At 65.9% G+C, this 57,450-nt stretch carries 52 protein-coding genes (1 of these 52 only partly in view); 29 read left to right on the top strand and 23 right to left on the bottom strand.

The features are described from left to right. Window positions 1–155: 155 nt before the first annotated feature. From JNB62_RS05185 to JNB62_RS05165, 5 genes are all read left to right on the top strand, one after another. Window positions 156–1,169: an SIS domain-containing protein gene (locus tag JNB62_RS05185; RefSeq protein WP_220299791.1), complete on the top strand. Its 1,014-nt coding sequence runs from the start codon at window positions 156–158 to the stop codon at window positions 1,167–1,169. Between the two features lie 99 nt (window positions 1,170–1,268). Continuing rightward, window positions 1,269–3,320, top strand: a complete 2,052-nt coding sequence (locus JNB62_RS05180; protein WP_220299790.1) for a hydantoinase/oxoprolinase family protein — start codon at window positions 1,269–1,271, stop codon at window positions 3,318–3,320. A 15-nt stretch (window positions 3,321–3,335) separates the two neighbouring features. Then, on the top strand, window positions 3,336–5,039 hold the full coding sequence (locus JNB62_RS05175; RefSeq protein ID WP_220299789.1) for a hydantoinase B/oxoprolinase family protein: 1,704 nt from the start codon (window positions 3,336–3,338) through the stop codon (window positions 5,037–5,039). Next, window positions 5,040–5,807: an SDR family NAD(P)-dependent oxidoreductase gene (locus JNB62_RS05170; RefSeq protein WP_220299788.1), complete on the top strand. Its 768-nt coding sequence runs from the start codon at window positions 5,040–5,042 to the stop codon at window positions 5,805–5,807. 59 nt (window positions 5,808–5,866) lie between these two features. Further along, window positions 5,867–7,102, top strand: a complete 1,236-nt coding sequence (locus tag JNB62_RS05165; protein ID WP_220299787.1) for an NAD(P)/FAD-dependent oxidoreductase — start codon at window positions 5,867–5,869, stop codon at window positions 7,100–7,102. 50 nt (window positions 7,103–7,152) lie between these two features. On the opposite strand, the gene JNB62_RS05160 is transcribed toward JNB62_RS05165, so the two are convergent. Further along, window positions 7,153–7,890 (bottom strand): GntR family transcriptional regulator, encoded by a 738-nt coding sequence (locus tag JNB62_RS05160; RefSeq protein ID WP_220299786.1) that lies wholly within the window; start codon window positions 7,888–7,890, stop codon window positions 7,153–7,155. Window positions 7,891–7,968: 78 nt separating this feature from the next. Then, window positions 7,969–8,829: a PfkB family carbohydrate kinase gene (locus JNB62_RS05155; protein ID WP_220299785.1), complete on the bottom strand. Its 861-nt coding sequence runs from the start codon at window positions 8,827–8,829 to the stop codon at window positions 7,969–7,971. A gap of 407 nt (window positions 8,830–9,236) precedes the next feature. Between JNB62_RS05155 and JNB62_RS05150 the strand changes: the two genes are divergently transcribed. From JNB62_RS05150 to JNB62_RS05125, 6 genes are read left to right on the top strand one after another with little or no spacing between them, the layout of a single operon-like run. Further along, a complete protein-coding gene (locus JNB62_RS05150) occupies window positions 9,237–10,745 on the top strand; it encodes an ABC transporter substrate-binding protein (protein WP_220299784.1) in 1,509 nt (502 codons plus the stop codon). A gap of 12 nt (window positions 10,746–10,757) precedes the next feature. After that, a complete protein-coding gene (locus JNB62_RS05145; protein ID WP_223230949.1) occupies window positions 10,758–11,708 on the top strand; it encodes an ABC transporter permease in 951 nt (316 codons plus the stop codon). Further along, entirely contained in the window at window positions 11,705–12,553 is an 849-nt protein-coding gene (locus JNB62_RS05140) for an ABC transporter permease (RefSeq protein ID WP_220299782.1), read from the top strand. The genes JNB62_RS05145 and JNB62_RS05140 overlap by 4 nt, the downstream gene beginning before the upstream one ends. Next, the gene (locus JNB62_RS05135) at window positions 12,546–14,264 is read left to right on the top strand and encodes an ABC transporter ATP-binding protein (RefSeq protein WP_223230948.1); all 1,719 of its coding nucleotides are present in this window, start codon (window positions 12,546–12,548) and stop codon (window positions 14,262–14,264) included. The genes JNB62_RS05140 and JNB62_RS05135 overlap by 8 nt, the downstream gene beginning before the upstream one ends. 32 nt (window positions 14,265–14,296) lie before the next feature. Next, the gene (gene manA / locus JNB62_RS05130; RefSeq protein ID WP_220299780.1) at window positions 14,297–15,466 is read left to right on the top strand and encodes a mannose-6-phosphate isomerase, class I; all 1,170 of its coding nucleotides are present in this window, start codon (window positions 14,297–14,299) and stop codon (window positions 15,464–15,466) included. A 43-nt stretch (window positions 15,467–15,509) separates the two neighbouring features. Continuing rightward, entirely contained in the window at window positions 15,510–16,241 is a 732-nt protein-coding gene (locus tag JNB62_RS05125; protein WP_220299779.1) for a hypothetical protein, read from the top strand. Window positions 16,242–16,320: 79 nt separating this feature from the next. Here the strand turns inward: JNB62_RS05125 and JNB62_RS05120 are convergent, their stop codons facing one another. Further along, window positions 16,321–17,061, bottom strand: coding sequence for an SDR family oxidoreductase (locus JNB62_RS05120; protein WP_220299778.1), 741 nt, complete (start codon window positions 17,059–17,061; stop codon window positions 16,321–16,323). 150 nt (window positions 17,062–17,211) lie between these two features. Then, window positions 17,212–17,979, bottom strand: a complete 768-nt coding sequence (locus JNB62_RS05115; protein ID WP_220299777.1) for an SDR family NAD(P)-dependent oxidoreductase — start codon at window positions 17,977–17,979, stop codon at window positions 17,212–17,214. A 349-nt stretch (window positions 17,980–18,328) separates the two neighbouring features. Here JNB62_RS05115 and JNB62_RS05110 point away from each other — a divergent pair, with 349 nt between their 5' ends. The 4 genes from JNB62_RS05110 (at window position 18,329) to JNB62_RS05095 (ending at window position 23,845) form a co-directional block, all read left to right on the top strand. Continuing rightward, window positions 18,329–19,906, top strand: coding sequence for an ABC transporter substrate-binding protein (locus tag JNB62_RS05110; RefSeq protein WP_220299776.1), 1,578 nt, complete (start codon window positions 18,329–18,331; stop codon window positions 19,904–19,906). A gap of 126 nt (window positions 19,907–20,032) precedes the next feature. Continuing rightward, window positions 20,033–21,124 carry a CBASS cGAMP-activated phospholipase gene (locus tag JNB62_RS05105; protein ID WP_220299775.1) on the top strand — a complete coding sequence of 364 codons (1,092 nt, stop codon included), beginning with the start codon at window positions 20,033–20,035 and terminating at the stop codon, window positions 21,122–21,124. Further along, window positions 21,111–22,097, top strand: coding sequence for an SMODS domain-containing nucleotidyltransferase (locus tag JNB62_RS05100; protein WP_220299774.1), 987 nt, complete (start codon window positions 21,111–21,113; stop codon window positions 22,095–22,097). Before JNB62_RS05105 ends, JNB62_RS05100 begins: the two co-directional genes overlap by 14 nt. Further along, the gene (locus tag JNB62_RS05095) at window positions 22,094–23,845 is read left to right on the top strand and encodes a ThiF family adenylyltransferase (protein ID WP_222855720.1); all 1,752 of its coding nucleotides are present in this window, start codon (window positions 22,094–22,096) and stop codon (window positions 23,843–23,845) included. The genes JNB62_RS05100 and JNB62_RS05095 overlap by 4 nt, the downstream gene beginning before the upstream one ends. A 136-nt stretch (window positions 23,846–23,981) precedes the next feature. On the opposite strand, the gene manA (JNB62_RS05090) is transcribed toward JNB62_RS05095, so the two are convergent. From manA (JNB62_RS05090) to JNB62_RS05045, 10 genes are all read right to left on the bottom strand, one after another. Further along, on the bottom strand, window positions 23,982–25,145 hold the full coding sequence (manA, locus tag JNB62_RS05090; RefSeq protein ID WP_220299773.1) for a mannose-6-phosphate isomerase, class I: 1,164 nt from the start codon (window positions 25,143–25,145) through the stop codon (window positions 23,982–23,984). A gap of 19 nt (window positions 25,146–25,164) precedes the next feature. Further along, complete coding sequence (locus JNB62_RS05085) at window positions 25,165–26,622, bottom strand: aspartate ammonia-lyase (protein WP_220299772.1); 1,458 nt, start codon at window positions 26,620–26,622, stop codon at window positions 25,165–25,167. Window positions 26,623–26,680: 58 nt separating this feature from the next. Continuing rightward, window positions 26,681–28,018 (bottom strand): MmgE/PrpD family protein, encoded by a 1,338-nt coding sequence (locus JNB62_RS05080; protein ID WP_220299771.1) that lies wholly within the window; start codon window positions 28,016–28,018, stop codon window positions 26,681–26,683. A 61-nt stretch (window positions 28,019–28,079) separates the two neighbouring features. Next, window positions 28,080–28,934: an HpcH/HpaI aldolase/citrate lyase family protein gene (locus JNB62_RS05075; protein ID WP_374450449.1), complete on the bottom strand. Its 855-nt coding sequence runs from the start codon at window positions 28,932–28,934 to the stop codon at window positions 28,080–28,082. Between the two features lie 50 nt (window positions 28,935–28,984). After that, the gene (locus tag JNB62_RS05070) at window positions 28,985–29,923 is read right to left on the bottom strand and encodes an N-acetylglucosamine kinase (RefSeq protein ID WP_220299769.1); all 939 of its coding nucleotides are present in this window, start codon (window positions 29,921–29,923) and stop codon (window positions 28,985–28,987) included. A gap of 77 nt (window positions 29,924–30,000) precedes the next feature. Continuing rightward, window positions 30,001–30,474 carry a Rid family hydrolase gene (locus JNB62_RS05065; protein WP_220299768.1) on the bottom strand — a complete coding sequence of 158 codons (474 nt, stop codon included), beginning with the start codon at window positions 30,472–30,474 and terminating at the stop codon, window positions 30,001–30,003. A 57-nt stretch (window positions 30,475–30,531) separates the two neighbouring features. After that, the gene (locus tag JNB62_RS05060) at window positions 30,532–31,665 is read right to left on the bottom strand and encodes an FAD-dependent oxidoreductase (protein ID WP_220299767.1); all 1,134 of its coding nucleotides are present in this window, start codon (window positions 31,663–31,665) and stop codon (window positions 30,532–30,534) included. Further along, window positions 31,662–32,453: an amino acid ABC transporter ATP-binding protein gene (locus JNB62_RS05055; protein ID WP_220299766.1), complete on the bottom strand. Its 792-nt coding sequence runs from the start codon at window positions 32,451–32,453 to the stop codon at window positions 31,662–31,664. Before JNB62_RS05055 ends, JNB62_RS05060 begins: the two co-directional genes overlap by 4 nt. Beyond that, window positions 32,450–33,277 carry an amino acid ABC transporter permease gene (locus JNB62_RS05050; RefSeq protein ID WP_220299765.1) on the bottom strand — a complete coding sequence of 276 codons (828 nt, stop codon included), beginning with the start codon at window positions 33,275–33,277 and terminating at the stop codon, window positions 32,450–32,452. Before JNB62_RS05050 ends, JNB62_RS05055 begins: the two co-directional genes overlap by 4 nt. 45 nt (window positions 33,278–33,322) lie before the next feature. Continuing rightward, entirely contained in the window at window positions 33,323–34,276 is a 954-nt protein-coding gene (locus JNB62_RS05045; RefSeq protein ID WP_220299764.1) for a transporter substrate-binding domain-containing protein, read from the bottom strand. Between the two features lie 181 nt (window positions 34,277–34,457). On the opposite strand from JNB62_RS05045, the gene JNB62_RS05040 reads away from it, so the two are divergent. The 4 genes from JNB62_RS05040 (at window position 34,458) to JNB62_RS05025 (ending at window position 41,324) form a co-directional block, all read left to right on the top strand. Further along, a complete protein-coding gene (locus JNB62_RS05040; protein WP_220299763.1) occupies window positions 34,458–35,513 on the top strand; it encodes a LacI family DNA-binding transcriptional regulator in 1,056 nt (351 codons plus the stop codon). Between the two features lie 70 nt (window positions 35,514–35,583). Further along, the gene (locus JNB62_RS05035; RefSeq protein ID WP_220299762.1) at window positions 35,584–37,722 is read left to right on the top strand and encodes a DEAD/DEAH box helicase; all 2,139 of its coding nucleotides are present in this window, start codon (window positions 35,584–35,586) and stop codon (window positions 37,720–37,722) included. A 25-nt stretch (window positions 37,723–37,747) separates the two neighbouring features. Continuing rightward, complete coding sequence (locus JNB62_RS05030) at window positions 37,748–38,383, top strand: DUF2290 domain-containing protein (protein WP_220299761.1); 636 nt, start codon at window positions 37,748–37,750, stop codon at window positions 38,381–38,383. A gap of 100 nt (window positions 38,384–38,483) precedes the next feature. Next, window positions 38,484–41,324, top strand: coding sequence for an NACHT domain-containing protein (locus JNB62_RS05025; protein ID WP_220299760.1), 2,841 nt, complete (start codon window positions 38,484–38,486; stop codon window positions 41,322–41,324). 15 nt (window positions 41,325–41,339) lie between these two features. Here JNB62_RS05025 and JNB62_RS05020 read toward each other — a convergent pair whose 3' ends face one another. Continuing rightward, window positions 41,340–42,221: a hypothetical protein gene (locus JNB62_RS05020; RefSeq protein ID WP_220299759.1), complete on the bottom strand. Its 882-nt coding sequence runs from the start codon at window positions 42,219–42,221 to the stop codon at window positions 41,340–41,342. A 191-nt stretch (window positions 42,222–42,412) separates the two neighbouring features. Here JNB62_RS05020 and JNB62_RS05015 point away from each other — a divergent pair, with 191 nt between their 5' ends. Further along, window positions 42,413–42,697, top strand: coding sequence for a helix-turn-helix domain-containing protein (locus JNB62_RS05015; RefSeq protein WP_308291729.1), 285 nt, complete (start codon window positions 42,413–42,415; stop codon window positions 42,695–42,697). 43 nt (window positions 42,698–42,740) lie between these two features. On the opposite strand, the gene JNB62_RS05010 is transcribed toward JNB62_RS05015, so the two are convergent. The 4 genes from JNB62_RS05010 to JNB62_RS04995 form a co-directional block, all read right to left on the bottom strand. Then, entirely contained in the window at window positions 42,741–42,878 is a 138-nt protein-coding gene (locus JNB62_RS05010) for a hypothetical protein (RefSeq protein ID WP_220299758.1), read from the bottom strand. 255 nt (window positions 42,879–43,133) lie between these two features. Continuing rightward, a complete protein-coding gene (locus JNB62_RS05005; RefSeq protein WP_220299757.1) occupies window positions 43,134–44,411 on the bottom strand; it encodes a hypothetical protein in 1,278 nt (425 codons plus the stop codon). Between the two features lie 686 nt (window positions 44,412–45,097). Continuing rightward, window positions 45,098–45,430, bottom strand: a complete 333-nt coding sequence (locus JNB62_RS05000; protein WP_220299756.1) for a helix-turn-helix domain-containing protein — start codon at window positions 45,428–45,430, stop codon at window positions 45,098–45,100. After that, the gene (locus JNB62_RS04995; RefSeq protein WP_308291728.1) at window positions 45,427–46,509 is read right to left on the bottom strand and encodes a tyrosine-type recombinase/integrase; all 1,083 of its coding nucleotides are present in this window, start codon (window positions 46,507–46,509) and stop codon (window positions 45,427–45,429) included. The genes JNB62_RS05000 and JNB62_RS04995 overlap by 4 nt, the downstream gene beginning before the upstream one ends. 207 nt (window positions 46,510–46,716) lie before the next feature. On the opposite strand from JNB62_RS04995, the gene JNB62_RS04990 reads away from it, so the two are divergent. Genes JNB62_RS04990 through JNB62_RS04960 form a run of 7 tightly spaced genes read left to right on the top strand, consistent with a single transcriptional unit; the run spans window position 46,717 to window position 50,732 of the window. Next, window positions 46,717–47,379 (top strand): CpaF family protein, encoded by a 663-nt coding sequence (locus JNB62_RS04990; protein WP_374450334.1) that lies wholly within the window; start codon window positions 46,717–46,719, stop codon window positions 47,377–47,379. Beyond that, complete coding sequence (locus JNB62_RS04985) at window positions 47,376–48,236, top strand: type II secretion system F family protein (RefSeq protein ID WP_220299754.1); 861 nt, start codon at window positions 47,376–47,378, stop codon at window positions 48,234–48,236. The genes JNB62_RS04990 and JNB62_RS04985 overlap by 4 nt, the downstream gene beginning before the upstream one ends. Further along, on the top strand, window positions 48,233–49,162 hold the full coding sequence (locus JNB62_RS04980; RefSeq protein ID WP_220299753.1) for a type II secretion system F family protein: 930 nt from the start codon (window positions 48,233–48,235) through the stop codon (window positions 49,160–49,162). The genes JNB62_RS04985 and JNB62_RS04980 overlap by 4 nt, the downstream gene beginning before the upstream one ends. Before the next feature lie 28 nt (window positions 49,163–49,190). Next, window positions 49,191–49,385, top strand: coding sequence for a hypothetical protein (locus tag JNB62_RS04975; protein ID WP_220299953.1), 195 nt, complete (start codon window positions 49,191–49,193; stop codon window positions 49,383–49,385). A gap of 15 nt (window positions 49,386–49,400) precedes the next feature. Beyond that, on the top strand, window positions 49,401–49,823 hold the full coding sequence (locus JNB62_RS04970) for a TadE/TadG family type IV pilus assembly protein (RefSeq protein WP_308291727.1): 423 nt from the start codon (window positions 49,401–49,403) through the stop codon (window positions 49,821–49,823). Next, window positions 49,798–50,286, top strand: coding sequence for a TadE family protein (locus JNB62_RS04965; protein WP_220299752.1), 489 nt, complete (start codon window positions 49,798–49,800; stop codon window positions 50,284–50,286). Before JNB62_RS04970 ends, JNB62_RS04965 begins: the two co-directional genes overlap by 26 nt. Further along, complete coding sequence (locus tag JNB62_RS04960) at window positions 50,283–50,732, top strand: pilus assembly protein TadG-related protein (RefSeq protein WP_308291726.1); 450 nt, start codon at window positions 50,283–50,285, stop codon at window positions 50,730–50,732. Before JNB62_RS04965 ends, JNB62_RS04960 begins: the two co-directional genes overlap by 4 nt. Window positions 50,733–50,734: 2 nt before the next feature. On the opposite strand, the gene JNB62_RS19530 is transcribed toward JNB62_RS04960, so the two are convergent. Further along, complete coding sequence (locus JNB62_RS19530) at window positions 50,735–51,343, bottom strand: response regulator transcription factor (RefSeq protein ID WP_220299751.1); 609 nt, start codon at window positions 51,341–51,343, stop codon at window positions 50,735–50,737. 143 nt (window positions 51,344–51,486) lie between these two features. On the opposite strand from JNB62_RS19530, the gene JNB62_RS04950 reads away from it, so the two are divergent. Next, on the top strand, window positions 51,487–53,361 hold the full coding sequence (locus JNB62_RS04950) for a hemagglutinin (protein WP_220299750.1): 1,875 nt from the start codon (window positions 51,487–51,489) through the stop codon (window positions 53,359–53,361). Between the two features lie 92 nt (window positions 53,362–53,453). Here JNB62_RS04950 and JNB62_RS04945 read toward each other — a convergent pair whose 3' ends face one another. Then, entirely contained in the window at window positions 53,454–53,846 is a 393-nt protein-coding gene (locus tag JNB62_RS04945; RefSeq protein ID WP_220299749.1) for a tautomerase family protein, read from the bottom strand. Between the two features lie 217 nt (window positions 53,847–54,063). Between JNB62_RS04945 and JNB62_RS04940 the strand changes: the two genes are divergently transcribed. After that, complete coding sequence (locus JNB62_RS04940; RefSeq protein WP_223230947.1) at window positions 54,064–54,888, top strand: serine protein kinase RIO; 825 nt, start codon at window positions 54,064–54,066, stop codon at window positions 54,886–54,888. A gap of 48 nt (window positions 54,889–54,936) precedes the next feature. Here JNB62_RS04940 and JNB62_RS04935 read toward each other — a convergent pair whose 3' ends face one another. Continuing rightward, a complete protein-coding gene (locus JNB62_RS04935; protein ID WP_220299748.1) occupies window positions 54,937–56,007 on the bottom strand; it encodes a substrate-binding domain-containing protein in 1,071 nt (356 codons plus the stop codon). A gap of 121 nt (window positions 56,008–56,128) precedes the next feature. Then, window positions 56,129–57,450, bottom strand: the 3' portion of a protein-coding gene (locus JNB62_RS04930) for an NPCBM/NEW2 domain-containing protein (RefSeq protein WP_220299747.1). It continues 1,786 nt past the right edge of the window; the window shows 1,322 of its 3,108 coding nt (coding positions 1,787–3,108); the start codon falls outside the window, past its right edge — the gene reads right to left on this strand; it ends in the stop codon at window positions 56,129–56,131.

Below are 57,450 nucleotides of genomic sequence, written 5' to 3'. Positions count from 1 at the left end.
CACCAACCGCGGTGCCTGCATGGGGCTGACGTTGGGGATGGGCCGGCAGCGGTCGAGCTGGGAGGTCGGAGGCAAGATTCTTGACGGAGGGCTATGCATCTAGTGCCGGACATCTGTTATTGTTGTCCGACAAGTTCCAAATAGATCGGATTGCAATGCTCAACATCTCCGAGCTCCATCACATTGATGTCCAGACGGGCGCTGTGGCCCTGGCGGGCGAGATTCGCTCGGCGGTACACGCTGCACTCGCGGACGGTGTCCAGAACGTCTTCTTCGCCAGTGCCGGGGGAGTGGCCTTCCTGAGCCTGCCGGCAGTCAAGCTGCTGCAGGAGCGTTCCACCTTCCCGGTTTACGCCCCGAGAGCGGCCGAGCTCATCGAGAACGGCAACGTCAATCTCGGTCCCGAGTCGCTCGTCGTGTTCACGTCGGTCTCCGGCACGACGAAGGAAGCGATCGCAGCCCTTGAGTACGCCCGCGCCAAGGGCGCGCGGACTCTTACCCTCGTAGGTACCGCCGAGACGCCGCTCGCGACGCTCGCAGACGTGAGCTTCTTCAACGAGACCGCTGACGACACCTCCAGCGAGAACTTCCTGCTGCAGACGCTCTTCGTGGCGCTGGCGATCATCGACTACCGCGGCGAGAGCCCGGACTGGGATACGACGCTCGCTGAGATCCAACTGCTCCCCAACGCGCTGGTGGAGGTGAAGCGGTCTTTCGAGGATCGCGCGGCCGCCCTCGCAGAGGAGATCAAGGACGAGCAGAACCACATCATCACCTCTGCCGGTAACACTTGGTTCGAGGCCTGGTACTACGGCATGTGCATCCTGGAGGAGATGCAGTGGGTGTGGACTCGTCCGGTGCACGCCTCCGACTTCTTCCACGGCACGCTCGAACTTGTGGAGGACAACGTCAGTGTGCTCTTGCTGAAGGGCGAGGACGGTGGTCGAGCCCTGGAGGACCGCGTCGAGGCGTTCGTCCCGCGCTTCTCCTCGAAGCTGCGCGTCATTGACTCGCGGGACTTCGAGCTGCCCGGTGTGTCGGCCGAGACGCGCGCTCTCGTCGCGCCTGTCGTCCTTGCAGCAGCACTGGAGCGGCTGAGCGCACACCTTGAGGTGGTCCGGGATCACCCGCTCACGACGCGCCGGTACTACAAGCGCGTCTCCTACTGATCTCCTCTGGCACCTACTAGTACACAGCACCCGACTGTGCACCTGAGCCGTCCACGCGGCCTAGGTTTGATCAACATCCAAAGATGAATGGAGTAAATCGTGGGATATCGGCTCGGAGTCGATACAGGCGGCACACACACCGACCTCGTGCTGGTCGATGACGTCTCAGGGACGGTGTGGGTGGACAAAGTTCCGTCGACGCCCGCCGTCCCCAGCGATGGAGTCATCAACGGCGCCAAGCAGATCCTCGCGAAAGCGAACGTTCCGGCCGAGTCGCTGGATCTGATGGTCTACGGGACAACGGTGTCGGTTAACCGAATCCTGCAGGGCGGATCGACAAAGACAGCGCTGCTGACGACAGCTGGGTTCGGTGACGTGCTCGAGTTCGCGCGCGCCTATCGCTTCGGCAACATCTACGACACCCGCTGGAAGCCGCCGACCCCCATCGTCTCCCGCGACAACGTCAGGGAGGTCACAGAGCGCGTCAACTTCCGAGGAGACGTCGTGACGCCCCTGGATGAGGCCGAGGTGGAGGCCATCGCCGTACAGCTGGGCGACATCGAGTCCGTCGCGGTGTGCTTCCTGCACGCCAACCAATTCCCCGGCCACGAGCGGGCTGTCCGGGACATCTTCCAGCGGGTCCGACCCGACATCTCCGTGTCCCTGAGCTCCGACCTCACCGCTTCGACCGGAGAGTATGAGCGAGCGTCCACCGCGGCAGTCGACGCATTCGTCAAGCCGCGCTTGAAGGAGCACTTCGAGTACCTCGAGGAGCAGCTGCGAGAGATCGGCATCACCTGTCCCATCTACACGATGCAAGGTAACGGTGGCGTGATGACACTCGCTGCGGCGGCGGCCACACCGGTCCGCGTGATGAACTCCGGCCCGGTGGCGGGCGTCATCGCCGGCGCCGACCTGTGCCAGCAGCTCGGCAACCTCACGGCAGTCACGCTGGACATGGGCGGCACGAGCACCGACGTCGCGGTCGTGAACGAGGGACGACCCCGGGAGACGCAGACCGGCGATCTGCACGGCAATCCTGTCTCGCAGTCCACAATCGAGGTCGATCCCATCGGCGCCGGCGGTGGCTCGGTAGCGTGGGTAGACGATGGCGGCGCGCTGCGCGTCGGTCCCCACAGCGCCGGCGCCGACCCAGGGCCCGCGTGCTATGGAAAGGGCGGCACCGAACCGACCACGACGGACGCGGCGCTGGTCCTGGGCTACCTCTCTCCTGATGGCCTTCTTGGCGGAGCTACGCAGCTGCGCCGCGATCTGGCCAGCGAAGCGATCAATCGGGTCGTCGCTGGGCCGCTCGGTTTGAGCGAGCACGAGGCCGCGTACGGAATCGTCCGCCTCGCTGCCGCTGCGAGCCTCCGGGCGATCCGACGGATGACCGTGGCTCGAGGGTTCGACCCGAGAGATCTGGCGATGGTCTCATTCGGGGGCGCCGGTGGCCTCATCGGAGCGCCGCTCGCTCACGAGCTGGAAGTGTCCGAACTCATCGTCCCGACCAACCCTGGGAACGTCTCGGCCCGAGGACTGCTGTTGACCGACCAGCGTCACGACGAGATGTGGCCGCTGAACCAGCTCGTCGAGGAGGTGGCGGCCGCAGATCTGCTCGAGACCTTCATCTCGCTCGAGGAACGCGGAACCGCTGCGCTGTCGGAGGGGACGTCGGGTTCGGATCTCGAGCACCTGCGATCCCTCGACTTGCGCTACCTGGGACAGGCCTACGATCTGACGATCGAGTTCGACGGTGAGTACCATCCTGAGCGTCTCATCGAGGCGTTCCACCAGACACACGAAGAACGATACGGTCACGCGGACCGCAGCAATCCCGTCCAGGTTGTCATGGCCCGTACCACGACGGTGCGCCGCACCCCGAAGATCACCTTCGCGCCGGCGGACGCGCCCCGGGAGGGTCGGCCGGAGCCGACCTATCGAGACGCCTACTTCGGCGAGTGGTACAAGACGCCGATCTACACCCGAACCGAGCTGCGTCCGGACGACACTTTCGAAGGACCGTTCATCGTACAGGAGCAGGGAAGCACGACCGTGGGCCTGCCTGGCGACCAGTGCACCGTGCTCGCGGACGGTTCTCTCCGCATCGTGTCCGAGAAGTCCAGCCTGCGTACATCGACGTCGCGATAAGGGAGCTGCCGCAAAATGATTGACGTCATCACAACCGAAGTAATCCGAAGCGCCCTGGAGTCGCTGTCCGAACAGATGACGGACACGATGGAGCGCACCAGCCTGTCGGTCATCCTCAAGGAGGGCAAGGACTGCTCGTCGTCGCTCTTCGACGCCCAGGGACGACTTATGGCCGAGGGCGCCAACATCCCGGTGCACCTGAACGCCCTGGGCCCATGCCTGAAGGCGATGCTCAAGGAGCACTTCCCGGTCGAGTCCCTTGAGGAGGGCGATGTCATCCTCACCAACGACCCCTACGTCGGTGGCAGCACGGGAGCGCATCACACGTCCGACTTCATCGTGTACTACCCGATCTTCCACAATGGTCAGCTGATCGCGTTCTCGACGATCTTTGCGCACCTGGCCGGGGCGGGCGGCCGAGACCCCGAGGGGTGGCACGAGACGATCTTCGACGAGGGCCTGCGTATCCCGCCGATCAAGCTGTATCGTCGCGGGGAGCTCGACGAACAGCTGTTCAAGATGATCCTCGCTAACACGAACCAGCCGTACGAGCAGCGCGGCGACATCCTCGCTCAGGTCGCGGGCGCCCGTGTAGGGGCGCAGGGACTGCTGTCCCTCATCGAAAAGTACAGCTGGGACGTGCTGCAGGAGGCAATCGAGGCGCAGATCGACTACGCGCGCGAGCGGACGAAGAACCAGATCGCCCGCATTCCCGACGGCCGTTACACCGCGGAGTCGCAGATCCTCGAAGACGGTTCGATGGGTGGACCATTCACCATCCGGCTCGCTGTCGAGGTGACCGGCGACGAGGTCCACTTCGACTTCACCGGCACCGACCCGGCCATGCCCGGTCCGCAGAACTGCCCGATGTCGGCGACGATCTCGGCGACCCTGTTCGGTCTGCTCGCGCTGATGCCGGCGGACATTCCGAAGAACGAGGGACCGAACAGCCAGATCCGGATCACTGCACCGGAGGGCTCCCTGGTGAATCCTCGACCGCCGCGTGCCGTATACCAGCGGATGGCGCTGACCCACCGCATCGTCGACATGATCTTCCAGGCGCTCGCGCCAGCCCTTCCGGACGTGGTGAACGCGGAGTCCTGCGGACTGGTCTACATGAACGGCACAGCCATCAACCGTGAGACCCACCCCACCGGCGGCGACGCCACCGGCCGGCACCTGTGGCTCAACCAGGGCCCCAGCGTTGGAGGCCTCGGGGCGAGCGCCGGCGGCGATGGCCTCAGCGCGATGGCGAGCTGGATGACCAATGTTGCCACCCCGAGCATCGAGGGCATGGAAATCGCCGCACCCGTTCTCTATCTTCAGCGCTCGCTCCGCCCCGACTCGGGGGGCGCGGGAAAGCACCGCGGCGGACTCGGCACGATCGTGAAGTGGAAGGCTCTTGGCTACGACGTCAAGGTCTCTCACACATCTCAGCGCTTCACCATCCCCGCCCAGGGCCTGCTCGGCGGGAAACCCGGCGCCACAAGCCGATGGGTCGTGAACGAGGGGACGGATCGCGAGTACGAGCTGCCCGCCACGGGGCCGACGATCGATCTCGAGTACGGCGACACGTTGACGCTCTACAGCCCCGGCGGCGGCGGGTACGGAGCGCCGGAGGAGCGCCCTCAGGAGCTCATCGAACGCGATGTTCGGCTCGGTTACGTCACGGAACAGGGCCTGTCCGCGTACCCCACGGAAGAGAACAGGAGCGCATAAATGGATCTTCAGCTTGCTGGCGGCATCGCTGCGGTCACGGGAGCAGCTTCCGGGATCGGTCGAGCGACGGCTCATTACCTTGCAGGTGAGGGTGTAGCGGTTGGTCTCTTAGACCGCGACCTCCCGGCGGCCGAATCTGTAGCGGCAGAGATCAACGATGCCGGTGGGTCGGCCGTCGCCATCCAGGTGGACGTCTCCGACGAGGGCTCAGTTGAGCGCGCGATGGCGCAGGTCGCATATGCGCTGGGCGGCCTCGACTACTTGGTGCTGTGCGCTGGTATTTCCACGCTCTTCGGCAAGGCCGTCGACGAGATTGACGCCTCACAGTGGGATCGTGAGTTCGGTGTGAACGTGCGAGGTCAGTGGCTGCCCGTCAAGTACGCTCTTCCCGCCCTGCGTGCCTCTTCGAGGGAGCCGGCGATCTCGATTGTCGCATCGGACTCGGCGCTGTTCGCTGCACCGCTCAACGCCGCCTACGAGGCGACGAAGGCTGCGGTGCTGATGCTCACCAAGGCGCTGGCCGTCGATCTGCGGCCCGACGGGATTCGAGTGAACTGCGTCTGTCCTAGCGTGGTCGACACGCCTCAGTCACGGGGCGCGCTCGGCATCCCCGAGGGCGGGTACGCGGGCATCGGGTACCCGGTGCACTCGCCCGAGGATATCGCCAGGTACCTGACTCTCCTGATCTCACCGGTGACCCGCACGATCAACGCGCACCCGCTGGTCGCAGACTTCGGCTACAGCGCACAGTCCAACTTCCCCGCCTGACAGGGCGCAAGTCTTCCTGGCCGGACAATTCGCGGGACACATCTCAACGCAGAGGAATCATGACAACGGACGTAGGAATCATCGGTGCCGGCGCGATCGGGCTGTCCGCAGCGCACTACCTCACCAAGGCCGGTCTGAGTGTGGAGGTTTTCGATTCCCACCGTGTCGCGGCCGGTGTCTCGGAACGCAACTCCGGGCAGATCTCGGAGAAGGAGATCGCCCCGCTGCAAGGCCCGGGCGTTGTGCAGACCGGGTTGCGCAGCATGCTGTCTCCCGACTCGTCGCTTTACGTGCACCCCGCGGGCGCTCTAGCGAGCCTCAACTTCATGATCCGCTTCGCGCTCTACTGCAACAAGCGCAGCTTCGAACGCGGCAAGAATATCTTTGTGGAGTACGCCCGGGGCACTCAGGCGGCGATGGAGGAAATGGCCGATGCCGGCGACATCGATCGCCCCACTGCGATCGACTACCTCCACGTCCTCAGCTCAACGAGCAAGGCTGCTGCGAGTCGGTCTACGACCCTATCGCGCTTCGATGTCGAGACCTCGGATCTCATCGGCCGCGAGGAGTTGCACCGGCTTGAGCCGGCATTGGGCGAGGCAGCCACGGACGGGTTCATCGTCAAGGGCCACACGTTTGTCGATCCCGGAGCGTACTGCCTGCGACTGGGGGAGAGCGTGGTTCGCCGTGGGGGCCGCATCAACGCTCCGTTCATGATCGAGCGGATCACTCGTCAGAATGGCGAGTACGTCATCGAAGGTCCTCACGGAACCTCGCGGGTGCGCCAACTCGTCCTGGCCGCCGGTGTCGGCACGCCGGCGCTGCTGAAGCTCATCACGAAGCGGCACCGCCTGCCGATCTACCCCGGCAAGGGATACAGCCTCCGCGTGCGCGGCGGCGGCCAGACAAAGCACCTGCTCAAGCTCGAGGAAGCGCACGTCGGGGTGACCCCGCACGGCGACAGCATCCACATCGCGGGAACGATGGAGTTTGACGGCCACAACCCGCGCTACAACCAGGGAAGAGTCGACGCCATCATTCGCAGCGCACGACCCTTCCTCAACTCCGGGTGGGACTGGAACGCCACCAGCGACCACTGGGTCGGGTCACGACCGATGACCCCAGACGGCCTCCCCATCATCGGCAAGGTGCCGGGACAGGAAGACCTCATCATCGCGTCGGGTCACAACATGCTGGGCATGATGCTCGCCCCCAAGACCGGACAGTCCGTAACCAACCTGGTGGTCAACGGCGTGGACCGCGCGTCGGAGCCGTTCCGCCTGGAGCGGTATTGACCGTCGTAGCCGGCCATGCGGATGAATGCGCGCAACGAAACTGCGCGCATTCATCCGCGTCGTAGAACGTTGAACCCGATCAGGTCGCCACGGTGGTAGTCGCATGCGTACAGGACTCGGACGCCGTCCCGGGTGATGCAGCTTTCCTCGATCGCCAACCAGGGGTCGAGGCCCCCGAGGTTGTACCTTTCGCTGTACTCGGCGGGGAGGTTGGTTGCGCTGATCCTCGCTGCCGATGTCTCGATCACATGGCCGTGTGCCTTGAGCGCAGCGGTCAGTGATGATCCCCAGTCCCGGTAGGTCAGCGGTCCGGGCAGGGCATCTCTGCGCACCATGTTGAAATTGAAAACGATCGGTTCGTCGCCGTTCAGCCGCAGCCTGCTCAACTGGATGACGGGGTCGCCTTCATTCAGATCGAGCAGCTGAGCGACTCGCGGGGGAGCTCCGACTTCGCGAACATCCAAGACGACGGTCGTGATGTCGTATCCCAGGCTGCTGAGCATGTCGGTCATCGATTCGTAGCGCGTGATTGGTCGCTCCACGCTGAACGCTCCCAGCACCGACACGAACCGGCCGCGCCCCTGCACGGCGTACACCAGGCCGTCCTGCTCCAGTAGCTTGAGGACCTCACGAATCGTCGACCTCGAGACCGAGTAACGCACCGACAGCTCGGGCTCAGAAGGCAGTTGGTCGCCTGGCTTCAGCTCGTCCTTGATCAGCCGCAGAAGGAGATCCTGCACCTGACTCGTCATCGAGCCCTTGGACCTCGCACCCGCCACCTTGGTCATGTTTGCTTCCTATCGAGGTTGTCCGGTCGTCTGTGGAAAAATCAGACAACCAATACGATACCGTGATCTGCTGAAATATCAGGTTTGCGGCCACCCACCTACGTGCGAACAGGTGCGGGCAGCGAACTGGGCGCCTCTCTCCATGCTGGCGCGCAAGTCCGCCCCAGCGAGGTGCGCGCTGATGAAGCCGGCAATGAAGCTGTCCCCCGCGCCGGTGGTGTCAACGACGTCGACAGGGAGTGCGGCGACCCGCTGCGGCGCACCGCCGCGCTCTCTTGCATAGGCGCCGGCCGAGCCGAGGGTGACGATCGCGATCTGAGCTCCCGCCTCAAGGATCTCGTCGGCCAGAGAGTCGGCGTCGGCATCTTCCCCACCCGACAGGAAGCTGACGTACATGTCGTTATGCCCGGGGGAGACGCTGCTGTCTTGGCTGAGGTGCAGCTCCGGCGACCTTTCGAGAAGCCTAGCCCGCACCTGAGCAGACTCCGGCTGCATCCCGATATGCACCCAAGCGAACTCGGCGATCTCGTCCAGATGGGCCGTCTCGGGGACGTAGTGGGCGGTCACGCCGAAGTCTTCACGAGCGAAATGGCGTTCCCCGGAAGCCGAACGCACGATCTCGGTGACGGCGGTGACGCCGTCTTGAGTGACGAGCCCATGAACGTCGACACCTTGTGCGACGAGGGCGTCGCGAACTCGTCGGCCGTCGTCATCGGGGCCGACGGCACCGTAATAGGCCACCTCGTGACCGGCGCGAGCAAGCTGCACGGCGACGTTGACAGCGTTGCCTCCGATGAGATCGTGAGGATCTTCGCCGAGGAAGCGGTCGATCGTGTTGTCGCCGACGACGGCGACGCGTAGACCCGTCATGGCTTCAGCTGCCGGTACCGCGCCCGTGGTGGGCTGCCGTCCTGCGCCGTCAACCGCGTCCTTCATCATGACCTCCTCGTATGGGTGATGCGGTCATTGTGCCAGACATCTCGCCCAGAATGTCGGACAAGTTGGACGGGTATACGTCCTGGCGGGCTCCAACTCCGCTGGATCTACCCCCGTGAGTTGGTACAAGTTCCCGTCGCACAAACGATGATGAGCCTCTCAACGGGTCCGCTGCAGTTGTGTTGTCGGATATGCTGAGCTATCATCAGACAACCTGGAACCCGCGGCGCAAAGCAACCCGACGTAACTCGCAGCAGCAACGGGAAACACGGGCGAGAGAAGACACCTGGTCCGCGCGGCCTCCATGAGGATGCGCAGACCACAACACAGTGAAGGGCAACGTCGCTATGCACACATCAGGTCATTCCGCCGGCCGGGGAGTACGGCCCCGACGTTTCGCCGCAGCCGGGATGCTGCTGGCGGGTGTTGTCTCGCTTGCAGCATGCGGAGCGGGAGACGCGGGCTCGGGCGAGGATGTTCCGCAGGTCCTCACCTACGGAATCTCCGGCGAGCCCCAGCCGATCAAAGCCGGCCTCAACCAGAACTCCATCGGATATTTGATGGACGCCCTTCTCATGCAGGGCCTGTTGCGTTGGAACGAGGAGGGCGAAATCGAGACCGCCCTCGCGGAATCCTACGAGCAGGTGAACAACTCGACCTACACGTTCACTCTTCGACCTGACCTGACCTTCAGCGACGGCACTCCATTGACGGCGGAAGACGTCAAACGCACGTTCGAATTCCTGGCGAATCCCGCCAACGCCGCGTACACCGTGGCCGGGATGTCTCGGATCGACACGATCACGACCGACGGCGACTCGAGCCTCACGGTGACTCTGAAGGAGAACGACCCCGACTTCCTGTCGTACGTCGCCAATCCGACGGCATTCATCGTCAAGGAGGACGAGCTCAGCGCGGACGCCACGGTCACGGTCGGCGCGGGGCCGTTCGTCATCGAGGACCAGACTCAGGGTGTTGGGATGGAGCTCGTTCCGAACGAGAACTACTACGACCCCGAGAGCGTGACATTGGAGCGCATCGAGTTGGAGTATTACACCGACGCGACGGCCCGCACGAACGCGCTCCTCAGCGGCGATGTGGACATGATCGACTACCCGGCCGCGCAGGACTTCGAGCGACTCGAGTCGGCTCCCGGAATCGTGCTGGACGCCCAGCCGGCGCCCCTGATCGCGCTGACCTTCAACGCCGCCGAAGGCCCCTTCGCCAACCCGCTTGTCCGTGAGGCCGTCGCCTACGCCGTCGATCGCGACCACGTCGCCTCCGCCGCCGACGCAGGCCAGGCGGACCCGGTTTACGGCCCCGTGCTCCAGGAAGGCAGCCCGTTCGCAACCGAGCGGTCGCAGTCGCTGTACTCATATGATCCGGAAAAGGCGAAGGAGCTGCTCGCCGAGGCTGGGTACCCCGACGGGTTCGACGCCACCATCCTGACGATGAGCCAGTATCCCTACCACCAGGACACAGCCATCGCGGTCCAGGACGATCTCAAGAAGGTCGGCATCAATCTCACTCTCGACAGCGGCGATCAGCCCACCTGGGTGCAGAAGGCGACCGCCGGCGATTACGAGGTGAAGACCACCGGTGGGGCCGGGCTCATCCCGGACCCCTCCTACCTCGAGTCCTGGTACTTCGCCAACGCGACGTACACCAGCACCAACTACGAGAACGAGGAGCTGCGGCAGGCGCTCATCGACGGCCGAACGGCAGAGACGGAGGAGGAGCGCGTAGCGGCGTACGAGCGAGCTTTCGAGATCGTCGCAGTCGACCCGCCGCGCGTCGATCTGACACAGCGCTACAACGGGTACGCCTACAAGGACACCATTCAGGGGTTCAAGAACATCCCCGGGTTCCTCTCCCTGTTCTCGCAGAACGCCATCCCGTACCTCAGCGTGAGCGGCTGATTTCTACCCACCATGGTCAGATATCTTGCTCGTCGAGTAGCAACAGGCGTGGGCCTATTGCTACTCGGCCTCACTCTCATCTTCTTCGTCATCAGGACGGTGCCCGGCGACCCCGCAGCTCTGCTCGCCTCTGGTGGCGGGTCAGGCGATGCCTCCCCGGAGGCGATCGCACAGATCCGCGAGCAGCTCGGTCTTGACCAACCCTTGTGGGCGCAGTACTTCGGGTACCTGGCCGGAGTGGTTCGCGGTGATTTCGGGACCTCGTTTCAGTTCGGCACCGATGTGACGCCGATCATCCTGGAACGGCTGCCTAAGACACTGGAGCTGGTGCTCGGGGCGACGCTCATCGGCGTGACGGTCGGGATCATCCTCGGGGTCATCGCCGCGCGCCGCGGCGGCGTCGTGAGCACGATCATCACTGCGATGGGCAGCTTCGCCATCTCCATCCCGGTCTACGTCCTGGGCACCGTGCTCGTCTTCGCGATCGCACTGCAGTTGCGCTGGCTGCCGGCGGGCGGATATGTCGGATGGGAAGACCCGGCCGACCATCTGCGGATCTTGATACTGCCGTGCATCACGCTGGCCGTGCCGTTTGCCGCGATCGTGGCCACGATCACGCGATCCGGGCTCGTGGAGACTGCTCAGCAGGACTGGGTGCGTACCGCCCGCTCATGGGGCATGTCGCCCAACTCCGTCTACGGCCGTCATGTTCTGCGCAACTCGCTGACCGCAGTGCTCACAATCGTCGGTCTGGAGATCGGGCTGATGTTCGGCTCGACGATCCTCGTCGAACAGGTCTACTCCTACCCCGGTCTGAGTCAGCTCATGATCAGGTCGGTGGAGCAGCGCGACTACCCCATCGTGCAAGGGGTCGCGATCATGGCCGCAGCGTTCTTCATCCTCGTCAACATCCTGGTAGACGTCCTATACGGCGTCCTCGACCCGAGAGCGAGACGCCGATGAACCGAAAGCTTCAGCGCGTACGCGACGCCTTCCGGCCGATACATCTGGTTGCCCTGGGCTTCATTCTGCTGGTAGTCGTGCTGTCCCTCGCGGCTCCTGTGATCCTCCCGGACCCGCTCGCGCAGGACGGAGCGAACACTTTCGCACCCCTCGGCACGCCCGGGCACCTGCTCGGAACCGACGGGTTCGGGCGTGACACGCTCGCGAGATTGATGGCCGGCGTCCGCACCGAGCTCGCAGTTGCGCTCGCGACGACACTGCTCGCCCTGGTGATCGGCACGACGCTCGGCATCAGCGGCGCCTACTTCGGTGCAGTTGCAGAGACGTTGACGATGAGGATCATCGTGGATGTCCTGCTCGCTTTCCCGCCGATCATCTTCGCCCTGCTCATCGTGACGATCTACGGACCAGGCCCAGCCACGCTCACGTTCACGATGGGTGTGCTATTCGCCATGAACTTCGCGCGCATCGCCTACGGGCAAACCCTCACCGTGCGACGAGCGGAGTACGTCGACGCCGCGCGTGCCTACGGCGCCCCTACGCTCACGATCCTGGTGAGGACGGTGCTGCCCAACATCAGCGCCCCACTCATCGTGCAGGCCTCTCTCACCATGGCGGCCGCCATCCTGCTGGAGTCCGGGCTTAGCTTCCTCGGCCTCGGTCTGGTGCCCCCCGCACCCTCCATGGGGCTCATGATCGCCGACGGTCAGCGATACATGGCCTCAGACCCGCTCGGCATCCTGATCCCAAGCATCGCCGTCGTCGTCATCATTCTTGCCTTCAGTGTGCTCAGCGACGGTCTTGGACGATGGCTCGACCCTCGAAGGAGGAATGCACATGCCTGAGCCGCTGCTCGAAGTGCGTGACCTGTCGGTAGCTTTCCGCGCCGGCAAAAGGACCGCTGAGGTCGTACACGACGTCTCATTCCACATCGATCCCGGAGAAACGCTGGCCGTCGTCGGGGAGTCGGGGTCCGGCAAGTCGGTGTCCGCGATGTCGATCGTCGATCTCCTCCCCGACAACGCGCGCCGCACAGGCACCATCCGCTTCGCCGGAGAAGACCTCCTCGCCGCCGACGCCGCGCGGATGCGACAGATTCGCGGAGCCGGAATCGGCGTGGTGTTCCAGGAGCCCATGACGGCCCTCAACCCCGTCTACACGATCGGTGGGCTGCTCGCCCAAGCCATCGACAGCCACGGCCGCCGCTCGAAGGAGGAGATCAAGTCGCGCAGCCTCGATCTGCTCCAGCTAGTCCAGATGCCCGATCCCGAGCGTCGACTGGGTCAATTCCCCCACCAGCTCTCTGGAGGGCAGCGGCAAAGGGCGATGATCGCCATGGCGATCGCCAACGATCCCGAACTGGTGATCGCCGACGAGGCAACCACAGCGCTGGACGTCACGGCGCAAGCAGTCATCCTGGATCTGCTGCTGGACGTGCAAGAACGCCTAGGGACGGCCATCCTGCTCATCACCCACGACATGGGTGTGGTCGCTGACATGGCAAATCGCGTCGTCGTCATGAACGGGGGACACGTCGTCGAGGAGGCTCCGGTCGAGGACCTCTTCTCATCCCCTCGCGAGGAGTACACCCGGAAGCTGCTCGCAGCCGTGCCGCATCTGGGGCGCAGCGAAACCGTCGAGCAGCTGCCGACGACACCGATCGAGCTGCGCTACCGGACGCAGCCGCAGCGAGTTGTCGAGCACCCCGTCCTTCACATCGAGAACCTCGTCGTCGAATTTCCAGGGCGGTTCGGCCAGGCCCCGTTCCGAGCCGTCGACGGCGTGAGCTTCGACGTAGACCGTGGAGAGGTGGTGGGGCTCGTCGGTGAATCGGGCTCCGGTAAGAGCACCATCGGCAGGGTGGCGATCGGCCTCACCAAACCGGCCTTGGGCACGGTCGAAATCGACGGCATCGACGTCAGCACGAAGCATCGTCGGGAGCGCAAAGAGCTCCGCCGGCGCGCCGCGATCATCTTCCAGGACCCGTCGTCCTCGTTGAACCCACGAGCGACTCTTGCGGACACGATCTCATCGCCGCTTCGGTGGAACCGCGTCACCCGGAGCAGGCGGGAGCTCGACCGGATCGTCGCAGAGTTGCTCGATGCTGTTCACCTTCCGAAAGATGCCGCTCATCGATATCCGCATGAGCTCTCCGGTGGGCAGCGCCAGCGAGTCGGAATCGCCCGAGCGATGGCGCTGGAACCGGATCTTCTGATCGCGGATGAACCGACGTCGGCGCTGGATGTGTCCGTGCAAGCAGCTGTGCTCAAGCTTTTGCTCGAGCTACAGGAGCGCCGGCAGTTCTCGTGCGTGTTCATCAGTCATGACCTGTCGGTCGTCGAGCAACTGGCGCAACGTGTGGTGGTGCTGAAGGACGGGAAGATCGCGGAGCAGGGCAACACCCGGCAGATCCTTCATCACCCGCGCGACGGCTACACCCGTCAGCTGGTCGCTGCGATCCCGGTCCCAGACCCAGCGGAACAGCGCGCGCGTCGCCAGGAACGCCAGCTGCTGCTCGCCTCGCCCGTTGCTCCCGAGTCGTCGTCCTTGGTATGACGCTTCACTCCGTCTGAAGGAGGCACCAGGTCGTGCTGACACGAATCTCCGCGGACTCGAAGAAGTACCGCTGGGGGTCGCCTACCGCGATCCCCGAACTTCTCGGCGCTCCCATCGATGGCGAACCTCATGCCGAGTTGTGGCTCGGCGCCCACCCAGATAGCATCACGCGTCTTGTCGACAGAACCGAGGCTCAACCGGAGACGCTCAACGAGTGGATCAGGGAGCAGGCGGGCACTGCGCTGGGTTCCGGCAGTCGACTGCCGTTCCTGTTGAAGCTGCTCGCTGCCGACCAACCGCTCTCTCTGCAAGCCCACCCGGCGCTGGAACGGGCCAGAGCGTCCTTCGCCGAGGAAGAGTCCCGTGGTGTTCCCCGCGATTCGCCGTCGCGCAACTACAAGGACCCCTGGCACAAGCCGGAACTGATCGTTGCGTTGCACGACGGCTTCGAGGGTCTGTGCGGCTTCCGTCCCGTCGACCAGACGGACGACTTCTTGAGTCGGCTGTCCGACGGTGAGGATCTCATCGCGCACCTCCGCACCCGGCTCAAAGGCGACGGACTTGAGGGCGCCGTCCGGTGGGTACTTACGGACCGCCCTGCGGGCCTGGTACCCGAATTGGTGAAGGCAGCCAGTTCCCGGGACGTCGGGAGATGGGACAACGAGGGTCGCCTGCTGCAGCGCCTCGATGCGCAGTACCCGGGGGATCCGGGAGTCGCGGTGGCCTCATTGCTCAATTTTGCGATCCTTCGTAAGGGCGAAGCGCTCTTCTTGCCCGCGGGAAACGTGCACGCCTACGTGAAGGGCCTCGGCGTGGAGGTGATGGCGTCGAGCGATAACGTGCTAAGGGGCGGATTGACGTCCAAGCATGTCGATGTCGACGAGTTCCTGGATGTAGTGCAGTTCAGCCCCTTACCCTCCCCGATCGTCCACGGTCGAAGAGATCCGTCCGGCTACGTCGACTACACCGTTCCCATCGATGATTTCCGGCTCATCCGCGTTGACGCGGACACAGTCACGACGATCGAGCTGAGTCGCGCCGCCATCGCGCTCGTCGTAGAGGGTCGGGCCACTCTCCGGCAAGGAGCCAGCTCGGTGGCGCTCACTCGAGGCCAATCTGTCTTCATCACCCCCTCCGAATCGACCGTTAGCGTGGGCTCAAGCGGAACTGTCTTCATCGCGACCGGCGAGGAGCCGAGCTGACACCTCGCCGCTTGTCGGGCTTGGTGAGGTCAAGCCGACGCTCATGACATCGATCGATCTGCTCGGAGGACCCATGGCCAGGCGCGAGCGCGACAGGCAGCGACGAGTCGGCACGCGCCGCGGACCTCGCGTCCAGGGAGAACAATCCAGCCCCTCCGGGGCGTCGGGTGTCGAACGCGCCGATGCAGCCACCGTCACGGAGCCACGCGCGGCGGGCACCGCTGGCACCGTGATCCGCAAGTGGTGGAAACCCGCCGCTGCGGCGGCGGGTGCTCTAGTTGTTGCAGCGGTCTCCGGTGTGGTTGGAAGCTTCCTCGGCGTAGCGAGTGAGCGAAACGAATGGCCTTACTCGCCCCCGGCAGAGCCGACCGCGCAGGAGCTGGCAGCCGAGCTCGACGGCCGATTCCCTTCATCCGAGTGCAAGGCGAACTACGCCACGGTGTTCTCCGCACCCATCGGTGACTCGGCGCAGCCGCCCATCGCCACAGTCGAACTCCGCAAAGGCACCGACTGTGCTGCCTCGTGGGTGTGGGTGTCAAGCTTCGTGGCGGACGTGGTCATCACGAAGACCCTCATCAGAAAAGAGCAGGGCGACCTTCCCGCGGCGACCGTCGAAGAGTCGGATCCCATCAACACCGTCAGTGGCCCGGGGCGCGAGTCTTTCACAGAGCAGCTGTACTCGCCGGCATGCGTATCGCTGGAGGTCTCCGTTTACGACGCCGCCGGTGACGCGCTAGGCGCGCTTCCACGAACCGAAGTCTGCGCTACCCCATAGCGCAGCCCAGGTGTGACTGCATCCTCGACGAACTCGGCATCAGCCGGGATCGTCGAGGACGCGGTCACACACAGTCAGGTCAGATGCTCTGGCTCGTGGGAAGGATCACGAGATCACGAATCGTCACGTGAGCCGGTCGCGTCAACATGTACAGGATCGCGTCCGCCACGTCCTCGGCTCGGATCCCGGTCCCCGCCTCGAGCCGTTCCGCGACTCGGTCGTCACCCTCCGGATACCCCCACAGGTCGGTCAGCACGATTCCCGGTGCGACCTCGGCGACGCGCACACCCGTACCGGCCAGCTGTCGGCGAAGGGCTTGAGCGAAGGCCCGCGCCGCGTGCTTCGATGCGCTGTACACAGGCTCGGATGCAAGCTCCTGGTGTCCCGCGATCGAGCTCGTAAGGAGAATGTCGCCGCTGTTCTGCTCGAGCAAGAGAGGAAGTGCGGTCCTGATAAGCGACACCGCAGCAGTGACGTTGACATCGACGGTGCGGCGGATGGAGTCCTCATCGGCCTCGGCGACCTTGCCCTGGAGAAAAAGACCTGCGTTGGCGAAGACGATGTCGATGCGGCCGTACTCGGCGATGGCGGCATCGACGATGCTGATGCTCGCCCCAACCGCCGTGACATCGACTGGAACCGTGATCGCCTGCCCGTTGAGCTCGTCGCGGAGCGTGTCCAGCCGGGTGGTGTCGCGCCCAACCAGGACGACGTTCGCTCCCGCATCAGCCAGCGCCCGGGCAGTGCTGCGCCCGATGCCGGAACTGGCGCCCGTGATGATGGCAACCTTGCCCTCGAGAACGTTCGCGTATGAAGCCATGATGATCTTGTTCCTTCGCTTTCTCCGGGCCACCCTCTGTGGGACCTGCTCGGCCGTGTGGTTATGAGTGCCGGTCTTTGGTTGCGCAACTGCGTTGGGGTACGCGACCCCGCCTGAGAGGCCCGTGGTCCAGCCCGCCTCAGGGCGAGGTCACCATAGGCGGTAGCCGCCGTCGAGAACGATGTCGGTGCCGGTGACGAAAGAGCTGGCATCCGAGAGCAGGTAGGCGACCGCGCCGGCGATGTCGCTCGGTTCGGCGATGCGCTTAAGGGGTGCTGCTGCCTTCCACGACTCCAAGCGACCGGGCATGCTGCGGCTCAACTCGGTCATGCGGGTCGCGGTGTAGCCGGGCGAGACCGAGTTGACGCGGATGCCTCGCCCGCCCCACTCGACGGCGAGGGATCGCGTGTAGTGCAGCACGGCCGCTTTCGACGCGTTGTACGGGGCCATGTACTGCGGGTGATTTACGATGTAGCCCGACATCGAAGCGATATTCACGATCGAACCGCTGGCCTGCGGGAGCATGGCTCGGCCGACGGCGCGGCAGCATCGGAACACTCCCGTGACGTTGATGTCGAACACTCGTGAGAAGTCTTCATCCGACATCTCCTCGGTAGGGATATTGATCCCGACGCCGGCTGAGTTCACCGACCAATCGAGCCGGCCAGCCTGTTTCACCACGGTGTCGACTGCTGCGTCGATGGATGATGTGTCGGACACGTCGGCAGGCAAGTAGGTCGCCCTGATCTCGTCAGCGGCTTGGCGTCCGGAGTCTTCGTTGCGGCCGGTGATGAACACGGTCGCTCCAAGTTGAGAGAGCAGATCCGCCGCGGCGTAACCGATCCCAGCCGTCCCTCCCACGACCAGGGCCACACGTCCAGTTCCGTCGAGCGGGTTCACGCGGCTGCGGGTGGTCATTCGTTGATCTCCTCCGAGGTAGGTGTGCCCTCTCCGCCCTGAGCAGGCGTTAGGGGGCATCGCTTCATACAAGTGCGGGCGAGTACGGCAGACGACTGGAAAGTCGCTGCTCGGCATTGTCACCGCGCTTCTCACGACCTCGTGACGCCCTCCTCGCCAACCAGTGTGCCAGACATAACAAGACCTTGCCGGACAAGTTCTGCCCCGCGATTCCAGGGGTTCACGCTATGGCGGGTTCGAGACTATACGCAAAGGCATTGATCTGTCTGCTTACACGGCATATCATCAGACAACTAGTGGCGCCGCCCGTCCCGGGCAGGCGTCCAAAACGCAGTGGAGGCAATGGCGCATGCACAATTTCCATCCTTTCTTCGGCACCCGGCGGTCGCGGAGCCGGACCGTCGCCGCAGCCGTTCTGGTCATCGGCGCTCTGTCGCTTGCCGCGTGCGGTTCGAGCGGCACTGCTACTCCCGACGAGGACGTGCCGCAGGTTCTGACCCTGGGCCTCTCGGGGGAACCTCAGCCCATGAAGGCAGCAATCAACCAGAACGCGTTGGGCTACCTGATGGACGCGTTGCTGCAGCAGGGGCTGCTGAGGTGGGGGGAAGGAGGTGAGATCGAGCCCGCTCTCGCAGAGTCGTTTGAACAGGTCGACAACGCCACATATACGTTCACGCTGCGCCCTGATCTCAAGTTCAGTGATGGAACCCCGCTGACCTCTGCGGATGTGAAGAGGACCTTCGAGTACCTCGCCGACCCCGCGAACGCGGCGTTCACCGTCGCTGGAATGTCGCGAATCTCTGAGATCACCACTGAGGGCGACTCGCAGCTCACCGTGAAGCTGAAGGAGAACGATCCTGACTTCCTCGGTTACGTCGCCAACCCGACGGCGTTCATCGTCAAGGAGGACGCGCTGAGCCCGAACGCCACGGTCACCGTTGGCGCGGGTCCGTTCGTCATCGAGGACCAGACTCAGGGGGTCGGGATGGATCTCGTGCCGAACGAGCACTTCTACGACCCTGAGAGCGTGACGCTGGATCGCATCGAGGCCGAGTACTACTTCGACGCGACTGCGCGCGTAAACGCCCTCATCAGCGGCGACGTTGACTTCATCGACTTCGTTCCGACCCAGGATTTCGAACGCCTCGAATCGACCCCCGGGGTCGTCGTCGCGGCAGAGCCGAGTCCTATGATCGGCCTCACTTTCAACACGACATCGGGTCCTTTCGCCAACCCCCTCGTTCGGACTGCGATCGCGTACGCGATCGATCGGGAACACGTCGCATCTGCCGCGGACGGAGGCAAGGCCGACCCGGTCTACGGTGTGATGCTCGGCGAAGACAGTGAATTCGCCAGCGACGAATCCGGGTCGCTCTACTCCTACGACCCGGAGAAGGCCAAAGAGCTGCTAGCCGAGGCCGGCTACCCGGACGGGTTCGACGCGACCATCCTGACCATGAGTCAGTACCTCTACCACCAGGACACCGCCGTGGCCGTCCAGAACGACCTCAAAGAGGTGGGTATCAATCTGACGCTCGACAGCGGCGACCAGCCCACCTGGGTGAGAAAGGCGATCGCGGGGGAGTACGAGGTGAAGACCACCGGTGTCGCCGGTCTCATTCCCCAGGCGTCCTACCTGGAGTCGCTGTACTTCGCGAACGCCGCTTACACAAGCTTCGGTTACGACAACCCCGAGCTTCGCGAGGCGCTGACAGAAGGACGCACCGCAGAGACGGACGAAGAGCGGGCCGAGGCCTACGACCGTGCCTTCGACATCGTCGCTGAGGATACCCCCCGCGTCGATCTCACGCAGCGGTACAACGGGTACGCCTTCAAGGACACAGTCCAGGGATTCGAGAACTGGCCCGGATTCCTTTCTCAGTACTCGCAGAACTGGGTGCCATACCTGAGCATCGCGAGCGAGTGACGTTGAGCACGCGTGGGGCGCTCTCCCTCTCTGCTACAGGGAGGCGGGAGCGCCCCGCGGCGGCGGGCGAGCTTCTCTCAGCGAACACCCCGGGTCAATGTCGGAGCGCGCGCGTAGCCTAATTACATGGCTGTGATTCCCACAAGTTCAGATTCTTCTCCCGGTGGTAGACCTCCGGGAGAATCTCTCACGGGATCCCACAGTCCGTCCCCAGCGCACACCGAGGCCAGCGACCGGTTTCAGATCCTCGCGCTCGACGGCGGGGGCGCGAAGGCGCTGTTCACCGCGCACGTGCTCGCCCGTCTCGAGGAAGATCTCGGCGTTCGAATCCAGGACTGCTTCGACTTGGTCGCCGGCACCTCGGCCGGCGGCATCGTCGCTCTCGCCCTCGGTGCAGGTCTTCGTCCGGCCGAGATCGTCGAGCATTATCAGCAGCTCATCGCCACCGTTTTCCCGGCCTCGCGTCGAACTTGGCGCAGCCGGCTCGCGCAACTGAATTCACCCATCTACGATGCAGACGTCCTGCGGACCGCGCTGCAGGACGTCCTGGGCGCAGAGCTGCTCGGGCAGAGCACCATGCGGCTGGTGATCCCGTCGTGGGATGTGCAGGCCCGTGGCGTCCATATCTTCAAGACGCCTCACCACGCCAGGCTCCGAAGAGACTGGCGCATTCCCATGGTCGACGTCGCGTTGGCGACCTCCGCCGCCCCGCTGTACTTCCCGGCGGCCGCCGTCGACGGGCACCGCCTCATCGATGGCGGAGTGTGGGCGAATAATCCGTCCGTCGTGGCCATCGCCGAAGCGCTCAGCATGCTGGATGTGCCGCTGTCGGCCATCCGGGTGCTGAACATCGGAACGATCGACCAACTCTCGTACCACCCCCGGCGCCGCGATCGCGGAGGCCTGCTGCAGTGGATGAAGCCGATCGCGCCGCTGATCCTCGACGCCGGCAGCCGCGGAGGGCAAGGCCTGGCGGAACACCTCGTCGGCAAGGACAACTTCATCCGTTTCGATGCGCTCGTGCCCGGAGGACTGTACTCACTGGACGCGGCGGACCCAGCGGATGTCGCCGGTCTCGCCGCAGCCGTCAGCCGAAACTTGAGCCCCCTCTTCACAGAACGATTTGGCGGCCATTCCGCTGAACCCTACCTTCCGCTGTACGGCCCAGACGCCGACAGCGCTTCATCACCCACGGAGGCCTCCGATGCAACTCGCTGATCATTTCGCCGTCCTGCTCAAGGACACCGTCAACCTGAGTCAGGGCAAGCTCGACCTGCTCGACTCCCGAGTGAACAGTGTCTACAAGGCGCTGAAGGCCGACGACGAAATCGGCGACATCATCCTCGGCAAGACCCCGCAAGGATCATGGGCGCATAAGACGATCATCAACCCGGTCGGCGACAACGAGTTCGACGCCGACTTCATGCTCGACATGGAGGAAGTGCCGGGGTGGGAGCCGAAGACCTACATCGAGCAGGTCTACGCCGCGCTGCACCGGCACACCATCTACAACGACATGCCTCACTCCCGCAAGTGCCGGTGCGTTCGCCTGGTCTACGCGAACTCCATGCACCTGGACATCGTCCCCCACCTGCACCTCGCGGACGGCCGGGAGGTCATCGTCAATCGCGACGAGAACCAATGGGAGACCACCAATCCCGACGGTTTCACAGAGTGGATGCGCAGCAAGGACTCGATCGCGCGCGGCAACCTGCGCCGTGTAATCCGACTGATGAAGTACCTGCGCGACCACAAGAATTCCTTCGTCGGTACCCGCTCCATCCTGCTGACCACTCTGCTGGGCCAGCAGGTCACGACCTTGAAGACCTTCGCTGACCCCGACTACTACAGCAACGTCCCCACGACGCTGCTGCACGTCGTGTCCGATCTCGACGCCTACCTGCAGGCCCACCCGACCAAACCGTCAATCCCCGACCCCTCCGGCTCGGGTGTCACCTTCGATCACCGGTGGACACAGAACACCTACAGCTACTTCCGCGACCGTATCCACGCGCACGCAGCGGAGATCGCGGAGGCCTACGACGAGACCGATAAGGACCGCAGCGTTCAACTGTGGCAGGGCATCTTCGGTGACGGGTTCGCCGCACCCGTGGAGAAGTCGAGCGGCAAGTTTCCGACCGAAGCCGCACCTGCGGTTACCACGGTGGGACGTTCCGGTCGGGCAGGATGAGCCGTCGCCGGACACGGCCAGAACTGACCGGCTGGCAGAAGCAACTCGTCGCTGAACTGCGGGCGCTGGCCACCAACCGACCCGACGAGATCCGCGTCCTGAGCTCGCCCACCCTGCAAACCGACGGCACCGCGCTCATTCGCGTGAGTCTGCGCACCGCCGAGCTGCCGCACGAGCCGGGCGGGCTCGAACTGAAGGACGACGAAGAGTTTCTCCTCCGCCTCCGGTCAGTACCGCTGCAGCCGCCCTCCGTAGAGGTGGACCACACCCGCTTCCTCGGCTTTCCGCACGTCTTGCAAGGTCAGCGTCTCTGCGTGTACCTGGACCCGTCCCGTGAGTGGCGACCTACCGACGGCATGAGCGGCTTCCTCCGCAGGGTATGGGACTGGCTTGCCGACGCCGCGGCGGGCAAGTTCGACGCTGCCACGGCGATGTACCACGCGGTGGGAGGCGTGCTGCATCAAGCAGAAGACACTCCCACCATCGTCGTCCGGGAGACCCTGCCGGCAAGAGCATTTCAGGCCGCGCGGCTCGTGGAGCGAACCCCGCAGAGGCTCGACCTGACTTACCAGTCCGCGGGCGAGGGGCACCGCACACCCGTTGTCGCGCTGCGCAGCGAACTGCCATTCGGTGCCGCATCCACACTCGCGCTGTTCTTGACCCTGCTGGACGACCCATACCTTGATGCGGCCGACGGGCGACCATCCCGCGTCTCCCCGCAGAGCCCGGCGTTTCTCACCGCGTTACTGGCGGCCGCAGCACGCAACCCGAAGGGCACGCCGCAGTACTTCGTTGTCGCCGTCCCGCACCCCGCGGGAGGCCCCCACCACCTGCTGGGCGGACGTCTGCCGGCCGATACCGCCGATGTTCTGCGCCAACTCGCCGCAACCCGCGGGGTGGATGTCACCATCGACCCCGCCACGATCAACACCGACATCGCGATCGAATGGTGCACAATCTCTGACGAACGGTCCGAAGTCACCACCCGTCGTGACGACGACCGCCCAGTCAGCGGCTTCCGCGGTAAGACCGTCCTGATCCTGGGCTGCGGCGGTCTTGGATCGTGGGTCGCCGAGTTCGTCGCGCGAGCGGGAGCCGCCGAGATCGCAATCTGCGACCCCGGAAACATTACCGGCGGACTGCTCGTACGACAGAACTATGGTGAGACCGATATCGGCCGACCCAAGGCGCAAGCGCTAGCTACCCGGCTCCGACAGATCCGCGATGAGCTAATCGTCACCCCATCGGAAGGTCTCATCCCAGACGACCTGAGTACATTCCTCGCCGCGGACCTCATCGTCGATGCAACCGTGAGCCTGGCGATCACGGCTGCACTAGACGTGCTCTCGGACACGCCCGGACGTAGAGCGAAGTTCGCGCAGGTCGCCACTGATGCTGCATCCGGCATGCTCGGCCTGCTCCACCTGACGACGCCCGGGGATGGGGTCACGCTCTCCCGCCTGGACGAACTGGCTGGTCAGTCTGTTCTCGCGGACGCTCAGCTCGAGGCATTCCATCCGCTATGGCAGAACAGTCACGGCGGTGATGAACTCGTCCCAACTCGCGGCTGTTCGGTCCCGACATTCCACGGATCAGCAGCCGACCTGGCTGCGGTGGCCGCTAACCTGGTGAACCTGATCGGACTGCACCTCGCCGCCGACGACGTCGACGTCCCGGGCACACACCTCGTCGCCACTCCATACGCGTCGCGAGGAGCACCACATCGATTCTTGCCGGCGAGCGGATAGGCGCCAGCGCCGGCACGACTTTCAGCATGGGCAGCACACATCAGGTTTATGGCGCTCCGGCCCACTGGGCTTACAGCGACAAGCTCACTGAGCCGCACTCCCTCGCCGACCGGCAAATGGTTGCTCTTCATTGCGATCAGCGAGAACGAATAGGATCGACGATTCGTCCTGGGCCGGCGATGAAGACGTCCCCCTCGCCAGTGATCATCACCGAGCGTTCATCGGGAGAGACGAAGAGCGCAGCCCCAGGTGTCATTCCCGCCGACTGTTGGCTGCTGGTTCCGGTGACGAGCACGGTTCCCTGAATCGCCAGCAAGATGCTCGGTCCGACGATGGTCACCGTGGTGGATCCTTTAGTGGTCACTCGACGTAGGGCGAAGTCATCGATTGGGACGTCGTACTGGACGGTGTTCCCGGCCACCTGCCTGGGGTGTACAAGCCAAGGTCGGGTAGTGGCGACCTCTAGCACCTTGAGAAGTTCTGCGACGTCGATGTGTTTGGGGGTAAGCCCACCACGGAGCACGTTGTCGCTGGACGCCATCACCTCGACGCCGAGGCCGTCCAGGTATGCATGGAGGACGCCGGCGGGCACGAAGAGTCCTTCGCCACGTTGGAGCGTGACGAGGTTCATGAGTAGTGCTACGACTATCCCGGCATCTCCGGGATACGTCGCGTTGAGGGCGCGGGCTAGCTCGAGCTCTTCGAAGAACTCGCTCGAGCTAGCCTTGGTCGCTTCCGCGATGATCGCGCGAACTTCGGTCGCCGATCCTGGGTTGAGCGTCCAGCCGATGGCCGACCGGACGGAGTCAGGGGTCTCGTAGAGGTGGCGGCGTAGGGGGATCGTAGCTGGGCCGAGGCAGTCGAGTAGGCGGCGTGTGACGGCAAGATCGCGGACACCGACAAGGGCGCGGAAGTGGTCGCTCACGGCCACGATCAACTCCGGCTTGTGGTTAGTGTCCCGGTAGGTCCGCTCAGGGGCGTCGCGGGGGATGCCGGCTGCTTCCTCGCGTGCGAAACCGAACTGAGCTTGTGCTCTTGAAGGGTGCGCCTGAATCGAGAGGGGCGAACCAGCAGCGAGCAACTTGAGAAGGTAGGGCAACGGTGTGAGGTCTGCCGCTTCGGCGGTGAGAACCTCTTTCAGAGACTTAGATCCTGGAGTGTCGGCGGGATCGGCCGGGTGGTCTCCAAACCAAATTTCCGCCTCGGGTTGCCCCGAACTGCGGCGACCTTGCAGCTGAGGGATGAATGTCGTCGACCCCCAGGAGTAGTTCCGTGGAGTGTTGGTAAGGGGGATCAGCACTGGTGCTCGCCTCCGAGTTCTATGCGTGACCGGGATGGGCGTTCCCATCGACGATGGGTAGGGCCGCCGTCACCGGTTGGAGACCAGACAAGCGCGAGGGTGACACCAGTTTTGTGACTTGCTCGCGACTCATCAGCCCTGCCTCCTCCACGAGTTCGATGATGCTTCGCCCCGTGACGAGCGCGGCTTTTGCGAGTGCGGATGCTGCGGAGTACCCGATGTAGGGAGTGAGTGCCGTGACTACTCCTACCGACGAAGCGACCATCAGCTGCAGTCGGTCCACGTTGGCGGTGATGCCAAGGACGCAGTTCTCTCGGAGCGTGCGGCAGGCGCCGGTCAGCCAGGCGAGGCTCTGCAGGAGGGAGTGAGCGATGACAGGTTCGAAGGCGTTGAGTTGTAGCTGGCCCGCTTCGGCGGCCATGGTCACCGTGGTGTCGGAGCCGGCGACGGAGAATGCGACTTGATTGACGACCTCGGGGATGACTGGGTTGACCTTCCCGGGCATGATGCTCGATCCGGCTTGCCGGGCGGGAAGGTGGATCTCCCCGAACCCGGCTTGCGGTCCGCTGGAGAGCAGTCGGAGGTCGTTGCAGATCTTGCTGAGCTTGATCGCAGCGCGTTTGAGAGCGCCGGAGAGGCTCATGAACACGCCGACGTCGCTGGTGGCTTCAACGAGATCGATGGCGGTGACGTGCTCGAATCCGGTGAGATCTCGCAGGTGCCTGCAGACGGTGGCGGCGTAACGGGAGTCGGCTGTGATCCCGGTGCCGATGGCGGTGGCGCCGAGGTTGATTTCCCACAGCAGCGGAAGGATGTCGCGTAGCCGCTGCGCGTCCTCGCCGAGGGTGGTGGAGAACCCGCGGAACTCTTGCCCCAGGGTCATGGGTACGGCGTCTTGCAGCTGCGTGCGTCCGACCTTGAGCACGTCGATGAACTCTTCACCCTTGTCCGCGAATGCGGAGCGGAGCAACTCGTGTTCGGTGAGGAGCCGCTCGATCGAGAAGCAAAGGGCTAGTTTCACGGCGGTCGGGTAGGTGTCGTTGGTGCTCTGGCTGCGGTTGACGTCGTCGAGAGGGTGGAGGACGTCGTAGGAGCCCTTTGCATGCCCCAGCTGCTCGAGGGCGATGTTGGCGATGACCTCGTTGGTGTTCATGTTCGTAGATGTGCCGGCGCCACCCTGGATGACGTCGACGACGAACTGGTCGTGGAATTCTCCGGTGCGCACGCGCTGGCACGCCTCGTCGATCCAGGCGGCTTTGGTCGGATCGAGGACACCGATGTCACGATTCGCGCGCGCGGCGGCTTGTTTCACGATCGCGAGCGCATCGACAAGGTCGGGATGGATGGAGATCGGTCGGTGCGAGATGGGGAAGTTCTCGATCGCTCGGGCGGTATGGATTCCCCAGTAGGCGCTGTCGGGAATTGAGGTATCGCCGAGGCTGTCGCGTTCGACGCGCTGCTTGGGAGGGTGAGGCATACGGGTTCCTAGTGAGCCGAGAGGTCGGCGTTCTGCGGCGTCGGTCGCGGGTGCTCGCTCATGATCGGAAGAGGGCGGCGACGTCCTCGACGTTCTCGAGTTCTCGGAGCCCGTTGAGCAGGGATTCGGCGCGGTTCTCGCCGATGACCGGTGCCGCCAACGACCGGTACTTCTGCACCACTTGCTCGTCGGTGAGCGGATCGCGAACGTTGCCTTTTGCGAAGTCTCGGCTGAGATGGATGGAGCGCCCGTCTCGAAGCTCGATGTCGATCTTGACGGGCGCGTCACTGGTGAATTCGCGTCGGGCGAGCTCCTCATCCACCCGCGGCCTCACCTTCTCCATGAGCGGTCGGATCTGATCGTTGTTCAGGAAGCTGTCGTCGTTGAAGATCTCGAGGTCTGCTCGTCGGAATGTGAGTGCCGCGGCGACTGCGTACTCCATCGAGAACTTGGTCTCCGCCGCCCGGGTTGGCGAGTGGTAGATCAGTTCCTTGAACGACCAGGGAGATTGGCCGACGTGAACCGCGGTGATGTCTTCTGCGTTCAGGGCTGCGACGGCCTCGGATTCGAGGAGCGCGTCCAGGGCCGGCCCCATGCTGGAGCAGCAGGCATAGCGCTTGAAGTTGAACCCGGGCTCCAGGATGCTCCACGTGGCGCTCGACGGGTAGGAGATCGTGTTGGGCTCCAGCCCGCCGAAGAGCTGGAAGAACCCGTCGACACCTTCCAGAATGCTTGCGGACGGTTGCAGGCCGGCCCCGGCGAGTTCGGCGCACCAGATTCCGGTGCGTGCGGCCATGCCGCAGTGGTAGGCCTTCACGGGGGATCCGAAGTTGCCGCGCAGGCCGCTTGCTTCCGAGGCAGCTATTCCGAGTGCGGCGGCGACTTCCGGTGTGCTGCGGCCGGCTGAGAGGGCAGCGGCGACGCTGGCGCCGAGTACTCCGAACACACCGGTGGTGTGCCATCCCTGATCGCTGGTGAAAGGGAGGCAGGTCCGGCCGATCCGGTACATGATCTCGCCGGCGAGGAGATAGGAGCGGAGGACCTCGGCCCCGGACCCGTGTCGGGCTTCGGCGACCGCGAATGCCGCAGGCGCGACAGGTGCGGTGGGGTGGTTGATGATCGAGAAGTCGTCGTAGTCGAAGATGTGCGCGGCGAAACCGTTGTGCAGCGCGGCGTAGTCCGGCTGTGCGCCCACCTGCGTACCGAGCACCGTCGCGAGACCGGGGTTACCGCTTGCGAGGCGTGCGGTGCCCTGAACGTCGGGATGTTGGCTGCCGGCGATCGTCACGCCGAAGTAGTCGATGAGGGCGCGCTTGGCTGTTGCGATCGCAGCGACCGGAATGTCGTCGAACTTCCAGGTGGTGAGATCGTCGCAAATGTCGTTCAGATAGGTCATGGTGCTCTTCTTCGGCTGGCGTTCCGGTGCGGTGAACTCGATGTGCTTCTGGACTTGACGACTAGTTGATCCCGAGGGCGCGGGCGCGCTGGTCGATTTTCTCCGCGCGCCCCAGGCGCGGCAGATCTGAGCCGTCGCGGATGAGCCGGCCGCGTGCGTTGAAGTCGGCTAGGAACTCGCGTGCCCAGGTCACATCGGCTGGGGCGGGTGACATGGCCTCGTTGATGACGGGTAGGTGCTCGTCGCGGAGGCAGAGCTTGCCCGTGAGGCCGAGACTGACCGCCAATTCGGACTGCTCGTGTACGGCTGAGGGGTCTGAGGTGACCGTTGGACCGTCGATGGGACCGGGAAGATCTCCAATCCGTGACGCGACCACGAGTCGGGATCGGGGATACAGCATCGCCATCGCTTCCGCGCTGGTACCCGTGTCGCGACGGTAGTCGCCGCTGCCGAATGCGAGACGGAAGACACCGCGCGCTCGCGCGATCGCCGTCGCTTCCTCGATGCCGAGCGCCGATTCGATGAGTGCAATGACAGGTGTGGACCCGCCGAGCCTGTCGAACGTCGCGGTGACCTCTGTTGGAGATTCGGTCTTGGCGAGCATGACGCCGAGCAGGCCCGGCACGTTTCTCAGCCGATCGACGTCGTCGTTCCAGTGTTCGGTGGTGCGGTCGTTGATACGCACCCAGGCGCTCCCGCCGCGCGAGAGCCAGCCCGCCACGTGTGAGCGGGCAGCCGGTTTCAGGCTGGGGTCGACGGCGTCTTCGATGTCGAGGACGATCTGGTCGGCCAACGATAGGTGTGCGCTGTCGAAGTCGTCGGCATTCAGTGCCGATACCAGAAGCCATGATCGGGCGACATCGGCAGTGATTCGTTTAGCCGGCGCAAGACCCGTCGTCGGCTCGCTCAATGGGATCACTGGTCCTTGTCCGGTCGTGGAATTTTCTTGCCGTTGCACCAGTGACCTCACGCGAGCTCGATACGCATCACGCGGGTCTGCAGCGCAGAGTTGGTGTCGAGCGTGAGCATGGCTGTGGCGCCGTCGAGCCCGTCCCCACGAGGGTGGAGGTGCTGGAACGCCGATCGGTAGTTCCGTAGCGCTGTCAGGAATGCACGTGTAATGGCTTCGGAACGGAAGACTCCGCCGATCGTGCAGACCGCGATCTCGGTGGTAGCGGCGATCGCTACTCGCTCCATTCCGGCGTGGACGGAGCAGGCGAGTTCCGCAGCGCCACGCTTGCAGATCTCCGACGCGACTGCGTCGCCTTCCGCGTCGGCTCCAGTGACCCAACGCGCGAACGAGGCGACGCGTCGGACCCGGCGAGGATCGGTCTGCAATACGATGTACGCCGTCTCGACGTCACCGAACTCGGCTTCCAGCCGCTGCAGGAGGGTGGTCGCCGGGCCGCGCCCGTCGTAGGCGCGCATCGCGGCGTCGAGCGCTTCTCGGCCGAACCAATAGGCGCTTCCCGCGTCGCCAATGATGTTGCCCCATCCGTCGACTCGGGCTACATCCCTGGCGCCCACTGCCAGCGTGACCACGCCAGTTCCCGCGGCCACTACGGCGCCCTGTTCGGCACCAAGCGCGCCCAGGTAAGAGGTGACGGAATCGTGAGCGACCGCCAGCTGGCGGATGCCGAGGAGCCCCAGCACGTCGAGCCCGCTGAGGTCTTCTCGGCCGGTGAGCCCCGTGGTGCCGATGGCGACGGTGTCGACTGTGCCGACCTCGGCCACGAGCGTGCTCACCGCACCGGCGAGTTGCTCGCCCAGAGGAAGGTCGGTCCGGATACCGGTATGCGCGGAGGAATCGACCTCGAAGGAACGACCGCCAGACTCCTGATGCCCCGTCTCGATAACGCGAGCTCTCAGTCCGCTCTGCCCGGCGTCGATGGCTAGGTTTCGCATGAAGCTGTCGCCCTTCCGGCTCCGTGAGGAGCCGCACCGTGAGTGGGCGGGCAGAGGTCTACCCGCCCACTCACGGGTCAGATGGTGATGGTCTCCGTTTCGGCCTTGCTGATGCCGCGGTAGGCGGTGACCTCGATCTCGACGATGTACTCCTTGCCACCCAGGGGGCTACAGATCACCGTGTTCGTGGAGGAGGCGTTGCGGAATCGCTCGCCGACGATGCGCATGACCTCTGCAGCATGATCGGGGTTCGGGATGGTGACCACGCGACGTACGACGTCGTCGATCGACGAGCCGACCGCCTCGAGCGAGCGGGCGATGTTGTCGAGCGCCTGGTTGGTCTGGCCCTCGACGGTGTCCGACATCTCCTGCTTGTCGTAGTCGCGGCCGGAGGTGTTCGACACGAACACCCAGTCATCGATGGTGAGGGCGCGAACGAAGCTTTCGCTCACCTCGTACCGGCTTGCGGTGCGGACGATCTGGCGACCCATGGTGGTTCTCCTTGTTTTGTGGGTGGGCAGGGCTGGTGGGGAGCCGAGCTCGTGGAGCACCGGCTGGATGGGTGTCGAGTCGCGCGGGGCTGCAGCGCGGCAGAACGAAGGGTGTTTCTACGAGGCGAGGAATCGCCCCGGATCGGCGAACCTCAGTGCCTCATCGTCCGCTCCAGTGACGGCGTCGGCGACGAGCTTTCCGATGCCGGCTGACATCTTGAATCCCTTCCCGGAGAACCCGGTCGCCAGGTACGCCCCGGTGCCGGGGTCGCGGCCGATCAGCGGCTGGTAGTCGGAGGTGTAGAGCTCGGGGAATGCGTCGGAGCGGACGACGTCGGGGATGACGGAGGTGAATCCGCTCGCGACCGCTCGGGTGATCCGGATCGCTTCGTCAGGAGCGAGAGACTGTTCGATCTGGTCGGGTGAGTCGGCGGTCAGGGCCTCGGCTAGGGCGACCTTGATCATGGTGCCGTCCGTCGCCGGCGCGCCGTAGATGTCGATGCCGGGAGTGACTCGCTTGAACACGGGGAACCGCTCGGGAGTGTAGGCGGCCGGATCGGACAGACCGAACCACATCAGGGCGGTCCGCCGCGGCTCTGTGAAGGAGCGGAGCTCTTCGGACAGCAAACTGCCGCTCCAGCTGCCTCCGGCGATGATGACGTCGCCGGCAGCGAACACCGATGTGGCCGTGCTGACGACGAATCCGCCAGAGCGGGAGCGGGTGATCTTGCGGACCGGGTCGTGTTTGATGACCTTGGCCCCTGCCTCGACGGCGAGGGCGACAGAGGACTGTACGGCGGCGTCGGTGCGCACGAACCCGCCGAGGGGGTCGTAGATCACAATGTCGTCTTCCATAAGCCGGTGCTGCGGGTAGCGTTCCCGCGCGTCGCTTTCGCTGAGTCGTTCGGCTGTGGCGCCGGTTTCGCCGATGCTGTCGATGAGTTCGCGCATGTAACCGTGCTGCTCCGGTCCGATGTAGAGGCAGCCGGTCTGTTCGTAGATGCTCCGACCGGTGCGCTCGTTCAGGGCGTTCCACTGAATGAGCGACTCGTCGATGATGCGGTGGTACTGCGGCCCCTCCGGTAGAGCGAAGCGGAACAGCCGGGTGTCGCCGCCGACTGCGGTGCGCGTGTAGGCGGGGCTGAACTGCTCGATGCCCAGCACGCTTCCGGCCTGCTTCTCGGCCAGGTGTCGCAGCACCTGGGAGCCGATGCTGCCGAGGCCGACGACGACCAGATCGAAGGATTTCATCGTTCGAGAACTCTTTCCAGGAATTGCTGCGTGCGCACGTTGGTGGGGGAGGAGAAGACGGCGTGCGCTTCACCGCTTTCGACGATCTCGCCACCTTCCATGAAGATGACCCGGTCGCACACGTCGCGGGCGAAGCCCATCTCGTGGGTGACGACGATCATGGTGAAGCCGCGGGTGGCAAGGTCTTTGAGAACCTTGATCACTTCGCCGACGAGCTCCGGGTCCAGTGCGCTGGTCGGTTCGTCGAACAGCATCACGCTGGGTTCCATCGCCAGAGCGCGTGCGATGGCGACGCGCTGCTGCTGGCCGCCGGAGAGTGTCCGCGGGTAGCGGTCGGCGAATTTCGCCATCGCTACCTCCTCCAATCGCGCCATTCCGTTTGCCCGGGCCTGGGCGGCGGGGACGCCCTGCACGGTGCGGGGGCCGACGGTGACGTTCTCCAGCACCGTCATGGACGGGAACAGGTTGAACGACTGGAACACCATGCCGATGTGTGCCCGCTGTCGCGCCAGCTGCTGCGGGGTCAGTTCGGCGTACTCGTACCGGCCTCCCGGGGTGGCGCGCCGGCCGATCTCTTCGCCGTTGACCAGGATGGAGCCGCCGTCGATCTTCTCCAGCGCGTTGATGCAGCGCAGCAGGGTGGACTTGCCGGACCCGCTGGGGCCGATGATGGCGACGACCTCGCCCTTGGCGATGTCGAGGCTGACACCGTCGAGGACGGTGTTGTCGCCGAAACGCTTGATGACCTTGTCGAGAGAGACGGTGCCCTCTGCGGTGGGCCGGTTCATTTCTTGACCGCCTTCTCGATCATTCGCTGGATGATGGTGAGCGCGATGGACACCGCCAAGTACCAAAGGCTGACCACGATGAGCAGCGGAATGGTCTGGTACGTGCGGGCATAGATCGCCTGGGCGCTGTAAAGCAGTTCGCTCGCGCCGATAACACTGATCAAGGCGGTGTTCTTGAGCATGCCGATCAGCTGGTTCCAGGTGGGCGGGATGACCACCGGCAACAGTTGCGGCAGGATCACCCGTCGCACCTTGGTCCCGGCGCTCAGGCCGAGCGCGTCGGCGGCCTCGATCTGCCCCTTGGGCAGGCCGTTCAGCCCCCCGCGGAAGATCTCCGACATGTACGCGGCCTCGTTCAAAGAAAGGCCCATGATCGCGGCGATCATCGGGGTGATGATGCTGTTCAGGTCGAGTGTGGCGAACTGCGGGCCGAACGGAATGCCGATGCTGAAGTCCGGGTATAGCGCGGAGATGTTGTACCAGAAGATCAGCTGCACCAGCAGAGGTGTACCTCGGAAGAAGACGATGTACACCTCTGCGGCGCCACGGACGTAGGCGCTGCGCGCCAGACCCATGAACGCGAGGATCAGACCCAGCACCACGGAGATCGCCATGCAGACGAAGGTGATCCAGATGGTCACCCACAGTCCCTCGAGGATCGAGGGGGCGAACAGGTACTGCGCGACCACATCCCACTGGTAGTTGGCGTTGGTCAGCAGGCTCAGCAGCAACAGCACGGCGACGATCGTCACCAGCACGTAGAACACGTACTGTCTGCGGGGAATGAACGGCTTCGTCGGGCCGCGTGTGAGAAGAGTGGTCATTGGTCTTACCTCTAGTCCGGGGTCGGATGCGAGCAGCGAACGCGGTTACTGCTGGACGACGTCGGTCTGCGTCAGACTGGTCTGATCCAGGGCGTAGTTTTCGATGCCCCACTTCTCCAGCACCTGCGCGTAGGTGCCTTCGTCCATCAGCTCCTGGAACGCCTCGGCGACAACTTCGGTCAGCTCCGAGCCCTTCGGCAGGCCCAGGTTGTCGTGGCTCCAGGTGTTCTCCAGGGTCAGCGACTTGAACACCTCCGGGTTGCGGGCGGCCGCATATGCCGCAACGGTGCCGTTTCCGATCCACGCCTCCACGCGACCGGACCCGAGCGCGAGGATCGCTTCGTTGTTGGTGCCGTATGCGGTGAAGGTCACGGGGTCGAGGCCTTCGGCCTCGCACTCCTCGTTGATCGCGGGAATCGTGTTGCTCTCCTGGTAAGAGCCCGACAGCACACCGATGTGCAGGGCACACAGGCTCGTGGTCTTCTCCGTGACGTCGTTCGGGTTGTCGGCGGGAATAGCGATACCGCCGCTTCCCTGCATGTACTCGACCATGTCCAGCTGCGCTTCCCGCTCCGGGTTGCGGGAAAGGTTGTTGACCGCGATGTCGTATCGCTGCGCCGCGAGGCCCGGCACGATCTGAGCGAGCGGGACGTTCTCGATCTTCGGCTCGAGACCGAGCTTCTCCGTCAGCAGGTTCGTGAAGTCGACGTTGAAACCCACAGGGTCGCCGGCTTCGTCGATGAACCGCGCCGGCGGGCTGCTGAGGTCGATCGCGACGGTGAGTGTGTCACCGAAGTCTGCCGGGAGTTGCGCGGCGAGATCCTCATTCACCGTGGTGGTGATCTCTTCGGTGGGGATGTCGTCAGCGAGGCCAGCGGCGGTCGGAGCCCCGGTCGGTTGCGGCGTCGATCCGTTGGAAGACTGGGAACTGCAGCCAGCGAGGGTCAGCGCGCCCATCAGGGCGACGGTGATGGGTACGGCGATGTGACGCATTTTCATGATGTGCTTCTTTCGAGCTCGGCGGTGAGGGAAGGAACTTCAAATGGTGCTCTCGGGTCTTGTGGACCATTTGAGAGTCCGGACTCGCAACGCTGCGTGTGAGTCCGGACTCGCACTAGACTAGGACTGTATTGTTTCGATTGCGTTAATGCAAGCGCCCAACCGATTTCTTGGAGTCAAGATGGCCTCTTCGGTGCCGACCAAGCCGCCTACCGCGGCAGACGTGGCCACGCTCGCAGGGGTCTCCAAAGCGACGGCGACACGGGCGCTTGGTGGTTACGGGCGGATAAACGAGGAGACGAAGCGTCGGGTGCTAGCAGCTGCGAACCAGCTGGGGTATCACCCAAACGCTGCCGCGCAGACGATGAACACTGGGCGTTCGGGCTCCCTTGGGATCGTGGCACGAGGCATCACCAACCCGGTGTGGCCGGTCGCCTTCCAGGGGATGGTCGACGCGGCACGCCTCCAAGGTCTGGCCGTGCTGTTCGCCGGATCCGGATTCGAGGTCAGCGAGGAACGCAAAGCGATTCGCCTGCTTCTCGGCAAGCAGGTCGACGGACTCATCGTGTCCGCAGCCGACCGGCGGGATGTCGAGCATTTGCAGCGGATCACGGCGGTAGGCACGCCGCTGGTGCTTTGGGAGCGCAGGGTGCCGGGCTTGGACGCGCCGGTCATCGAAGCCGACATGCGGCAGGCCAGTTCTGAGTTGACCCGGCGCCTGCTCGACTTGGGACACCGACGCATCGGATTCGTGTCGTCGCTGGCGATGCCCCAGGCCGCTTACAGCATCGGCGCCGAACTGCCCGCATCGATCATTCAGGACAAGGTCGAAGGGCTGTTCACCCCGTTTAGCGAAGCCGGGATTGCGCCGCCTGTTGATCTGGTCAGGTTCCCGGAGCGCGACCGGGATGCCATAGCCGCGGCCTACCATTCCCTCCTCGACGGTCCCAATCCACCTACAGCGCTCATTGCCTCCGATAGCCAGATCGCCGAGACCATGCTGGATGTCGTTCGATCCCGGGGACTTCGGATTCCCGGTGAGGTCTCTCTGGCCATGTACGACGACTTGTCTTGGGCACGTCTTGTGGATCCGCCGCTCACTGTCATCGCGCAACCCGATTACGACATGGGCAAATGCGCGGCTGAACTCGCCATGAACCCGGCCGGCGCATCGACGCTGCCATCCTTCTCGGCGCGTCTGATCCTGCGCGGCAGTGTGGGGCGCGCTCAGGACTAGCCCCGCGCGGGCGTCGTCGCTGGCCCACGGCGGGATAGATTTGGGCTCGATCTGTCGACGAAGGGGTCTCATGGCACTGGAAGTGGTTCACGGTCAACCCGACAACCGGGCGGCGGCTCTTCACCTAGCGGATGTGGCCGCTTCATTGGTGGAAGACGGGACCATCTACCTGGGCTACCCGGTGCTCGCGACCGCGGACGATCGTGTCGAGATAGACGCACTGCTGGTGTCGCAGTCCCACGGTCTGATCGCGTTCCGTTTCGCCGACGTCCTGCCGGCGACGGTGGACGACTGGCTGGTGCTGAGTTCCGAGCAGGACTCGATCTACAACACCCTCGAAAGTAACCTGTCCCGGCACGAGTCGTTGCGTCAGGGGCGCCAGTTCGCGGTGGATATTGGCACGATCACTCTACTGAGCGCAGACCTCGGGCCTTCCCCGATTAGCACCGCAGCAACCTTTGCGACGTTTGAGCAGTTGCCTGACCTGGTCGCTTCCCGGCCGCCGCTGGATGCAGACCTGTACCGAAGTCTCGAGGCTGCACTGCAGCGGGTGACCACCATTCGCCCTGCGAAGCGACGTGTGGATGTGAAGAGCGACACCAGCCGCGGCGCGACGATGAAGGTCATCGAACGTGGCATCGCCAACCTGGACTTCTGGCAGAAGAAGGCGGCTATCGAAACGCCCGACGGCCCGCAGCGGATCCGTGGGCTGGCGGGTTCCGGGAAGACGATCGTGCTGGCGTTGAAGGCGGCGTTGCTGCACGCGCAGAACGAATCGTGGAATATCGTCGTCACGTTCTCCTCCCGTGCGCTTTACCAGCAGTTCGAGGACCTTGTGAAGCGGTTCTCCTTCGCGCACATGGATGACCTGCCCGACCCGGAACGGCTGTCGATCATGCACGCCTGGGGTTCCCGGGGACGCGACGGCGTTTACACCCGGTTGGCGGACGCGTTGGGTGTGCAGCCGCACAACTTCCGTTCTGCGGAACAGAAGTTCGGCCGGGAGGACGCGTTCGAGGGTGCCTGCCAGGAGCTGTTGGAGATCGCCCGGCAACGCGAGGACATCCCCCCGCTGTTCGATGCTGTCCTGATCGATGAGGCCCAGGATCTGCCGCCGGCGTTCTTTCAGCTCGTTCACCTGTTCACCAAGGACCCGAAGCGGGTGGTGTGGGCGTACGACGAGTTGCAGAAGCTTGACGAGACCGAGATGGCCAATGTCGCGGAGCTGTTCGGTCGGACACCGACCGGTGAGCCAGTGGTGAACATCCAAAACCGGGACGATGAGCCGCGCCGCGACATCGTGTTGCCGGTCTGCTATCGCAACACGCCGTGGGCGTTGGCCACGGCGCATGCCATCGGTTTCGGCGTGTACCGGAGCGGTGGGCTGGTGCAGCACTTCGACGACCCTCAACTGTGGGAAGACATCGGGTACCGGCTGGATGCGGGCGCGTTGACCCTCGGGTCGTGGGTGGAGTTGGAACGCTCCGCCGACAGCTCACCGAAGTACTTCCTGGAGCGGATGGACAGTGCCGACGCCGTGGTGTTGCGCGGCGACTTCAAGGACGAGCAGGCGCAGGACGAGTGGGTTGCGGAGCAGATCATCCGCGACGTCACCGATGGCGAGCTCGAACACGATGACATTCTGGTCGTACTGCCCAGCGCCTACACCTCCAAACGCCGGTACGTCCGGCTGGCGCGCACGTTCGAAGAGAAGGGGCTGCCCAGCCACCTCGTCGGTGTGAACAACAGCACCGACGAGGTGTTCATCCGCGGCTCCATCGCCGTCGCGCACATCTTCCGTGCCAAAGGCAATGAAGCGCCGATGGTGTATGTAGTGGATTCGCAGTATGCCGGCGCGCCGTTCAGCGAGGTCAGCCGACGAAACACGATCTTCACCGCCATCACCCGCAGCAAGGGGTGGGTGCGGGTCTGTGGGTGGGGGCCAGCGATGGCGGGCATCGCGGGGGAGGTCACGCAGGTGCAGCAGGCGGACTTCAAGCTGCGTTTCACCATCCCGAGCGCCGCTGAGCTGGCGGAGATGCGTCGGGTGAACGCGGACCTGCAGCCCGACAATGCGGCAGCGCGTGGGTTGATGACGTTGGAGGAACTCGCCGGGGCGCTGGAGCGCAACGAGATCACGGCCGAGCAGTTGCCCCCGAAGCTCGTCCGGCAGCTCAACCAGTTGAGCATCCCCGATGACGACCTCTAACTCGCTGGGGAGAACTATCCGCGAGATGCTCGACGTCCTGTTCGAGGCGGAGCTGGTCCTCATCCCGAACCCGGTCGCTGTCGACGGGGACGTGGTGACTTGGAAGTCGCCGACACCTCTGGCACGGTTCGTGGATTTCGCCGATTACCCCACGGTGCGCACGTACCGGCGGTGGGCGGAAGCGGGCGAGTACTCGGCGTTGCTTCCGGACGGGGCGTTGCTGCAATTGCGGTACACGGTCAGCGACGGGGCAATCGCCGCGCACCGGCTCGCCTACGTGCCGTGCCCGTACCGGGTGGATCGAGACATGCTGCTCAGTGAGGCGCTGTCCGACGTGCTCGATGTGCACGCGGTCGGCTCTCACGACGAGGTCACCATGCAGAGCACGGTGAGGTTCGACTACGATCCGGGTTCCGCCGCCGACGAGCACCCGGCGGCGCACCTGACGTTGAACGTCGCCAGCTGTCGGATCGCGTGCGAGTCACCGATGACGCCGGCGCAGTTTGTCCGGTTCATTTTCCGCAATTTCTACGCCGCACAGTGGTCGGCTCATCGGGCGCTTTTCGATTCGCTGCCGGACACCGAACACGACAGCACCATCACAGACGCCGAGCGCCTGAGCCCCCATGTGGCTTGGCGGCGGGCGAGCGCCACCACGTAGCCCGTTCGGTGTGCCAAAGGTGTCGGCCGTCCCCGATGTGTCGTTGCCGTGGAGGACCGCTCAGCGCGGTGGCGGTTTGCGGGTGAGGTTGTCTGCAAGGATGGGCGGCGGCGTCGACGGGAGGCTTTTGGTGGCGCAGGACTATCCGCTGGAAGAGCTCAGTCCTCGTGCGTTCGAGCAGCTGACCGTCGCGGTCGCATCCAAGGTCCTCGGGTCGGGTGTGGAGGCATTCGGGTCGGGGCCGGACGGTGGCCGAGAGGCGACGTTCCGCGGCCGCGTGGACTGGTCGAAGACGGACCCGGCCGACGAGGGCGCGTGGAACGGGTATGTCGTGATCCAGGCGAAGCAGTCGGAACATCCCTCGCATAAGCCTGGTCAGAACCTGAGCTGGCTGATCAAGCAGGTCGACGCCGAGCTGGAGTCGTGGATGAAGGACTCGAGTCGGCGCGGCGAGTTCCCTCGGTATCTGATCTTCGTTACCAATGTGCGTTTGTCCAGCGTCCCCGGTTCGGGGATCGACGCTATCGCCGCGCACATCAAGTCTCGGCTCCACGAACCGTGGAATGGTGTGAAGTCGAATACCCTCTTCGCGCGAGGCCTGCGGGAGGGGCGGGTGTGGCATCGTGACCAGCTGAACGCGTGGCTGACCGTGAACGACAGCATCCGGCTGGCGTTCAAGGGACTCCTCACCGTCGGCGACGTCCTCTCCCGGCTTGGTCAACTGGGCGGCCTGCTCGACCCGGAGCAGTTCGCTCCCGTACTGACCGCGCACGCCACGAACACATTGACCACCGAGCGATGGGTGAGCTTCCGTGAGGCCGGCGGTACCACCCGGGAATCGGTCGAGAACATCTTCATCGATCTGCGGGTGGACAACCCGATGCGGGAGACTCGGTCGGCCACTGATCAACCATTGTCCGTCCTGAAAGAGGTGCTGCAGCGGTCGGACATGGTCCTCAAACCGTCCGTGGTCAAGGACGGGTTCCGGCGTCATGTGGTGCTGACTGGGCAGGCGGGCAGCGGCAAGAGCACAGTGACCAAGTTCCTCACCCAGGCGATCCGGTCCCGGTTCGCCGCCGACGAGCCGCTGACCGCCACCGACCGTGAGGTCATCGACGGTACCGACGCGGCGCTGGCAAGGATGGGGGTGGCCCCACCACGCGGACGGCGGTGGCCGATGCGGGTGAACCTCGCCGACTTCGCTGACGCGGTCGGACCGGATGGGGGGATCAGCCTGCTGCGGTGGATCAGCGACCGGATCACCGATCGGGCCGGATTGGACATCAAACCAGCGACACTTCAGAACTGGCTGCGGTACTGGCCATGCGTGGTGATTCTTGACGGCCTCGATGAGGTGACGGCTCCGGAGGTGCGGCCCCGGGTGCTCGACGAGATCACCCAGTTCGTGGAGAAGGCGGAGCTGGAGGACGCTGATCTGCTCGTGGTGGTCACCACCCGACCCACCGGGTACACGGAACGATTGATGCCGACCCACTTTCAGCAACTGGACCTTGCCTACCTCGACGGCGAAGAAGCCATCGACTATGGCCGGCTGGTGACCAACCGGCGGCTGTTCGATGACCTCGACCGCCGCGACCAGCTGATCGCCACGTTTGAGAAGCAGACGAAGCTGCCCGCGATGCTGCGTCTGATGAAGACACCGCTGCAGGTGCTGATAATGACGATCCTCCTTGAACGCGCCGGGGTGCTGCCCGCCGACCGATTCCAGCTGTTCTCCCGCTACTTCGACACCATTTATGAGCGCGAGTCAGCGAAGAACACCACTCTCGCTCCGCTGCTGTCCCAAGAGCAGAAGGTGATCGTCGACCTGCATGAAGCGGCGGGTTTGGAACTGCAGATACAGAGTGAGTCCTCCAACGACGCGCGAGCAGTGCTGCCGATGGCAGGCCTGCGCGCCTTGCTGGAGGACCGGCTGACGGTGCTCGGTCACCCCGCTGGTCCGAAACGTGACCGGATTGCCGACCGAGTCATGCAGGCCACCACAGAGCGGCTAGTGCTGCTGGTCCCCGCTGAGGACGATAGCGTCGCGTTCGAGATCCGCAGCCTCCAGGAACTCATGGCTGGCCGGGCGCTGCAGAAGGCGCCCGACGATGTCCTGCGAGAGCGGCTGACGCTCGCGGCGCCGAGCCCGCACTGGCGTAACACCTGGGTTTTCGTCGCTGGTGGGGTCTTCGCCGAAGGCGCCGATCACCAACGCGACATGGTGGTCGACATCGTCGAGTCCGTCGACCACACTTCGCCGTGGCCAGGCTGGCTCAGCCCGGTCGGCCCCGAACTGGCCGCAGCATTGCTGGACGACGGCCTAGCCACGCAGACACCGAAATGGCAGCGCCGACTGACCGATGTCGCACTGCGGGCCATCACCGGCCCGTTCCCGGCGGAGGTGCACACCGTCGCGGCAGGTCTCGCCGCGGCGGCCGGCGCCGACGACGCGTTGCGGATGCACGTGCGCAACGCGCTCATGCTTGGGCTGGCCGGCGCACCCCGCGCGGCCGTGGCGGCGCGCCTGCTGCTCGCGCTTGCACAGCTGGACATGTTCGTTCCCGGCGCCTCGATGCGTCTCCCCGAAGCCAGCGGTACCCCGGTGGGGCCGGTCGAGATCGGCCCGGCGCTGCGCGCGAGACTGCCGGAGATGCCCGATCCCACCGCTGCCGCGACGGCCCTGGAACCCGTGCTGACCGAGGTCGATGACGTGCGCGTCGCCGACTACGGCGGCGGGGAGGTTGGCATCGCCAACCCCACCCGCCTCGTCCCGTGGGATGGAGCGTTCGTCGAGACCATCAACGATCCCGTGACTGGGGGACTGCTCGAGCTGCTCGTCGGCGCGCTGGAACCCGAACAGTGGCACATCGGCCACGCGCTCGGCATCGTCTACCGGGTCGCCGCGGCACGCAAACCTATCGGCGACCTGCTGCGCTGAGTGGCCGGCGGGTGTCTACGCCGAAGCTTGCCGACGGGAAGCGGCCTCCGCATTCTTCTCAGCCGCGTGCCGAGCACAGAACGTGTACACCCACAGGTCGATCACGTACTGCCCGGCGGGTGCACCGCACAACTCACACATTCGGGCACTTTCTGCCTCAGCGGCAGCGATTGCCTCATCGAACGGTTCCGGCTCAGGCGATCCATCACCGGTGGCCGAGGCGTAGTAGCGAAGGACACCGAACTTCGCCTTGCACTGATAGAGCACGTAACCGGGAGCCATCGATCCCAAGCGTTCGTCCAGTCGGACCAGCAGCGAGAACCATCCCGGGCCGACATCGATCAATTCCGGCCAGCCGGGAGCGAACCGGTCAACGATCGCCCGAAGCCGCGGCGCGGCCTCTCCTGTCACTGGTTCTGCTTGCGCGAAGCCCCGGCGGGAGCCCGTCCGGTGAGGGGTGTCGCTATTGACGCTGGCTGGGTGTCGGGGCGATGCGCCGCCGTCCTGTTGACGTCGTCGCGACCGCGACCGAAACTCGCGGCCCACGCGAAGACTGCGGGTGACGTCCTTATCCCAACTGATCATGCCGCGACGGCGCCACTCAATGGCGACGTGCCCCCGGAAGCCGGTGACAGCGCGGCGCCGCTCGTGATGATTGAGGCCGTCCGGAAAAGGCCCCGGGATGCCGTCAGTATCAGGGAGGAGATGGGTGAAAAGCTCAGCGAAAGTCGGCCCGTGAGATGTGCGCCGACGTGTTTGGGCGATGAACACCGCGGCAGCCAGCGCCCATTCGTCTGCCGTGTCCTCTCCCGTGAACTCCGAGAACATGATTTGCCATGCCGACGGCGGGGGAGCGGTGATGCCGCGCCACCAGATCGGAAATGGTTCAGCCGCCACCGGCCACCTACGCAATCCCGGTCCTGTTCGCGAGCCGGTTGCACGATGGGACCGGCTGTCATCGCGAACGGCAGCACACGTGCAGGAGACGCGGACCAGTCCGCCGAGACGATGATTGTTTCGTATGGCCTCACGAATTATGCCATACGGACTAGGCCATCGGTGGTGACAACGATCGCAACGCTGGGAGGGTGGGACGGCGCAGCGACGACATCGAGGCCGAGTGGGGTGCGTATGTTCAGCGCATCGCCACCGCGCTGCGGCGCCGCCGGCTGGCGATCGGGCTGAGCCAGGAAGCCGTCGCATACCGCGCTGGCCTCACCCGATACACGTATCAGAAGTATGAGAAGGGCGAGTCTCGCCCCGGGACTGCCGCGAACCCCACGCTGCGTTCTTTGCTCGCGTTGTCGCAAGTACTCGAGGTTCCCCTCGACAGCCTGATTCCAGACTCCGCCCCGGATCTCCGCAGTCGGTGACAACGCCGCTGACAGTCGGAGGCGGCATGGTGGCCTATGCCGATCAGTAGCGGTCCTTCTCCCAGGAGATGTATTCGCGGTCTTCATCGGTGACGCCCGAGTTCACCCCGATCGATTGCAGCCAGGCGTTCATGAGGCGGCACAGATCTGCGAGGATCACGCCGATCTGTGACGGTGTCATCGGTTCATCGATGGGACGCAGCCGGTGGAAGCTCAGGCTCCACGCATCCCAGCTGTCCTCGAGGTAGTCGGTTCACCCCTCCGGCAGCGGGTGCGGACGGCGGGGTGTGCCTCTCTCGTCGAGCCCGAGCTCCGGAGCGAGATACGCCAGGACACGGACCATCCCGTTGCGGCGACCAGGGTGCGATAGTGGGCCGCGTCGATGTCGACTCGCCAGGAGCTTCTGGCCTCGCTGCGCGGCGACCGCGCACCGTGTTCAGCGGAGGGTGGGATACGTCGCCCAGCCGCTCCCGGCGAGTCGCCACCATCGGGTGGCTGCGGTGCTCGACAGGCCGAGCAGGTCGGAGATCACCCGAGGGTGCATGTGCTGCGCGAGCTCGATCAGCGCCGTCGCCCTCGCGTCCGCGAGGCTCACACCGTGGAGCCGGAGCCGTCGGGTGATCGCCCCTGCGGTGATCGGGGCGCCCGGGTTGCGGCCGGGGAACAGCCACCGGTCCGATCTGGCTGCAGATGCCTGCAACTGGTCGACGATCGCACGGCCCAATGGCTCGGGAAGCTCAATCGCATCAGCGGCGATGGTGAGGGTGACCCGATCACCGGACACTTGCACGTCCGATCGTTCGAGTGCCGCGATGCGGGTGGACTGCATGCCGTATAGCAGCGTGAGCAGTCCACTGACACGATCCATCGACGGAATCGTGTCGTCCTTCAAGAATCGGCGCGCAACCCGCCATCGCTCGGCGGGATCCATCCCGGCCACTGCCGTGGTGTGTCGCCGCGGATGCACCGTGAGATGGCTGAGCCGGTTCTGCCGCAGCCACCGGGTGAAATGCGAGAGCGCGTCGGCCTGGCTCGCTGATCCGGTCAGGTAATGGTCCAGTTCGCGTTGCGGAAATGTGGCGAGGGTGTGCCCGCTGCTCCGGATGTGCGCCAGTAGCGTCGCGCACTCACGCAGACGCACCCGGTGTCGGTTCACCCGGTGCTGTGAAGAGGTAGGGCGGGCGACCGGGCGGCGAAGAATCGGGTTGGTGCCCCACGAGTGATACCGCTGCAGGATGAGCCGGTCCTGGGGACTGTCGATAGCGGCCAGCCACAGTTCCAGCCACCGGTCGAATCGAGCCTGGTGCACATCGAGTTCAGGCAGCAAACCCGCGGCCACAAGCAACGACAACAGAAACCCGGCGCTCTGTGGTGTGGAAAGGTCGTCGATGATCGCGCGGGCCTCCAGTGGCAGCAACCCCGACACGAGGTGGCGGATCGCTCGGGCCGCATCGCTTTTCAGCGCCCATCGGTCGAAGGAGTTGGCTGCCCCCGGGTGGGCGAGCAGATACGCCTCGAGCGGCTGGAGGGCATCGGGAACCTGACCATCGGAATTGGTGAGAAGGCGGCGAACCGTCGCAGGGTGCCGGCAGCGATCGCAGAGGCGATGCGCACGGCTGTGAGACACGGAGCCGCAGCCGGGACATTCCAAGGTGACCGGTTCCCCGGCGCATTGCGCGCAGACCATTGAATCGCCGCGCGGATTCGTCAGCATTCGTCGTTCGCCGCAGTCAGGGCATGGGCGCGGGCGGCGCATCCGGAAGTAGCACCGTGTGCAGACCCGGTTCCCGTCAAGATGTGTGGCGACAGGTCCGTCCTGGTCGCACAGTGAGCATCTCTTGTGTGGCGCCCGGTAGCAGCGCACGCAGACAGGGGCGGGCCGGCGACTCATCAGAGTCGCGGTCTGTTCGCACCTGGAGCAGATACCGAACGAGCGCGGGTCGGACCACCAGCAGTTCCGGCAGAGCGTCTCACCGGCGATGGAACGTTGGATGGGTCGGACGTGACCACATCGGGTGCACGGTGTCGATCGGTGGTTGCGTTCGCAGCGAGAGCAATGTCGCCCGCCACCCGGGGCTTTGTGAGGCATCTTCGACACGGCGCGACCGCAACCCTCGCACGTGGGCAGCACCACCTCGCCCGCGCCGGCCTCCGCAAGGGCGTGGCACAGGGCCTGTACGGTTACGGGCACATCTGTGAAACCGCCGATGAGCAGCCGCGGTCGTTGCTCGAGCGCGAGTTGCAGAAGCCGTCGAGTCTTACGGTTCGGGGTGACCTGCAACACGATCCGTGCGATGTCGGCGGCTGGCACTTGGTGCGTCGTGCCTTGGACGGTTCTGATCAGCGAAGCGAGGCCGGCGGCATCCTCTTCAAGTTCGGTGGGCGATCCGCTCACCGAGATCACTGTTCGCGGGGGCGTCGGATGTTAGCGCGAATGGGGCGGAGATCTCCGATACCTTGACTCGGTTCGGCTTCGCCGACCGCCTTGCGCACGGCGATCTCGCGGCGCGTAACGGTGACGAGGTCGTCCATCGAGCAGTCCAGTGCGTCGGTCAGCGCCGCTAGCACGTGGAGGCTGACCCGTGACGGTGTCGCGGTCACTAGCCGGAATATCTGCTCACGTGAAAGTTCGACGCCACGCTCGGCCAGGAGAGGGCCGAGCTTGGTGGTCTGGAAGATCCCGCGTGTCGCCATCACCGCCCGCAGATTCCAAGTGGTTTCGATTTCGATCATTGGGGTCCCTCACTTTCCAGCAGATTTTTCAAGGCGTGCGCCAGCAGGCGGTTCTTATAGTCGGAGCTCACGGAGGCGTAGATCGAGGTCGTCGAGGCGTGTTCGTGCCCCAATTGCTCCTGTACGAAGCGTTCGGCGTAGCCGAACTCGAGCAGATGCGTCGCGAAGGAATGGCGAAGGCTATGCAGAGTGAGTTTGCGGTCAAGTCCCGCCGCGTCCCGCAGGTCGGAGAAACGGCGATCGAGGTAACCCGGGGAAACGCGGGTTCGCCGCTCTGTTACCCAGATGCCGGGTAGATCGCGACCGGCGAACCGTGGGCGGGCCTCTTCAACCCACTGCTGCATTCCTGGCACCCACCAGTCGAACTCCGGGACCAACAGCACGGTGCGCCGCTTCGGCGCTCCGCCCCCTGCAGCCTTACCCCACCGCACATAGAGCGCGCCATACCGACCCCACGATCGCATCGAGCTGTGGTGCAAGTCAGCCAGATCTAAACTGACTGCCTCCGTGCGCCGCAACCCGAACGCGTACACAGTCTTTAGCAGTTGCGCATCCCGAAGGGCCGAAAGGGCGCCCTTGCGACCCGAAGCCACCAAGTCATCCACCCGCGCATCAGCCGTGTTGAACAAGGTCTCCACCTCGTCATACGTCAGAGGGCGCCGACTCCCGTCGCCCTCGAAAGCGAAACGGTGCGCGATCGTGTTCCACGGCAAGCAAACCTGCGAGGGGACCGTGCCGAATTGAGCCTCGCAGATCTCTACCCAGTCATAATGCGGGCTGATCAAGTACTCGCAGAACATCCTGATCGACCCGTGATACCCGCGGAGCGTCGACAGATGTCTTCCGGCTGCGGCTAGATCGACGGTGAACGACTCCACGTCGGCTGGGGTCCATTCCCACGGCGCATGACCGGAGTGTTCACACAGTCGAGTCACTAGCTTCCGGCGGGAGCGAACCATGTCCTCGCGAAGGCCTCGACTGCGCTGCTGGGCCGACCACCCCTCGATCATGGCATCGAGCACCGCCTCCTCGGGTTTCGCAAGCGCGACATTCGACGTCGCCGAGATCAGTCGCAGCACTCCACCAGAACTATCCGAATGTTGCATAACATGCAACAAAGTACGGTTACACGCAGTCGCAAGTCAACGTGCGCCTGGAACAACCCGAAATACACCCTCTACAGTCGAAGTGGTGCAGCCGCGCGCGGATCAAAGTCGAGCAATTTGATCGTCGACAGTTGCGTTTCGTGCAACACGCGATGGTTCATCACCCGCCGGCACTGGGCGGTGAACATCCGCAAGTTCCTCCCGGCCTTCCGCGACCTCGGTCGACTCGTGGCAGCCGGATCGCTCGATCCCGCTGCAGCGGGTCTGCTGCGCGACGCCATGGTCGCTGGGCGGTCCGTGCTCGTCTCGGGAGCGACGCACGCGGGGAAGACCACGCTGCTCGGAGCGCTGATCGCGGCGTGCCCCGATGAGCATCGCATCGTGACGGTGGAAGAGACGTTCGAGCTGGCGGTCGGGGCGCCCGACATCGTCTCCCTCCAGGGCCGGCAGCCGAGCTTGGAGGGGACCGGCGAGGTGACCCTGCGGCGGCTCGTCAAGGAGGCCCTGCGCATGCGCCCCGACCGGCTGGTCGTCGGAGAGGTCCGCGACGCCGAGGCCCTCGACCTGCTGCTCGCCCTCAACACCGGCGTTCCCGGTGCGGCCACCATCCACGCCAACTCCGCTCGGGAGGCACTCGGCAAGCTCGCGGCGCTGCCGCTCCTGGCCGGGCGCAACATCGACTCGGCGTTCGTGCTGCCTGCGGTGGCGGCATCCGTAGACCTCGTCGCGCACTGCGAGCGCGACGCGTCGGGGGCTCGCCGAGTTGTCGAGATCGTGGCCCCCACCGGGGTCGAGGGCGGCGCCGTCGTGGCGCGGACCCTGTACCGGGCCGGTGCAGCATGACCTTCGTGTGGGGCGCGGTCCTCGCCGCGGGGGTGCTGCTCATGCTCTCGCCATGGCTCTGGCCCGCCGGCCGAGATGCTGCGCAGGCGCCCGTTCGTCGCGGACGTCTGGCTCGCCTGCTGGAAGACGCCGGCATGGCGCGCATGTCTCCCACCTCGCTCGTCATCCTTGACGCCGCATGTGCCGTGGTGTGTGCCGCGCTCGCGTGGCTCATCGCCCCGGTGCCGGCCCTCTCGGCGGTCGCCGCGGCAGCGGGAGCAGTCGTACCGTTCGCGTGGCTGCGCGCCCGCTGCACGCGGCTGATGCGCATCCGCCGCGGCCTGTGGCCGGACGTGTGCGACCTGCTGATCGCGTCGGTGCGCGCGGGCATGTCGCTGCCGGACGCGGTGTCGAGCCTGGCAGAGTCCGCCCCCGGCGAGCTGCGCGCCGCGTTCTCGGCCTTCGCTCGCGACATGGCGGCCTCCGGCCATTTCGATTCCAGCATCCTTCGGCTCAAGGCCAATCTCGCCGATCCGGTCGCCGACCGCATCGTCGAGACGCTCCGCATGGCCCGCCAGGTGGGCGGCACCGAGCTGACGGCCGTTCTCCGTGCGCTCGCGTCGTCGGTGCGCGCCGACGCGGCACTGCGTGCGGAGGTGGAGTCCCGGCAGTCGTGGATCCGGGGCGCCGCCGTGCTCGGCGTCGTGGCGCCGTGGGTGATCCTCGCGCTTCTGGCGATGCGCCCCGAAGGCGCGCGCGCCTATGCGAGTCCCACGGGCATCGCCCTCATCGTCGTCGGTGCCGCCGTCTCGTTCGTCGCCTACCGTCTGATGCTGCGCCTGGGCCGTCTGCCGCAGCCGCGGAGGTGGTTCGGGTGATCGCCTTCACGACCACCGATCTCGCGTACGCGGTCGTGCTCGGCACCGCGTTCGGGATCGGCGTCTGCCTTCTCGCGTCGCTCGTGCCCCGCTGGGGAGCGCCGAGCCTCGCGCGGCGCATCGCCCCGTACATCCGCGATGTCACCGATGCGCGCGGTCTCGACCTCCCCGGCGCGACGAGCCCGATCGCCCGTGCGTGGGCGCCGATGCTGCGGCTGCGACTGATGCGGCTGGCAGGCGGTGACGCCGCCCTGGTGCAGCGCCTGCATCGCGCCGGCTGGACGATCGACGCGACGCGCTTCCGCGTGCGCCAGCTCGCGTGGGCGATCGCCGGGCTCGCACTCGGCGGCGTGGCCGTGGTCGCACTGGTGCTGGTGGGGAGGGGCTCGCCGGCGCTCGGGCTGCTGCCGCCCGTCGCGGCCGTGGCGGGCGCGCTCGGGTACGACGCGTGGCTCTCGCGCGCCGCCCGTGGGCGGGCGGCGCGCATCGAAGAGGAGCTGCCGACGGTGCTGGAGTTCCTCTCGCTCTGCCTGTCGGCCGGCGAGGGCATCCTCGACTCGCTGCGGCGCGTCAGCGAGGTGGGGGCGGGGGAGCTCACGACCGAGCTGCGCGGTGTCGTCGTCGCCGTCGGCACGGGCTCGCCCCTGTCGGAGTCACTCACCCGGCTGGCGGCGGGCCTGGAGATCCCCGCGCTCACGCGCTCCGTCGACCAGCTCGTCGCGGCCATCGACCGCGGAGCGCCGCTCGCGCATGTGCTGCAGGCGCAGGCCCTCGACGCCCGCGAGGACGCGAAGCGCACGCTCATCGAACGGGCGGGGCGCAAGGAGATCTACATGCTCTTCCCCCTGGTCTTCCTGATCCTCCCGCTGAGCGTGCTCTTCGCGGTCTTCCCGGGGATCTTCATGCTGCGACTCGGACTCGGCTGACGCCGGAAAGGAAATCATGAGAGATCGGATGCTGCGCCTCGTGGCGCGACTGCACGTGGCCGTCGACGACCTGGCCGACGACGAGCGCGGAGACGTTCCCGGCTGGGTCCTCATCACGCTCATGACGGCGGGACTGGTCGTGGTGATCTGGGCCGTCGCCGGTCCGGCGCTCGCGGACCTGTTCGACCAGGCGCTTCAGCGCGTCTCGGGCTCGGGTCTCTAGGCCGTGCGCGCCGCCGTGGCCCGCCTCGCAGCGGGCGTACGCGCCCGGCTGCGGGCGGAGCTCGGCGACGACACCGGCGCGAGCCCGGTCGAGTTCGTGCTGGTCGGCGCGCTGCTGACCGCTCTCACGCTGGCGGTGCTCCAGTTCGGGCTCGCGGTGTACGTGCGCAACGTCGTGCACGACGCCGCGGTCGAGGGCGCATACGAGGCGGCTCTGGCCGACACGACACTGGAGGACGGCGCGCATCGCACGCGCGACATCGTGACGCGGACCGTGGGCGCCGAGTACGCGACCGATGTCCGGGTCCGCGAGACGACGGCGCTCGGGCACGACGCCGTCGAGGTCCGCGTGACGGCGACCCTTCCCCTCATCGGCCTTCTGGGCGCGCCGCGAGCGCTGGAGGTGACGGCGCATGCGCCCGTCGAATCGTTCGACTGAGCCGGCGACCCCGCCGGCACCAGCCCCGTCGTCGGACGACCCAGAGCGGGGGTCCGCGGCGCTGGAGTTCATCCTCATCGGCCTGCTGCTGCTCGTGCCGCTGGTGTACCTCGTCGTCGCGCTCGGCCTCATCCAGGGTCAGAGCCTGGGCGCCGAGGCTGCCGCCCGCCATATCGCGCGGGCGGTGTCGACGGCGACGGACGCCGCCGATGCGCGCAACCGCGCGGACGCCGTCCTCTCGGCGGTCGCGGAGGAGTACGGCCTCGACGACGTCGGCCTGTCCGTGGAGTGCACACCTGCCGGCGCCGCGTGTCCGCGAGCCGGCGCCGCGCTGCACGTCACCGTCCGCACGACGGTGACGCTGCCCCTCGTCCCACCGGTGCTGGGACTCGATGATCTGGCCGCGATCCCGGTCGAGGCCACGTCCGTCCAGAAGGTGTCGCGGTTCTGGAGCGAACAGTGACGGGCCGTCTGCGGCGATTCCTGCGTCGTCGCGGTCCGCAGCCGCCCGACGACGAGGGGAGCGTCCTGCTGCTCACTTTGGGCTACGGCGTGCTCGCGATCGCCGTCATCCTGGTCTGCACGGCGGCGACCAGCCTGTATCTCGCGCAGAAGCAGCTCGACGCGGTGGCGGATGCCGCGGCTCTGGCCGCGGCGGACGGCTTCGAGCTCGCCGTGTCGGACGAGGGGGCGACCGCGGTGCTGTCGGACGCCGACGTGGAGCGCGAAGCACAGGCGATGGTCGCCGAGATCGGCCGCGACGCGACCCTCGTGTCGGCGGACTCTCCCGACGGCTCATCGGCACGCGTGACCGTCGCCGGTGTGTGGCATCCGCCTGTGGTCACGGTGTTCGTGCCCGAGGGCGTGCGGCTGGAGGCGACCGCGACGAGCCGCACAGCGCTCCGCTGACCTCACGTGCTCGGCACGGCCTCCGAGGCACGCGCCGCCAGCGCGACGGCCTCCATGCGGGAGTGCACGCCGAGCTTCGTGAGGAGGTTCTGCATGTGCGCGCCGACCGTCTTGATGCTGATGCCCATCGCCGTCGCGACCTGCTTCTGCGTGAGCCCTTCGGTCGTCAACGTCAGCACTTCGCGCTCGCGCTGGGTCAGGGCCGACAGTCGCCGCAGGTCGGCGGTCGCGTTGCGCGCCGGCTTCGTGCGCTCGATGAGGCGCCTCACACGGGCAAGGAACTCCTCGGCGTCCATGGACTCGGCGGCGTAGTCGTCGGCGCCCACGAGCAGCCCCGCGACCACGTCGGCCGGCGTCACGCGCTCGGCAGACACGAGCACCGCCGGCATGTCCGGGCCGTACCGGTCGCGCAGCTCACGCAAGAACCCGCATCCGCCGTCCTCCACCTCCAGGATCGCCACGGCCGGAGGCGTCGCTCCCAGAGAGGCGGCGGCATCCACTTGTCTTCGGAAGGCGGCCGACCGCAGTCCCAGACGGCGCAGCAGCGCCACGTAGTCGGCTCTCACGTGGTCTCCAGCGACCACCAGCGCGAATGCCTCTTCCGTGCCCACGATTCCCTCCCCGAAACCGCGTGCCTCGCTGGGACGGGCGCCCTAGGGAGTTTCCCCAAACTCCCTGCGCCAACACCCGATGGTTGCGTCCCCACGCGGTTCATAGCCTAAGGCCAGCAATGGCCTGGGGAAAGGGGAAAGCCATGCGCAAAGGGATGCGGCAGCGCGCGCTCGCCGCGGGAATCACCGGCTGTCTGGTCGTGGGGGTGATCGTCGGCGCAGCGTCGGCGGCATCGGCTGCGGTCATCGGCCCCTACAACATCGACGGGAACGTGCCGGATGCCGGCGCGACCTCCTACACCGACCCGAACGGCAACACGAAAGAGCTCGGGCCCCTCAACTCCAGCACCACCAAGATCGGAGTGATCCACAAGGACGCACTGCCCACGCTCGACCTCACCAACCCGAACGCCCAGGTCGATCTCAACCAGGTCTGGCTGGCCACGCAGCGCGTGAGCAGCAAGGACTACCTCTACTTCGCGTGGCAGCGCGACAAGGAGACGGGCAGCGGCTTCATCGCGTACGAGTTCATGAAGAACGCCGCTCCTGCCGCATGCGCATACGGGACCGCGACGGACGCACAGCTCATCGCCGGCTGCAACCCGTGGGCCAACCGCCAGGCAGGCGACTTCATGATCCTGTGGGACCAGCAGGGCGGCAGCACGAAGCTGTACGTCCGCACGTGGTCGGGCACCGCACCCAACCTCACGCTGAGCCCGCTGAGCGAGCTGCCGGCGGGCACGTACGACGCGAAGTACAGCGGCGACGGGTTCCGCGGCGAGGCGGCCATCAACCTGACCGACAACGGCATGGGGTCCGGCGGGTCGTGCCTCGCCTTCGCCAACGTGATCCCGAGCACCGTGACCGGCAACTCCGACACGGCCGACTACAAGGACACCGTGCTGCAGAGGATCTCGTTGAGCAACTGCACGTCGAAGACCGAGACCGTGGCGTCCACGGCCGCGGGCACGCCGCTCGGATCCACGGTGTCGATCGGCACCGGCGTCGTCGAGGTGAAGGACGTGGCGACGGTCACGGCGGTCGGCGGCAACTCCGTTCCCGGCGGCAGCGTGGCGTTCTCGCTCTGCAAGACCAGCGCCGGGGCCTGCATCCCGACCACGGTCACGGCGGTCGGGACGGTCGCGCTCACCAACGGCTCGGCCACCTCGCCGTCCGCATGGGTGACGTCGGCAGGCACATACTGCTGGCACGCCGTGTACGGCGGCGACGCGGCGCAGAACATCCCCGGGTCGAGCGACGACGGCACGAACGAGTGCTTCACGGTCACCCCGGTGACACCGACGCTGTCGACCACCGCGAGCGAGGACGTCGTCCTCGGCAATGCGGTGAGCGATCAGGCGGTGCTGGCGGGCACGGCGACGCAGCCGACCGCGAACATCATCGAGACGTCGGCGCCGCAGAACCTCACGCCCGCCGGCGGCAACATCGTGTTCACGGCGTACGGACCGGGCGACGTGTGCAGCGGCACCCCGGCCTACACGTCGGGAGAGGTGGGAGTGAGCGGTGACAACACGTACGCGAACTCTCCGGCCTTCGTGCCCACCGAGCCCGGCACGTACCACTGGGTCGCCGTGTACAGCGGCTCGTCGCCCAACACCAACGGGGTGACGCACAACGCGGACTGCTCGGACGGGAACGAGGACGTCACGGTCAGCACCGTGCCGTCGTCGATGACCACCGCGCAGACGTGGGTGCCGAACGACTCGGCGACGGTGTCGGCCGCGGCCGGCGGCAACGTCAAGGGAACCCTGACGTTCTCGCTGTTCGCCACGAACAACTGCGCGGGCGCGGTCCTCTACACGACCACGGCGTCGCTGGACGGCCCCTCGCCGCAGACCGGCTCGACGGCGAACACGACAGCCGTGACCGCTTCGGGCGAGTACTCGTGGCAGGTCAGCTACCACAGCGACAACCCGGCGCAGCGGCACATCGCGGCCAGCTGCCACGAGACGTCGTCCCTGACGATCGCGAACGGAGGCACCGCGACGAGCGACTGAGGATCCCGTCCCCCGTACGGGATGGCGGCGGCCGCGGGCGATGCCCGCGGCCGCCGTCACGTCCTGGGGCGATGCGCGAAACGGGCGGTCGGCTAGACCTCCACCGTGAAGCCGAGCTCGACGTCGGCGGCGGGCACCCCGCCGCTGCCCCAATTCTCGAATGCGCTCTCGCGCAACAGGATGGAGACCTTGTCGCGGGGGATGCCGAACGGCTCCAGTCGTTCGACGATCTCCCGGTACAGGGCCCGCTTGGCCTCGAGGGAACGGCCCGGGAAGCAATCGATCGTGACCCGGGTGTATCCGTCCGCGACCCCCGGCTCGGGGCCGTCGACCATGCGGTGCGGCGGGTAGGAGAGAAGGCGGCTGAACCGGTCCTCGTCGGGAATCTTGAACGCCGAGACCAGACTCCCGTGGACGGCGTCGATGAGGGCGACTTCTTCGGCGGGGGAGTACTCCCGCCGGACTTCGATGAGCACGCTCGGCATGCGCCCACGATAGGGGAACGGGGCTCACGGTCACGCACAGGGGATGGATGCCGCGCCGCGGGTTCCGCTAGAGTGAGCCCGATCGGTGCTCCGGCACCCCGGAACGGAAGGAGGTCGCATGATGGCTGCCTTTGTCGCGCCCCAGACCCCTTCCCTTGTTCTCGAGGTCGCCCGCACCCATTGACCGTCGGCGGCCTCCCGTTCTGGAGTCCATCCGATGTCATCTGCACGCTTCGACGTGTCATCTGCTGTGTCTGCGCCCGAGCTCGAGCCCGGCCCCGATCAGCGCTGGTCCACGTGGCCGGCCTCCCCGCCTACGCAGCGCGGTCCGCTGCCGCACCCCCCGTGGGTCGTCACCGCCTCCGGCGCGTTCGACACCGAGCTCGGCGTCGTCAAGACGGGCAAAGAAGCCGACGTCCACCTCATCGAACGCGCCGTCCCCGGCACGTCCGGGGTGCTGCTGGCCGCGAAGCGCTACCGCAGCACGCATCACAGCGACTTCCACCGCTCCGGCTCGTATGAGGAGGGGCGCTCGATGCGCAACACGCGCGACGCGCGTGCTGTCCACCGCAAGACCGCGTACGGTCGCTCGGTGGCGGCCGGGCACTGGGCGGCGAGCGAGTTCGAGGCGCTGTGCCGCGCCTGGCGGGCGGGGGTTCCCGTGCCGTACCCGGTGCAGGTGAGCGACACCGAGGTGCTCATGGAGTTCGTCGGCGAGGGCCGCACCGCCGCACCGCGGCTCGCGCAGAGCAGGCAGCACGGCGAGGAGCTGTGCGACGCCTTCGAACAGGTGGTGGCGATCCTCGGCTCGTTCGCGCGCGCTGGATTCGCCCACGGCGACCTGTCGCCCTACAACCTGCTCGACCATGACGGACGCATCGTCGTCGTCGACCTGCCGCAGATCGTCGATGTCGCGGCGAACCCGCAGGGGTACGACTTCCTGTACCGCGACGTCGTCAACGTGTCGACGTGGTTTGCGCGGCGAGGTCTCGACAACGACCCCGAAGCCGTCTTCGCCGACCTCGTCGCGATGATGTGGTGATGCGCCTCGTTGCGGAGTGTGGATGCCGCGCCCTGCGCCGACGCCGCGTCACGTCGATTCGCGCACGTTGATGGCCGGGGTCAGCTGGATGCGCTGCGCAGGGGCGAGGTCGCCCTGTTCGAGGCGGAGCAGGCAGGCCTCGAGCGCTCGGCGTCCGACGGCGAGCTTGGGCGGGGCGATCGCCGTGAGTGGCACGGTGGCGAACGAGGCGATCTCGTCGTCGTAGGCGACGATCGCGAAATCCTCGGGGACGCGCAGTCCCCGGCCCTCGGCGATGCCGAGCAGGCTCACGGCGAGGTCGTCCGGCAGGACGATCGCCGCGCGGATCCCTGCGTCCAGGCAGTCGTCGAGGAAGGCCCGCAGCACATCGGAGGTGGACCCGTCGCCCCATCGCAGCGACGGCGCGAACACGACGGGGGACTGCGCCATCCCGTGCCGGCGGGCGGCGCGCGCGTGGCCGTCCGCGACCCAGGGCGCCGTGGCGGTCTCTCGCAGCAGCAGGCCCACACCGCGGTGCCCGCGCTCGGCCAGGTGGTCGACTGCGAGCTCTGCGCCGAATCCGTGATCCGAGCGCACCGAGTCGACGTGCAGCGTGGTCGGCGCGCCGTCGGCCGAGCGCTCGACGAGCACGACCGGCGTGCGGATGTCGGCGATCGCCTGCCACGTCGTGCCGTCGTCCACGCCCGGGCGGGCGGTGACGAGCATGATGGCGTCCGCACCGGCGGCATCCAGCCGCGAGAGCTGGTGGATCTCCTCCCGCGGGTCGTAGTTCGTCGTGCCGAGCACGATGCGGATGCCGGCGGCGCGGGCCGCCTCGCCGACACCCCGGATGACGGGCGGGAAGTAGTAGGCGGCATCCGGGACGATCAGGCCGATCGTCGCGACCGGACGCGACGCGGTGCCGATACCGCGGGAACCCGTGGCGGGCGCGTCGGCCGTCTCGGGGAGGACGGCGCCGCCGTGCACCCGCCGGATGAGTCCCCGCTCGGCGAGGACAGCGAGGTCGCGGCGGATCGTCATGCCGCTGAGCTCCGTGCGACGGGCGAAGTCGGCGACCTCGAGCCGGCCGCGCAGCACGATCTCGCGGAGGATGCGCTCCCTGCGCTGCTCGGCGATCATCGGCTCACCCTAACCCGTGCGTGTTCGACCTGTGTGTCGGCGTGCGCCCGGCCGTCCGGCATCCTGCGCACGCCGCGGCGGGGGCGACGCCGGTGCGCCGCCCCCGCCGTGGACCCGTGGATCAGCGGCAGCCGATCCCCGTGTAGGGCACCACCGTGGTGGTGCGGGCACCGGCCGTCGTCGAGGCGACCACCGAGACCTCGCCGTCGGCCAGGGCCTCGCGGATCTTGAACGACGACCGCGTGTCCTTGCCCGGGTTCAGCGCCACCTTGACGTCATCGCCGAGGACGGTGTCGACCGCCACCGTGATGGGGGCATCGGTCTCGTTCGCGACGGTCACGTGCACCCACGCGTTCGGACCGCGGCATTCGGTCACCACGGAGACCGACGTCGGTACCGCGCTGCCGGCGAGCTCCATCGCGAACAGGCTCAGCCCTTCGCCGGTCACCGGGCTGCCCTCGGGGAGGGTCACGCTCGCCACCGGCTTGCCCGAGAGCGGGATGCGCTGTGCGAACACCGACGCCGGCGCCGTGACCGTCGAGATCGTGCCGCCGAGGTAGGGCTTCGTCCGCTGCAGGTACGAACCCGCGCTCGCCAGGACCACGGTGTCGGCGGCATCCGTCGACGCATCGCTCCACAGCGGCAGCGAGAGCTGCACCTGCTCACTGGTCCCGTCCTGGTAGTGCACCGTGGCGGTGCCCGATGTCGCTGCGCCGGCGGAGAAGCCGGCGACGATCAGCTCGTCGCCCTCGCCTTCGAGCGACACCTGCTGCCCGGCGACCTTGATCGCGTCGGGGGTTCCGACGGCGGTCGGGTGCCAGTCCAGCTCGGCGCCGAACGCAGCGGCCTTCTCGCCGACCGCGAGACCGGCGTCGGCGAGCGCCTCGGCCGAGAACACGCGGTAGTCCGCGGTCACGGCGCCGTTGCGCGGGTTGTCCGACGACGCCACGGCGGTCTGGTTGACCAGGGCATCGAACGGCAGCGCCGCCACCTCGACGCCCGGGCCCTGGTAGGCGCCGATGTTCGGCGTCGCGGGGATCGGGTTGCCGAAGAAGTCGCGCTCGCCGGCATCCGCGATCGGAACGCCCGCGCCCAGCAGCGGCGAGCCGACAGCGAGCTCGTAGCCGGGAAGCGCGCGGGTGAGCCGGCCGCTGCCTGCGGCGATCAGCTGCGGGTCGCCGACGATCGCGCCGGTCTCGGTGGCGGGAGGCTGGATGCCGCCGAAGTACGCGTTGTTGGCGTACACGCCGTTCGTCGTCTTGAGCGAGCCGCCGGTCGCGATGATGATGTTGTTCTTCACCTGGCGCGGCGCGGTCATGTCGTCTTCGAAGGGCCGGTTGAGGCACGAGAACGTGTTGTTGTAGATGAGGTGCAGGCCCGGTCCACCGCTCGCGCCGCCGAGGCGGCAGTCGTCCTGCGAGACGTTGTAGCGCAGGATCGCGT

Source organism: Microbacterium jejuense (assembly GCF_019511665.1).
GTDB classification, from domain to species: Bacteria; Actinomycetota; Actinomycetes; order Actinomycetales; family Microbacteriaceae; genus Microbacterium; species Microbacterium jejuense_A.
This window is presented reverse-complemented; position numbering and strand designations above follow the sequence as displayed.

Bases quoted from the DNA above. Each gene is read 5' to 3' on its own strand.
- JNB62_RS05185 (WP_220299791.1), top strand. From the start codon at position 156: ATGCTCAACATCTCCGAGCTCCATCACATTGATGTCCAGACGGGCGCT.
- JNB62_RS05175 (WP_220299789.1), top strand. From the start codon at position 3,336: ATGATTGACGTCATCACAACCGAAGTAATCCGAAGCGCCCTGGAGTCG.
- JNB62_RS05170 (WP_220299788.1), top strand. From the start codon at position 5,040: ATGGATCTTCAGCTTGCTGGCGGCATCGCTGCGGTCACGGGAGCAGCT.
- JNB62_RS05165 (WP_220299787.1), top strand. From the start codon at position 5,867: ATGACAACGGACGTAGGAATCATCGGTGCCGGCGCGATCGGGCTGTCC.
- JNB62_RS05160 (WP_220299786.1), bottom strand. From the start codon at position 7,890: ATGACCAAGGTGGCGGGTGCGAGGTCCAAGGGCTCGATGACGAGTCAG.
- JNB62_RS05155 (WP_220299785.1), bottom strand. From the start codon at position 8,829: ATGATGAAGGACGCGGTTGACGGCGCAGGACGGCAGCCCACCACGGGC.
- JNB62_RS05150 (WP_220299784.1), top strand. From the start codon at position 9,237: ATGCTGCTGGCGGGTGTTGTCTCGCTTGCAGCATGCGGAGCGGGAGAC.
- JNB62_RS05145 (WP_223230949.1), top strand. From the start codon at position 10,758: ATGGTCAGATATCTTGCTCGTCGAGTAGCAACAGGCGTGGGCCTATTG.
- JNB62_RS05140 (WP_220299782.1), top strand. From the start codon at position 11,705: ATGAACCGAAAGCTTCAGCGCGTACGCGACGCCTTCCGGCCGATACAT.
- JNB62_RS05135 (WP_223230948.1), top strand. From the start codon at position 12,546: ATGCCTGAGCCGCTGCTCGAAGTGCGTGACCTGTCGGTAGCTTTCCGC.
- JNB62_RS05125 (WP_220299779.1), top strand. From the start codon at position 15,510: ATGACATCGATCGATCTGCTCGGAGGACCCATGGCCAGGCGCGAGCGC.
- JNB62_RS05120 (WP_220299778.1), bottom strand. From the start codon at position 17,061: ATGGCTTCATACGCGAACGTTCTCGAGGGCAAGGTTGCCATCATCACG.
- JNB62_RS05115 (WP_220299777.1), bottom strand. From the start codon at position 17,979: ATGACCACCCGCAGCCGCGTGAACCCGCTCGACGGAACTGGACGTGTG.
- JNB62_RS05110 (WP_220299776.1), top strand. From the start codon at position 18,329: ATGCACAATTTCCATCCTTTCTTCGGCACCCGGCGGTCGCGGAGCCGG.
- JNB62_RS05105 (WP_220299775.1), top strand. From the start codon at position 20,033: ATGGCTGTGATTCCCACAAGTTCAGATTCTTCTCCCGGTGGTAGACCT.
- JNB62_RS05100 (WP_220299774.1), top strand. From the start codon at position 21,111: ATGCAACTCGCTGATCATTTCGCCGTCCTGCTCAAGGACACCGTCAAC.
- JNB62_RS05095 (WP_222855720.1), top strand. From the start codon at position 22,094: ATGAGCCGTCGCCGGACACGGCCAGAACTGACCGGCTGGCAGAAGCAA.
- JNB62_RS05085 (WP_220299772.1), bottom strand. From the start codon at position 26,622: ATGCCTCACCCTCCCAAGCAGCGCGTCGAACGCGACAGCCTCGGCGAT.
- JNB62_RS05080 (WP_220299771.1), bottom strand. From the start codon at position 28,018: ATGACCTATCTGAACGACATTTGCGACGATCTCACCACCTGGAAGTTC.
- JNB62_RS05070 (WP_220299769.1), bottom strand. From the start codon at position 29,923: ATGCGAAACCTAGCCATCGACGCCGGGCAGAGCGGACTGAGAGCTCGC.
- JNB62_RS05060 (WP_220299767.1), bottom strand. From the start codon at position 31,665: ATGAAATCCTTCGATCTGGTCGTCGTCGGCCTCGGCAGCATCGGCTCC.
- JNB62_RS05055 (WP_220299766.1), bottom strand. From the start codon at position 32,453: ATGAACCGGCCCACCGCAGAGGGCACCGTCTCTCTCGACAAGGTCATC.
- JNB62_RS05050 (WP_220299765.1), bottom strand. From the start codon at position 33,277: ATGACCACTCTTCTCACACGCGGCCCGACGAAGCCGTTCATTCCCCGC.
- JNB62_RS05045 (WP_220299764.1), bottom strand. From the start codon at position 34,276: ATGAAAATGCGTCACATCGCCGTACCCATCACCGTCGCCCTGATGGGC.
- JNB62_RS05040 (WP_220299763.1), top strand. From the start codon at position 34,458: ATGGCCTCTTCGGTGCCGACCAAGCCGCCTACCGCGGCAGACGTGGCC.
- JNB62_RS05035 (WP_220299762.1), top strand. From the start codon at position 35,584: ATGGCACTGGAAGTGGTTCACGGTCAACCCGACAACCGGGCGGCGGCT.
- JNB62_RS05030 (WP_220299761.1), top strand. From the start codon at position 37,748: ATGCTCGACGTCCTGTTCGAGGCGGAGCTGGTCCTCATCCCGAACCCG.
- JNB62_RS05025 (WP_220299760.1), top strand. From the start codon at position 38,484: ATGGGCGGCGGCGTCGACGGGAGGCTTTTGGTGGCGCAGGACTATCCG.
- JNB62_RS05010 (WP_220299758.1), bottom strand. From the start codon at position 42,878: ATGACACCGTCACAGATCGGCGTGATCCTCGCAGATCTGTGCCGCCTC.
- JNB62_RS05005 (WP_220299757.1), bottom strand. From the start codon at position 44,411: ATGCTGACGAATCCGCGCGGCGATTCAATGGTCTGCGCGCAATGCGCC.
- JNB62_RS05000 (WP_220299756.1), bottom strand. From the start codon at position 45,430: ATGATCGAAATCGAAACCACTTGGAATCTGCGGGCGGTGATGGCGACA.
- JNB62_RS04985 (WP_220299754.1), top strand. From the start codon at position 47,376: ATGACCTTCGTGTGGGGCGCGGTCCTCGCCGCGGGGGTGCTGCTCATG.
- JNB62_RS04975 (WP_220299953.1), top strand. From the start codon at position 49,191: ATGCTGCGCCTCGTGGCGCGACTGCACGTGGCCGTCGACGACCTGGCC.
- JNB62_RS04965 (WP_220299752.1), top strand. From the start codon at position 49,798: ATGCGCCCGTCGAATCGTTCGACTGAGCCGGCGACCCCGCCGGCACCA.
- JNB62_RS04950 (WP_220299750.1), top strand. From the start codon at position 51,487: ATGCGCAAAGGGATGCGGCAGCGCGCGCTCGCCGCGGGAATCACCGGC.
- JNB62_RS04945 (WP_220299749.1), bottom strand. From the start codon at position 53,846: ATGCCGAGCGTGCTCATCGAAGTCCGGCGGGAGTACTCCCCCGCCGAA.
- JNB62_RS04940 (WP_223230947.1), top strand. From the start codon at position 54,064: ATGTCATCTGCACGCTTCGACGTGTCATCTGCTGTGTCTGCGCCCGAG.
- JNB62_RS04935 (WP_220299748.1), bottom strand. From the start codon at position 56,007: ATGATCGCCGAGCAGCGCAGGGAGCGCATCCTCCGCGAGATCGTGCTG.